This window comes from Devosia sp. P3_B2 (genome assembly GCF_056402875.1).
The window spans coordinates 221,213-278,492 of the sequence record NZ_JBFUGO010000002.1; the positions used below are offsets into that span (position 1 = coordinate 221,213).

The following is a 57,280-nucleotide window of genomic DNA, read 5'->3' on the forward strand; positions in this document are numbered from 1 at the left end:
ACCCCCTTGGAACGGAGCCGAATATGCTCAATAGTCGGGCAATCTTGAACGAGTGCCTCAACGGCAAGCGGCGCCCGTTCGGGCGGCCCAACGAGGGGCGAAGGAAGTTACATATGGCGGGTTCAGCACGCCTGACGACGCACGTACTCGACACCACCCACGGCAAGCCGGCCGCCGGAATGCGACTCGACCTGCTCATGGTACATGGTGATCACACGCACCATATATGGTCCGGACACACCAATGCCGACGGGCGGGTGGACCAACCGCTGCTGGAAGGCGACCGCTTCCATCTGGGCAGCTATGAGCTGATCTTCCATGTGGGGCAGTATTTCGAGCGGCTGGGCGTCGATCTCGCTACCCCGTTCCTCGACACGGTGCCGGTCCGTTTCGTACTTAGCGAGATGGCGCACTACCATGTGCCGCTGCTCGTTTCGCCCTATGGGTACTCGACCTATCGGGGGAGCTGAATGACCGAGATACGCAACCAGCTGCGATTCATCCTCAACGACCAGGACGTCGTGCTGGAGAGCATTTCGGCGACGCGCACGCTGCTGGATTTCCTGCGCCTCGACAGGCGGATGACCGGCTCGAAAGAGGGCTGCGCCGAGGGCGATTGCGGGGCCTGCACGGTGCTGGTCGGGCGGTTGAGCGGCGATGAGCTGGTCTACGAATCTATTAACGCCTGCATATGCTTCGTCGGATCTCTTGATGCGACGCATGTAGTGACCGTGGAGCATCTTTCGGCCGCTAACGGGCCGCTGCATCCGGTGCAGCAGGCGATGGTCGACAATCACGGCAGCCAGTGTGGCTTTTGCACGCCGGGCATCGTGATGTCACTCTATGGGCTGTGGATGCAGGACACCAACCCCTCCACCAACGCCATCGAGACGGCGCTGCAGGGGAACCTCTGCCGCTGCACCGGCTACCTGCCGATCATCAAGGCGGGCAAGGCGATATCGAGCTACGGGGCGCTGGCGGCTGATCCGCTGGAGACCGAGCGCCAGTCGATCAAGGCGCGGTTGCAGGCTATGCGCGACGGCAGGCGGGTGGAGATTGGTGAGGGCAAGGACCGGCTGATCGTGCCGGCTTCAGCCGACGATCTGGCCGAGGTGTATGCGGCCAACCCGACCGGCACGCTGGTGTCGGGCGCTACGGACGTTGGCCTCTGGGTCACCAAATTCATGCGCGACATTGGACCGATGATCTTCATCGGCGAGGTGCCGCAATTGCACCGGATCGAAGAGACGGATGGCGCGCTGAAGCTTGGGGCAGGGGTAACCTACACCGAAGCGACGGGCGCGATTACACGACGCTTCCCGCAGCTCGAGGAGCTGTGGATGCGGATTGGCGGCGCGCAGGTGCGCAACATGGGTACCATCGGCGCCAACATCGCCAATGGTTCGCCGATCGGCGATACGCCGCCGCCGCTGATGGCGCTGGGCGCCTCGATCACGCTGCGGAAGGGCGATGTACGCCGCGAGGTGAGGCTCGAGGACTTCTTCATCGCCTATGGCAAGCAGGACCGGCAGCCCGGCGAGTTCGTCGAGAGCGTCACCATCCCGTCGCTGCCCGAGGGCGAACTGTTCGCCTGCTACAAGATCACCAAGCGCAAGGATGAGGACATCTCGGCGCTGTGCGGCGCGTTCCGGCTGAAGCTCCATGGCGACAAGGTCGCGGCAGTCACCATTGCTTATGGCGGCATGGCGGCGACGCCGAAGCGGGCCAAGGCGGTTGAAGCGGCGCTGCTGGGCAAGGCGTGGAATGTCGCGACGGTCGAAGCCGCGATCCCGGTGTTTGCCGAGGACTACCAGCCGCTGACGGACATGCGCGCTTCGGCCGAGTACCGGCTGCTGGCCGCGCAGAACCTGCTGCGCCGATTCTTCCTCGAGACAACTGGCGAGGGCCAGCGGCTGACGAGGGAGGTGGCATGAACAAGCAATCTCCGATCACCACCTCGCCGCTGCATGTTTCCGCGCCACACGACTCCGCAATCAAGCAGGTAGCCGGGCGAGCCGATTACATCGACGACCTGGTCGAGCCCGAGGGCACGCTGCACGCCTATCTCGGCATTTCGACCAAAGCACACGCCGAAATCGCCTCGATGAACCTCGATGCGGTCCGCAAGGCGCCCGGAGTCATCGGCGTCCTGACCGCTGAGGATATCCCGGCCGAGAACGACATCAGCTCGGTGCACAAGCACGACGAACCAGTGTTTGCGTCGACCCATGTCGTCACCTGGGGCCAGCCGCTGTTCGCGGTGATCGGCAAGACCCGTGAAGCGGCGCGGCGGGCGGCAAAGCTGGTGAAGATCGAGTATCGCGACCTGCCGCATGTCACCGATGTGGATGCGGCGGTAGCGGCGGGCGGCAAGCTCGTCACCGAGCCGCTGAAGCTCGAGCGCGGCGATGTCGATGTGGGGCTCACGGGGTCGCAGCATCGGGCCAAGGGTCGGGTGCGGATCGGCGGGCAGGAGCATTTCTACCTCGAAAGCCAGGCGGCGCTCGCCATTCCGGGCGAGGATGACGAAGTCACGCTGCAGGTTTCGAGCCAGCACCCGACCGAAATCCAGGTGATGGTGGCGCAGGTGCTGGGCGTGCCGCATGCTGCCGTGACAGTGAACATGCGCCGCATGGGCGGCGGCTTCGGCGGCAAGGAAACGCAGGGGAACCTGTTCGCGGTGGTCGCTGCGGTGGCGGCGAAGAAGTTCAACAACGCGGTGAAGATCCGCCCCGACCGCGACGATGATTTCCAGATCACCGGCAAGCGCCACGATTTCGTCGTCGACTACGATGTCGGCTACAATTCGGACGGCAGGATCCAGGCGGTGACGGCGACGTACGCGGCGCGCTCTGGCTATTCGGCCGACCTCTCCGGTCCGGTGACTGACCGGGCGCTGTTCCATGCCGACAATGCCTACTGGTATCCGGCGGTGCGAGTGAACTCGCTGCCGCTGCTCACCAACACTGTGTCGAACACCGCCTTCCGCGGCTTTGGCGGGCCGCAGGGGATCATCGCGGCGGAGCGCTGGATCGAGGATATCGCCTACGCCCTGGGCAAGGATCCGCTGGAGATCCGCAAGGCCAATTTCTACGGCACTGACATCAACAACGTGACGCCCTACCACCAGGTGGTGGAGGACAATGTCATCCACCGGGTGATCGACGACCTCGAGCAGACCTCGGACTACCAGGCCCGCCGCGCCGCGATCCTTGCGTTCAACAGGACCAGCAAGGTGCTGAAGAAGGGCATCGCGATGGTGCCGGTGAAGTTCGGCATCTCGTTCACCGCCACCTGGCACAACCAGGCCGGCGCGCTGGTGCACGTCTATCGCGACGGCTCGATCCACCTGAGCCATGGTGGCACCGAGATGGGGCAGGGGCTGCACATCAAGGTGATGCAGGTGGTCGCCGATGCCTTCGGCGTGCCGGTGGAGCGGGTGCAGATCACGGCGAGCAATACCGGCAAGGTGCCCAACACCTCAGCTACGGCTGCTTCGTCGGGCACCGATCTCAACGGCATGGCGGCGCTGGACGCGGCCAACCAGATCAAGGCGCGGATGGCCGCGCATGCGGCGTTCATCTACGAGGTCGAGCCCTCGGAAGTGCAGTGGGAGTTCGGCGGTATTCGCGCCGGCCAGCAGTTCGTGCCGTTCGATGAACTGGCGACCTCGTGTTGGATGAACCGGGTGCAGCTTTCGGCCGCCGGGTTCTACAAGACGCCGAAGATCCATTGGGATCGCGCCACCGGCCGCGGGCATCCGTTCTACTACTTCGCCTATGGTGCCGCGGCGTCCGAGGTGACGATCGATACGCTGACGGGCGAGTACCAGATCGATCGCTCCGACGTGCTCGAGGATGTCGGCCGCTCGCTCAACCCGGCGATCGATATCGGGCAGGTGGAAGGCGGCTTCATCCAGGGTGTTGGCTGGCTGACGACCGAGGAGTTGTGGTGGGACGACAAAGGGCAACTGCGCACCCACGCGCCCTCGACCTACAAGATTCCGGTCGCTTCCGATGTGCCGCGCATCTTCAATGTGAAACTTGCCGAGTGGAGCATTAACAAGGAGCCGGCGATCGGCCGGAGCAAGGCCGTCGGCGAGCCGCCGCTGGTGCTCGGCTATTCAGTGGTCGAGGCGCTCTCGATGGCCGTGGCGTCCGTCGCCGACTACAAGATCGCGCCGCAGCTCGACATGCCGGCGACGCCGGAGCGCGTGCTGATGGGCGTCGAGCGGATGCGGAAGGGGCGCGCATCGTGAGCATCTCCCCACAGGAGATACGCACCTTTCTCGCCGCCAACCCAGCGGCCATTGTCGCCGAACTCACTGCCGTTCGTGGCTCGTCGCCGCGTGAGGCGGGGACGTTCATGCTGATTTCGTCCGAGGCGCAAACCGGCACCATCGGCGGTGGGGCGCTTGAATACATGGTGATCGACCGCGCGCGGCAGGTGCTGCGCAGTGGGGAGCACGAAGACAGCCTAGATATTCCGCTCGGCCCCGAGATCGGCCAATGCTGCGGTGGTCGGGTGGATGTGTCGCTGAAGCGGCTGACTCCGGCGATTGCCAAGGCGCTGGTCGCGCGGCTAGAGGCCGAGCTCGCGACGCGCCCGCATGTCTACCTGTTCGGTTCAGGTCATGTCGGCCATGCGCTAGCTCGCGCACTGTCGGCGCTGCCGCTACGGGTGCACGTGGTGGATACCCGACCGGACGAGTTGGTGAGCCTCCCCGACAACGTCGAAACCCACGCGGTGGCAATGCCCGAGGCGGTGGTGCGTTCTGCCCCAGCCGGCAGCGCCTACGTCATCCTCACCCACGATCACGCGCTGGATTTCCTGATCGCCGCAGAAGCCTTGCAGCGGGTCGACGCGCCGTACATCGGCATGGTCGGTTCGAAGACCAAGAAGGCCCGGTTTCGCAGCTGGTATCTCGACGAGGACTACCCCGCAGCGCCCCTCGACCGGCTGGTGCTGCCAATCGGCGGCAAGGCGTTCCCCGAGGGGCTTGGGGACAAGCGGCCGGAAGTCATCGCGGCGCTGGCGGCGGCGGAAATTCTGGTCCACATTGGCCGGCGGGAAGTCGAAGATATCAAGGCGCGGCCGGCCAGTGTAACGAAGTCGGGAGCCGCTGTTGGACAGTAGCATCGCGCCGCGCCTGCAATTGACGGGTATCACCAAGCGCTTTCCCGGCGTCCTTGCCAACGACAGCGTTTCGTTTTCCGTCCTGCCCGGCGAGATCCACGCGCTGCTTGGTGAGAACGGGGCTGGCAAGTCCACGCTGGTCAAGATGATCTACGGGATCATGCAGCCTGACGCCGGCGAAATCCGCTGGAACGGCCACCCGATCACCGTCAGCAATCCCAAGGCCGCCCGCAAGCTCGGCATCGGCATGGTGTTCCAGCACTTCTCGCTGTTCGAGGCGATGACGGTGCTGGAGAACATCGCGCTGGGCATGGATTCGAAGATCCACGCCCGCGATCTCGAAAAGAAGATCGCCGAGGTGATGACGCAGTACGGGCTGAAGCTCGACCCGCATCGCACGGTCTCGACGCTGTCGGTCGGCGAACGCCAGCGGATCGAGATCGTGCGCGCGCTGCTGCTCAACCGGTCGCTGCTGATCATGGACGAGCCCACCTCGGTGCTCACCCCGCAGGAGGTGGAGCAACTGTTCGTGGTGCTGCGCCAGCTGGCGAGCGAGGGCTGCTCGATCCTCTACATCTCCCACAAGCTGCACGAGATTAAAGCGCTGTGTGAGACCGCGACGATCCTCCGCGGCGGCAAACTCGTCGATACGCTTGATCCCAGGGTCGAGACCTCGCGCTCGATGGCGGAGAAGATGATCGGCGCGGGCCTCAAGGAGATCAGCAAGCCGGCCGGGCGCTCGCTCGGCAAGGAGAAGCTAGTGGTCAACCGGCTGACCATCCCGGGAGCAGGGCCGTTCGGCATTCCGCTGCGCAACATCAGCTTCACGGTGCGGGCCGGAGAAATCTTCGGCATCGCGGGTGTTGCTGGCAACGGCCAGAATGCGCTGCTGCTGGCGCTTTCGGGCGAAGTGCTGTCGGGCGACGCCGAGGCGATCACCATCGACGGCGCGCCGGTCGGCCAGCTGCCGGCCAAGTCGCGGCGGCTCAAGGGCCTCGCCAGCGTGCCGGAAGAGCGGAACGGCCACGCCGCGGTGCCCGAGTTCAGCCTCGCGGACAACACCATTCTCACCGCCCGCGACCGGCTCGGCATGGTCAGCGCCGGGCTGATCAAGGCGGGGGCCGCCAAGACCTATGCCGGCGAGGTGATTACCGCCTTTGCGGTAAAGGCGCTGGGGCCCGGTGCGACAGCCGGTTCGCTGTCGGGCGGGAACCTGCAGAAGTACATCATGGGCCGCGAAATCCTGCAGAAGCCCAGCGTGCTGGTGGTCAGCCAGCCGACCTGGGGCGTCGACGCAGGGGCTGCGGCGGCGATCCACCAGGCTATCGTCGACCTCGCCGCCGCTGGTTCGGCGGTGGTGGTGATCAGCCAGGATCTCGATGAGCTGCTATCGCTCTGCGACACGCTGGCGGTGATCAACGAGGGCCGGTTGTCACGGCCGATGCAGGTCGCGGGCGCCGATATCGAGGAGATCGGCCTGTTGATGGGCGGCATTCACGGCGAAGCGCCGACGACGCCGACTGCTGACGCGGAGCTGGAGTTGGCCCATGCGCATTAAGCTCGAGAAGCGCCAGGAGCCGAGCAAGCTGATGCAGGTGGTGACGCCGATCGCCTCGGTATTGCTCACCATGCTGGTCGGCGTCGTGGTGTTCGACCTGCTCGGCATCGATGGCCAGCGGGCGGTGATCGACATTTTCGTTACGCCGCTGCTCGCGTCGTACAAATGGCAGGATGTGGCGGTGAAAGCCGCGCCGCTCATCATCATCGCGCTCGGCCTTTCCATCGGCAACCGCGCCAATGTCTGGAACATCGGCGCCGAGGGGCAGTACATTATCGGAGCCCTGTGTGCCGCCGGCATCGGCCTTGCCGCCGGCACGGCGGGCGGGCCGATCATTGTCGTCACCATGATCCTCGCCGGCATCGTCGGCGGCAGCGCCTGGGCCACGGTCCCGGCGGCGCTGAAGACCCGCTTCGGGGTAAATGAAATCCTCTCCAGCCTGATGCTCACCTATGTGGCGCTGCAGGTGCTGAGCTATCTGGTTGGCGGCCCGTGGAAGGACCCCAACGGCCGCAACTTCCCGGCCACCGCGCCGCTGCAGCCGGACCAGACGCTGCCGATCCTGTTCCCAGGCAGCACCGTCCATCTCGGCGTCGCCATAGCCGTGGTGCTGCCATTCGTGTTCTGGCTGCTGATGTCGCGCTCGGTGTTCGGCTACCAGATCCGCGTCGTCGGCTCGGCACCCAATGCGGCGCGCCATGGCGGGTTCGATGGCAACCAGACGGTGTGGCTCGCCATGCTGATCGGCGGCGGCATGGCGGGCCTCGCCGGGGCGCTGGAGTTTGCAGGTGCGCTGAAGGCGATCAATCTCGGCTTCCCGTCCGGCTACGGCTTTACCGCCATCATCGTGTCATTCCTCGGCCGGCTGCATCCGATCGGGTGTCTGATCGCCGGGATCGTGCTGGCTGTCACCTATGTCGGCGGGCAGGTGGCGCAGACCACGGTGCATATTCCCAACGCCACGGCCGGCATCTTCCAGGCTATGATGCTGTTCTTCATCCTCGCGAGCGACATCTTGGTCCGCTACCGCGTGCGAGTGGTTCCGTCGGTCAAAGCTGCTCCGCAGCCGGCAGCGGGGGAATAGCGATGAGCATGGATTTCATCATCGCGGCCATCATCACCATCGTCGGTATCTCGACTCCGATCCTGCTTGCCGGGCTCGGTGAACTGGTGGTCGAGAAATCGGGCGTCCTCAACCTGGGCGTCGAAGGCATGATGCTGGTCGGCGCAATCGCCGGGTTCGCGGCGACGGTCGTGACCGGAAACCCGTGGCTCGGAGTGCTCGGCGCGGGGGTCGCGGGAGCGCTTGCTGCGTCGCTGTTCGGCTTCTTCGTCCTGACGCTGAATTCCAACCAAGTAGCAACCGGCCTGGCGCTGACCATTTTCGGCACGGGTCTCTCTTCGCTGATCGGCCTTAGTTTCGTCGGCCGGATCATCCCGCAGTTCGGTTCGATCTTCCCGCCCGAGCTGGCGCGTGATCCGCTGCTCAAGGTGTTCTTCGGCTACTCGCCGATCGTCTACTTCGCGCTGATCATGGTGTTCGCGGTCGGCTGGTTCCTCAAATCCACCCGTTCGGGTCTGATCCTGCGCGCGGTCGGCGAGAACGACCTTTCGGCGCACTCGATCGGCTACTCAGTGGTCGGCGTGCGCTACGCAGCGGTCGCCTTCGGCGGCGCCATGGCAGGCATCGGCGGGGCGTACTTCTCCATGGTGATCACCCCGATGTGGGCTGAGCGGATGACCGCGGGCCGTGGCTGGATCGCGCTGGCGTTGGTGGTGTTCGCCGGTTGGCGCGCTGGGCGCCTGCTTGCCGGGGCGTATTTCTTCGGCATCCTGATGGCGCTCGAGCTCTACGCCAAGGCGGCGGGGTTCTCGATCCTGCCGTCGCAGTTCTGGGCAGCAATGCCCTACCTCATGACCGTTGTGGTCCTGACGCTGATCTCCATGCGGGATCGGGTCGGCCTCAACGCGCCTGCTTGCCTCGGCAAGCCCTTTCTTCCCGCAACGTAGAAACGCCAATAACGTAACAGGAGACGTCCATGGCAAATCTCAATCGCCGCCACTTCATCGCTGCCGCAGGTGCGGCCGCCGCGGCCCTGCCGCTGGTCGGCGGTACTGCCTTCGCGCAGGAGAAGATCAAGATCGGCTTCATCTTCCTCGGGCCGATCGGCGACTATGGCTGGACCTGGGCCCACAACAAGGGCCGCGAAGCGGTCAACACCGCGCTCGGCGACAAGGTCGAGACGATCTATGTCGAGAACGTCGCTGAAGACGCCTCGGCCATCCCGGTGATCCGCGACCTGGCCCAGCAGGGCTGCAAGCTGATCTTCACCACCTCGTACGGCTACATGGATCAGACCATTGAGGTCGCCAAGGAATTCCCGGACGTGAAGTTCGAGCACGCCACGGGCTTCAAGCGCGCCGACAACGTCTCGACCTACAACTCCAAGTTCCATGAAGGCCGCGCCGTGCTCGGCACGATCTCGGGGATGATGGGCAAGTCCGGCACGCTCGGCTATCTCGGCTCGTACAAGGTGCCCGAAGTGGTGCTGGGCGTGAACTCGTTCGCGCTGTCGGCGCAGCGGAAGAATCCCGACGCCAAGGTCAAGCTGGTGATGATCGACAGCTGGTTCGACCCGCCGAAGGAGGCCGCGGCCACCGAGACGCTGATCAACCTCGGCTGCGATATCGTCACCACCCATACCGACAGCCCGGCCGCGTTGCAGATCCTCGAGCAGAAGGGCCTCCATGGCTTCGGCCAGGGTGCCGACATGTCGTCGTTCGCGCCGAACGCCCACCTCACCGCCATCGAGGACATCTGGGGCCCGTACTACATCGAGCGCGCGCAGGCGATCGTTGACGGCACCTGGACTTCGACCGACACCTGGGATGGCTTCAAGGAAGGCACCGTGGTGATCTCGCCCTACAACAAGGCGGTCCCGGCGGACGTCGTCGCCGAGGCGGACAAGATCCAGGCCGGCTACAAGGACGGCACGTTCAACATCTTCACCGGCCCGATCTACGACCAGGACGGCAACCTGAAGGTGAAGGAAGGCGAAGTGATCTCCGACGCCGACCTCGCGGTGATGGACTGGTTCGTCAAGGGCGTCGAAAGCGCTGCCTGATTTCGCTATGAACTGAGAGGAGGCGGGCGCGAGTCCGCCTCTTTTCACGGGTGGTGTCCATCACCTAGCGTCATTCCCGCGAAGGCGGGAGCTAGTGCGGACCAACCGCCGCACCAGGGCATTTGGGACGACCCCGCTTCCCGCCTTCGCGGGAATGACACCGGTGGGGTTGGCAGGGACTAGGGAACCGATGACCGACTACGCAATCGTCTGGGAATGGCTGAGTTTTGCGGTGCGCTGGACGCACGTAATCACCGCCATCGCCTGGATCGGCTCGAGCTTCTATTTCATCGCGCTGGACCTGGGATTGCGGAAGACGCCGAGCCTGCCGCCGCTGGCGCATGGCGAGGAGTGGCAGGTCCACGGGGGCGGTTTCTACCACATCCAGAAGTACCTGGTGGCGCCCGATTTCCTCCCCGAGCACCTGACCTGGTTCAAGTGGGAGAGCTATTTCACCTGGATTTCTGGGTTCATGTTGCTGGTCGTCGTCTACTATTTCGGCGCCGACCTGTTCCTCATCGACCGGCACGTGCTCGACATCGCCAACTGGCAGGCGATCCTCATCTCGCTCGGTTCGATCGTTTTCGGCTGGTACGCCTACGACTTGCTCTGCAAGTCGCGGATCGGCAACTCGACCGGTGGGCTGATGGTGGTGCTGTTCGCCATCCTCACGGCGATGAGCTGGGCCTACACGCAGGTGTTCACCGGCCGGGCCGCGATGCTGCACATGGGTGCGTTCACCGCGACGATCATGGCGGCGAACGTCGCGATGATCATCATCCCCAACCAGAAGATCGTGGTGGCGGACCTGAAGGCGGGGCGGGTGCCGGATGCCAAGTACGGCAAGATCGCCAAGCAGCGGAGCCTGCACAACAACTACCTCACCCTACCGGTGATCTTCTTCATGCTCTCGAGCCACTACCCGCTGGCCTTCGCCACGCAGTGGAACTGGCTGATCGCCTCGCTGATCTTCCTCGAGGGCGTGCTGATCCGGCACTTCTTCAACACTCGCCATGCGCGTAAGGGCAACCCGACCTGGACCTGGCCGCTGGTGATCGTGATCTTCATCCTCTGCGCCTGGCTATCGAGCGGCCCGAAGCTGCCGACCGGGGCGGAAACGGTTGCTTCGCCCCAGGCGACGCTGCTGATGCAGTCGCCGCATTTCCGCGCTGCTTCCGATGTGGTGCAGACCCGCTGCACGATGTGCCATACCGCCGAGCCGGCGTGGGAGGGCATCGCCGAGGCACCCAAGAACGTGATCCTCGACAACGACATTGCCGTCGCCAACCACGCCGAGCAGGTGGCGATGCAGGCCGGCTATTCGCACGCCATGCCGCCCGGCAACGTCACCGACATGACCGACGAGGAGCGCGCGCTGATCGTCGCCTGGTTCCGCGAGGGCTCGCAGTGAAGATCACCATTCTTCGCGGGCGCGTGCTGACCTTCGTCGAGGAGCCGCGGAGGCGGGACGACCACGCCTCGTATCGCTACATCGAGGACGGCGCCGTGGTGATCGGCGACGGCAAGATCGTTATGGTCGGCGAGTGGAACGAGCGTGCCGCGTCGCACCACGATGCGGCGGAGATCATCGACCACCGACCGCACCTGATCATGCCAGGGTTCATCGACCCGCATATCCATTTCCCGCAGATGCAGGTGATCGGCGCCTATGCGGCGGCGCTGCTCGAATGGCTCAATACCTACACCTTCGTCGAGGAGCAGCGGTTCGGCGACGAGGCGCACGCGACCCGTATTGCTTCGCGGTTCTTCGACGAGTTGATCCGGCACGGCACGACCACCGCCGCGGCCTATTGTTCGGTGCACCGGCAATCGGTGGATGCGTTCTTCGGCGAGGCCGAGAAGCGCGACATGCTGATGGTCGGCGGCAAGGTGATGATGGACCGCAACGCGCCGCCCGGGCTGATGGACACGCCGCAATCGGGCTACGACGACACCAAGGCGGGGATCGCCAAGTGGCATGGGCGGGGCAGGGCGCACTACGCCATCACGCCGCGCTTCGCGATCACTTCGACGCACGAGCAGATGGCGATGGCCGAGGCGCTGGCGCGGGAGTTCCCGGACCTCCACATCCAGACCCATGTCAGCGAGAATCTCGCCGAGATCGCCTACGCCAACGAGCTGTTCCCGAACTACGGGGACTATGTCGGCATCTATGAGAAGTTCCACTTGCTGGGCCCGAAGACCCTGCTCGGGCACTGCATTCACCTCAGCCATCGCGAGACCGAGGTGATCTCGGAGACGCGGTCCGTAGCGGTGTTCTGCCCGACCTCGAACCTGTTCATCGGCTCCGGCCTGTTCGACTACGAGCGGCAACATGAGCGCGGGGTGCGGATCGCGACGGCGACCGACGTGGGCGGCGGTAGCTCGTATTCGATGCTGCGCACCATGGATGAGGGCTACAAGGTGATGCAGCTGCGCGGCCAGCGGCTGACGCCGTTCCGCTCGTTCTTCCATATGACGCTGGGCAACGCCCGGGCGATGAGCCTCGACGGGCGCATCGGCACGCTGGAGGCGGGTAAGGAAGCCGACATCGTAGTGCTGAACTCCGGCGCAACGCCGCAGATGGCGCTGCGGATGGAGACCTGCAATTCGCTGGAGCAGGAGCTGTTCCTGCTGCAGACCTGCGGCGACGACCGCGCGGTGGTCGAGACCTACGTGATGGGCAAGCCGATGAAGTCGGCGCTTGCGGCCTGATGGCCCAACCGGCTCATTCCCGCGAAGGCGGGAACCTAGTGCGGGGTCGCCACCGCCACAGCTGTTGGATATATCCCACTGGGTTCCCACCTTCGCGGGAATGACGCCGGTGGTGGGCTTGGAGCAGACGGAACCATGAGCAACTACATCGAGAAATCCAGCCTCAAGGTTGATCGACTGCTCGTCGATTTCATCGAGAAGGAAGCCATTCCGGGGACCGCGGTAAGTGCCGGGCAGTTCTGGAGCGGGCTTGCCGGGCTGGTGCGGGATTTTGCGCCGAGGAACCGCGAGCTGCTGGCGATCCGCGACCGGATCCAGACTCAGGTCGACGATTGGCACAAAGCCAACGGCCCGGTGGGCGCCGACCCCGCGAAGTACCAGTCGTTTCTCAAGGAGATCGGTTACCTCGTTGCCGAGCCTGCGGATTTCACCATCGAGACGACAGGGCTGGATCCGGAAATCTCCTCGATCTGCGGCCCGCAACTGGTGGTGCCGGTGTCGAACGCGCGCTACGCGCTGAACGCCGCCAACGCCCGCTGGGGCAGCCTTTACGATGCGCTATACGGCACCGACGCGATCTCGCGAGAGGGTGACCAGGCACCGGGCAAGGGCTACAACCCGGCCCGTGGTGCGGCCGTGTTCGCGTTCGTTGCCGAGTTCCTCGACCAGTCCTTTCCGCTCTCGCTGGGTAGCCATCGCGAGGCGACGGGCTACGCCGTCTCTGATGAGGGGACGCTGGTAGTCGAGACGCTGGACGGCACAGTGGGGCTAGCGGACCCGAGCCAGCTCGTTGGCTACTCCGACGCGCTCGGACATTGGCAGCTTCTGCTCAAGCACAATGGACTGCACGTCGAGCTGGTGGTCGATGCCTCTACGCCGGTGGGCAAGGATCATCCCGCGCACCTCGCGGATGTGATCCTCGAGTCCGCCCTAACCACCATCCAGGACTGCGAGGACTCGGTTGCGGCGGTGGATGCCGAGGACAAGGTTGGCGTCTATCGCAATTGGCTCGGGCTAATGAACGGCACGCTGAGCGAGACATTCGAGAAGGGCGGCAAGCCGCTCACCCGCAAGCTAAACGCCGACCGGCAGTACAAGGACATAAACGGCCAGCCGCTGACCCTCAAAGGCAGGGCGCTGCTGCTCGTCCGCAATGTCGGCCACCTGATGACCACCAAGGCAGTGCTCGATCCGGCCGGCCAGCCGATCGGCGAAGGATTGATGGATGCCGCGGTGACGGCGCTCTGCGCGCTCTCCGACAAGGTCAACTCCACCACAGGTGCGATCTATGTGGTGAAGCCGAAGATGCACGGGCCGGACGAGGTCCAGTTTGCCTGCGATATCTTCGGCGCGGTCGAGGAAATGCTCGGCCTCAAGCCCGAAGCAATCAAGATCGGCATCATGGACGAGGAGCGACGCACCTCTGCCAACCTCAAGGCTGCTATCTACGCGGCGCGGCGCCGGGTGTTCTTCATCAACACCGGTTTCCTCGATCGCACCGGCGACGAGATCCACACCTCGATGCTGGCCGGTCCGGTGTTGCGCAAGGACGACGTGAAGGCCGAAAAGTGGATCCAGTCCTACGAGGACCGGAACGTCTTGATCGGGCTCGCTGCCGGGTTCTCCGGCAAGGCGCAGATCGGCAAGGGCATGTGGGCTCGGCCGGACGATATGGCGGCGATGCTGGCGAGCAAGGCGGCGCATCCCAATGCTGGCGCCAATACCGCCTGGGTGCCATCGCCGACGGCGGCGACGCTGCATGCGCTCCACTACCACCAGATCAACGTGTTCGAGGCGCAGAAGCGCCGCCACAACCAGGCGACGCCGGGGTTAGGCGAGTTGTTCTCGATGCCGGTGCTCGATGCCTCGACGCTGACGAAGGCCGAGATCATCCGCGAGCTCGACAACAATGCCCAGGGCATTCTCGGCTACGTCGTGCGCTGGGTCGATCAGGGCGTCGGTTGCTCCAAGGTGCCCGACATCAACAATGTGGGGCTGATGGAAGACCGCGCCACCTGCCGCATCTCTTCGCAGGCGGTCGCAAACTGGCTGAAGCACGGGCTGGTTAGCGAGGCCGAGGTCAAGGGCTCGTTCGAGAAAATGGCGGCGGTGGTCGACGGGCAGAACGCCAGTGATCCACTATATCTGCCAATGGCCGGGCACTTCGATACGTCGATCGCCTACCAGGCGGCGCTGGCGTTGGCGCTCGAAGGCGCATCGCAGCCATCGGGCTATACAGAGCCAATTCTCCACGCGGCGCGCGAAAAGATCAAATTGGCGAGCGTGTAGGTTCCCTGGTCACAAATGTTTGCAATGGGCAACCATGCCCAACCTCTGCCGTTCTCGGGGCAGGCCACTCCTCCCTGGCCCTCAAAAGAAAAGAACGGTAGGAGACTTTCAATGACTCGTTCCTTTATTTCCGCCATGGCCCTGACTGGTGCGATGTTGTTCTCCGGCGCTGCGATTGCGCAGACGGTGGTAGGCGGCGTTACTGTGTCGGCAGAGGATTTACCCAAGGTTCAGGCGGCGTGCGACACGCTGGCTGCCAAGGCGCAGGCGGATAGCGGTGCTACCAGCACCGACACCGCCGCTAGTGCCGAGACGAGCACCGACGCTACCTCGGGTGAAACCGATGCCGGTATCGATGCCACGACCACGAAGAGCATCGATCTGGCCCTGCTGACCTACGAGTCCTGCAAGGATGCCGGCCTCGTGAAGTGACGGCCAACTAAGACTGACACACAAGGCGCGGTGCAGACACTGCGCCTTTTTCATATGTTGGCAATGAACTTCGCCAGCGGCGCGGTTATGGTTCGTGCAGGAGAATGAAGATGAAGCAGATTCTGCTGATCGCCGTACTTGCCGGGCTGGCCACTCCCGCCATGGCGCAGAGCGCCATCAAGGGCATCGAGCTTTCGCCGACGGATGCTGCCCGGGTGGATCGCCAGTGCGACGCGCTGCGGTTCCGGCAGGCGGACTCGTTGGCGTCCAATACGCCGGAAGAGCCGCCAGCTGGGGTGATCGTGGCTGATCCCTCGAGCTACTGGGCGGAGCATGCCGACGGCATGGACGCGGCGCTCGCCAAGATCAACCTCGATACGATCTCGATCCGGGACTGTCGCGAGGCAGGCTTCTACAACTAAGCCCGATCGAGTTCCACGACCGGCAGGTGGATGGCGCTTGGGCGCGCCGGATCGTGGAAGATCTCGATATCCGCCGTTGCGAGGTGCGATGCCTCGCCCAGCGGTTCATCGGTCCCGGTGTTGCGAGCGTAGCGCGGGTGGGCGCCGCTGGCGACGATGACGCGCAGCCTGTGGTTTCGATTGAAGCGGTGCGCCGTGGCGTGCATGCGGAAGTTGAGCTTCCAGATGTCGTCCGTCACCGCAGGATCGGCCGAGGTCTTGCGGATGATCCCGTCGCAGATGTTGGTCGAGAAGCCTTTCTCGTCCACATCGCAGAGCCGCACGAAGAAATCGGTATTGGTCAGCGTCGAGCGCGCGTGCAGCGCCACGCGGACCTGGCCGAGGATGGTGATCGGGTTGAACAGCGGCTCCGAGGTATAGACCAGCACGTCGTCGCGCTTCTCCAGCGGCGCGTTGTCGACCGGGCCGGCGCCGTTGAAGGCAAACATGGCTCCGCCGACGGCAGGCGTCGGATGGGCGGGGTCATAGGTATAGGTATCGGGCGGCGAGGCGCGGACCGGGCGTTGCGATAGCACCTTGTCGGGGTGGATATGCCAGATCTGGTTGTCCGGCTGCACCGGCGGATAGCTGTCGAAATCACGCCACTCGTCGAGCCCGGAGACGTAGAGCCGCACAGGCTTGGAGCGCAACCCACTGGCGTCGCCGAGGAGCTTGGCGTTCATCCACTCGAGCGTCTGCTTGACGCTCTCCATCTGCAGGTCCGAGCTGACGTGGAACCATGGGCCGATGGTCAACTGCGGCGTGTGGCCGGCATCGACCAGCGTTGCGTAGTCGCGCAGCAACTGGTCGAGCATGAAATCGTACCAGCCCGAGGTGAAGCTCACCGGCGGGGTGCGGCTACCGATGCGGTGGGTATGGTCAAGTGGCTGCCAGAACGCGTCGTTGCCGATCGCCTCGTCCATCCAGCGGCGCCAGAACGGCACTTCGCGCCCGGTAACGCGCTTGTCGGCATCGCGCAGTGGCAACTTCATGGTCGCGCGGAGGGTGGCGCGCTCGATGCCGCCGGTGAACATGCGCTGAGCGGTCCGCAGCGGGTTGCCGCGCAAGCCTTCGACGGTCTGGATCCAGCTGAGCCACAGGCCCACGGCGAGGCCGCCGCCGGGAAAGACGATGGAGCGGAACTCGGCGCTGGTCACCTTGATGGCCATCGCGGACTGCTTGGGGAGCGCATCGCAGATCGCCCACTGGGCATAGCCGAGGTAGCTCGGGCCGGACGTGCCGAGGCGGCCATCGAACCAGGGCTGCGCCTTGATCCAGTCGATGGTCGCGAGCCCATCGTCGCGTTCATGCCCGAACGGGTCGAACTCACCCTCCGACTTGTCGGTGCCGCGGCAGGCTTGCAGCACCACATGAAAGCCCCGCTCGGCATAGACCTCGCCGATGGTGGCGAAGCCCGACAGACCATAGGGCTCGCGCATCAGGATGGTCGGGTGCTTGCCCGGCAGTTTGGGTGCGAAGTGCTCGGTCGCCAGCGCGATGCCGTCATACATGGGCACGCGGATATTGCGGGTGCGGACGATGCCGCATTTGCGCTTGGGCAGCTTGTAGAGGTCGGCGACGAAGCGGCTCGCAAAGCTCATTTGACGAAGTCGAACTTGTCCACGTCGAACAGCCCCCGGTCGGTCATCTTCAGATGCGGGATCACCGGCAAGGCGAGGAACGCCACCTGCAGGAACGGCTCGGGCAGGGTGCAACCGAGCGCGAATGCCGCCTGGCGCAGGTGGTGGAGTTTGTCGGCGACGGTCTCGAAGCTGAGGAGGCTCATCAACCCGGCGATCGGCAGCGCCAGCTCAGCGGTCACCCGGCCGCCATCGGCCACGGCGAAGCCGCCACCCAGTTCGATCAGGCGGTTCACCGCCACGGCCATGTCCTCGTCGTCGGCGCCGACCACCGTGATGTTGTGGCTGTCGTGGCCGACCGACGACGCAATGGCGCCGCGCTTCAACCCGAACCCCTTGGTGAAGCTCAGCGCCACGTTGCCGTTGATGCCGTGCCGCTCGATGACGGCGATCTTGATCACGTCGTTCTCGATGTCGGGCAGGGTGCCCTTGTCCGAGACTTCGAGGGTAGCGCTTTCGCGATAGGTGAGGATCAGCCCCGGTCGTACAGCGATCACCGGCGTTTCGTTCTGGCGCGGGTTTGGCGGCACGATGAACGTCGATGGGCCGACCCGTTGCGCCTTCATCGAGGCGAGCCCAACCGGTGGCACCGGCTGTCGCGCCTCGAACAACTCCGGGCGGACCAGGCGGCCGCCGGAGATCACCTCGGCGACTCGACAGCCTTCGAGGTCATCGAGCAGGGCGATGTCGGCGCGGTAGCCGGGGGCAACGAGGCCGCGGTCCTTCAGCCCAAAAATGCGCGCGGCCGAGTGGGAAGCGGCCCGGTACACATGGTGCAGCGGCCTGCCACGGCCAATGAGGCGCCGGATCGAGCTGTCGAGATGGCCCTCCTCCAGCGTGTCGAGCGGGTTGCGGTCATCCGTGCACAGAGCCACGTAAGCCGAGGTATTGGCATCGAGAATCTCGGCCAGGGCCTCGAGATCCTTGGACACCGAGCCCTCGCGGATCAGGATGGCCATGCCCTTGCTCAGCTTCTCGCGCGCCTCCACGGCGGTGGTCGACTCGTGGTCGGTGCGGATGCCGGCGGCCAGATAGCCATTCAGCGCCAGATCGGTGACCAGCGGCGCGTGGCCGTCGATGTGCCCGCCCTGGAAGGCGACCAGTTTCGCGATGATGCCGGGATCGCCTGACAGCACTCCGGGGTAGTTCATGACTTCGGCGAGGCCGATGACCTGCCGGTGATGCCGGAACTTCTCGAGGTCGGCGATTTCGAGCCGAGCTCCCGAGGTTTCGAAGGGCGTCGCCGGCACGCAGGAACTGAGGTTGACCCGGATGTCCATCACGGTGCGCTCAGCGCACTCGAGAAAGTACCGGATGCCGTCCGCGCCAAGCACGTTGGCGATCTCATGAGGATCGCAGATCACCGTGGTGACGCCGTGGGGCAGGACGCAGCGGTCGAACTCGAACGGCGTCACCAGCGAGGATTCGATGTGCAGGTGCGTATCAATGAAGCCGGGGACGGCGAAACGGTTGTCGCCTTCGATCAGCCGGGCGCCGTTGTAGTAGCCGTAGGTACCGACGATGCGATCGGCGACGATGGCGATATCGGTGTGGGTGATCGATCCGGAGATCACGTCCAGCAGGCGGACGTTCTTGATCACTACATCGGCCGGAACCTCGCCGGCGCCCGCCTTGATCATGCGGGTGAGAAGCTCGGGGGAAATGGTCATGACGCGGCCGTGATCAGCATGTCCCAAAGTCTGCGTTCAGGTCGTCACGGTCAAGTGGGGACGGAACCGCGGGTCGGTGGGAACGTTGATTTTCACATTCATCTGCAAGCGAGTAGCGCCATGCGAACGTTTGATGCTCAAAAGTCTACGACGGAAGTTCGCCAGGGCAGCCGGCGGCTGATGAACTTCCGCGTGCTGATCTGGTCTTTCATCGGCATCGTCCTCGCCTTCGGGCTGATCTACCTGGTGTTTTTCCTGATGGCGCCGCCGCCCAACACCACTACGGGCGTGTAGGGCGAGTGACGCGACTGAAGCGCGTCGGACGCGATGATCTGACTATCCGCCGCCGAAAACACGGACGCACTTTCGGGTTTACCGACGCTGAAGGCGAGTTGATCCGCGACCCGGAGATCAGAGAGCGGGCGCGCGGGCTTGGCATCCCTCCAGCCTGGACCGACGTGCGCATCGCCGCCAACCCGCGGGCTCACATCCAGGCGTTCGGCACCGACGCCGCCGGGCGCCTCCAGTACATCTACCACCCCGATTGGGAGGCGCGTCGTGCCCGGCACAAGCAGCAGCAACTGACGCTGTTGACCGCAGCTCTGCCGCGGCTCAGGCGGCGTGTCCGAGAGGGGCTGCAGGCAGAGGCCGGCAGCAAGGAGTTGGCCCTTGCCATCGGCGTGGCCCTCATCGACCGGACGGCCATGCGGGTTGGGCGCGAGCGCTATCTCGACGCTCACGGGACGCGCGGCGCCGGTACGCTCTATAGCCGCGATGTCACCGTGCATGGCGACGAGGTTCATGTCGGCTTTCCGGCAAAGAGCGGCAAGAAGGCCAGCTACGGTTTCACCGATCCGAGGCTGGCCGCGGCAATACTCGAGGTGAAGTCCATCCCCGGCCGCCGTCTGCTGATGTATCGCGACGATGATGGCAAGGCCCGCGCCATCCGCACCGAGGACCTCAACCGCTACCTGCGCGAGATCGCCGGCGTGGCCGTGACCGCGAAGGACTTCCGGACGCTGCATGCAAGCGCGCTGGCGGGCGAAGCACTGGCAAAACTCGAGCCCGCAGAGTCGGTCACGGCGCGGAAGCGGCAGATGGCGGCAGTGACCAAACAGGTGGCGGCGTTCCTCCAGAATACGCCGGCCATCTCCCGCAACAGCTATGTCGCCCCCTGTCTTTATGCGCTGTTCGAAAACGGTCGCCTGGCAGCGCTGTGGGCCGCTGGGGGAGACGGGGCGAATGGCGTGAGGCAGCGCGAGGTACGGCTGGCGGCGGTGCTCGAGGCGGCCGGCTAGGCTCAGGCGGCGAGCGGACCGGCAAAGCGGGCGTCGATGTCGCCAACCGCGAGCGGGGTCGAGAACAGGAAACCCTGGAAGGTGTTGCAGCCCATCGCGACTAGGACACGGAACTGCTCGTCGGTCTCCACCCCCTCGGCGGTGACCTCGATGCCGAGGGCGTGGGCCAATGTTACCATGGCCTGGACGATGGCGTTGGATGCATTGGCCGTCGACAACTGCGCGACGAATGAGCGGTCGATCTTGATGCGATCAACCGGATAGCGCTTGAGGTAGTTGAGCGAGGAATAGCCGGTACCGAAATCGTCGAGGGCGATCCGGATGCCGGCCTCGCGGAAGCTCTGAATAGTGTTCGCGGCGGTCAATTCATCGTCGAGCAGGATGCCCTCGGTGATCTCGAATTCAAGGTCGGCGGGCCGCATGCCGGTGTCGGCGAGCAAGCTGAAGACGCGATCGACGAAGGTCGGGTTGCGCAACTGCGCCGGCGAGATGTTGACGGCAATGGTGCGGCCGGGCCAGCGGGCGCCGAATTCGGCGGCACGACGCAGCACGAACTCGCCCAGTTGCTCGATCAGGCCGGTGCTCTCGGCGATGGCAATGAAGCGCGATGGCGCGATTACTCCGAGTTTCGGGTTGGTCCAGCGCAGCAGCGCCTCGGCACCGACGGTCACCTCGTTGCTGTCGCAGAGCGGCTGGAAGGCGACCCAGAGCTGGCCGGGACTGCGCAACGCCTCGCGCAGCTCTGCCTCGATGATGTGCCGGTTCTGCACCTGCTCATCCATCGTCTCCTCGTAGACCGCGGCGCGGTTGCGGCCGGCCGACTTGGCTTCGTAGAGCGCGATATCGGCCTTGCGGCTGAGGTCGCGGCTGTCACGCTGGTTGCCGCTGGCGACGACGATGCCGATCGAGACACCGACGAAGGCGTCGCTACCCTGGATGCGGAACGGCTTGGCGATGCTCTCGACGATGCGATGGGCGAGACCGGAGACTTCGTTGGTGCCGCCGTGACAGGAATGGAGGATGGCGAACTCGTCGCCCCCCAGCCGCGCCAGCACGTCCGTCGGACCGACGACATCGCGCAGCCGGTCTCCGACGGCCCGTATCAGATCGTCGCCGGCATGGTGGCCGAGCGTGTCGTTGACCTGTTTGAAGCGGTCGAGATCGAGCATCAGCAGCGCCAGCGGCGGATCGCGCAGCTTGGCGGCCGCGAGCCGACCCTCGAACTGGCGGTCGAAGCTCAGGCGGTTGGGCAGCCCCGTCAGCGAATCCTCGGTGGCGCGGCGCTCCGCCTCAGCGCTCTTGGTCTCGAGGGCGCTGGAGGAGCGCCAGAGCCCGAGCAGCAGCAGCGCCACGACGACGCTGATGACCAGGAAGCCGGCGGCGAGCGCGGGGGCAGTACGCTGCAGCAACGTTTCGCCCGGCCGGTACGGCTCCCACTCGTAGAAGGTGACGATCCGGCCGGCCCGGTTGGTCACCGGAAACGCGTCGAATGCCGAGCTGCCCGGGGTCGAGGTAAACCTGCCGACTTCCACCAGGTACTTTTCGATGAGCCGCATCTCGTAGTCGAGATCGAGCATGGCGATGCTGGCAAGGATGGGCTCGGTTCCGGGCGCGAGCTGGATGTTGCCGGTATCGGAGACGATCGGGGTGACGCTGACAATCGCCGGCTTGCCGTCGATGAGGGCGAAATCGCTCACCGATGGTGGCTTGTCGGCATAGCCGGCCCGCGCCAGATCGCGAACCTCGGTGACAAAGGGGAGCACTTGTTCGGCCCGTGACGCGAAGGCGCTGGGCTCGCGCCGTTTGCCGTCGACCGAGGCGTAGGCGGGTTCGTCGTCCTGGAGCAGGATGTAGCTCTCGTCGTGGCCGAAATACTCGTAGGTCCAGCCGCCGATATTGTTGTCGAGCCAGGCGTAGTCGTGCCGCTCGACCGCCTCGATCGTGTCGTCCCAGATGGTCACGCTCTGCTGGTCGTAGGGGACGGTCTCTAGCTGGTCGCGGACCGAATGCGCCACCCGCATGCTTTGCCGGTTAAGCGCGTCTGCGTCGACTTCGCCGGCGGTCCAGAGCACGAAGGCACCGAGCAGCGCCACGGTAACGGCAAAGACGATCAGCACTGAAGTCATCACGACTAGTGGGAAGGATCGTCCTGGCTTGGCACGTTCTGTGTCTGACATGGTGGCCGTAGTCGTGGTGCCCAGACACTGACACCGGAAGCTTTGGAAGTCGTTACTGCGTGGCGCGCTTCCCCGCTACGCCTGGAAACTAAGCATTATCCTTGAAGAGGACTTCGCGGTCCTGCGTGAAGTTGGCCAGCAATGGCAGCGAAGCGCCGCCCATGGCGCGAGCGGCGTTGCCGATGCTGCCGGGCAGCAGCTTGAATTGCGATAGCCCCTGCCGGTTGAGCCGGGCGATCGCCGCGTCGGTGCGCTCGATGATGCGGCTGCGCACATGGCTGGGGAAGGCGCCATCGATCAGCACGGTCTCGACGTCGATCACCGCGATGGCCGCAACGATCGAGTAGGCGAGGCTTTCGGCCACCTCGTCGATCCATCGCTCGAGCACGTCGCCCAGGTCATCGCCCCAGTCATCGGGCGATTGCCAGAGAATCTCCGGGTTGCGTCCGCTGGCCAGCAGTTCGCGCTCCAGCACGTAGATAGAGGCGACATTCATCAGCTGTGGGCTGCGGCCAGCGGGCACGACATGGCCGGGATCGCGCGCCGGCATCGAGCCGAGCGCGGCGGCGTTCTGGGTGCGGCCAGGGAACAGGTGACCATTGAGCACCAGCCCGCCGCCGATGAACGAACCGATGAAAACGTAGAGATAGTCGATGTGGTCGGCACCCGAACCGAACATCAGCTCGGCGGCGCATGCAGCGGTGATGTCGTTGGCGAAATACACCGGCCAGGGGCAGATCGCAGCCATCATCTTGCGCACATCGACCTGCCGCCAGGCGTCGATCTCGGCCTTGGGCGCACCGATCTCCTCGTGCCAGGTCCACATCTCGTAGGGCGCCGCGATGCCGAGCCCGGCGATGCGCGCCACCAGTGGCGCCGGCATACCTTCGAGCAGTTCGTCGATGCCGGCACGGGCGAACTCACGGATGCCGTCGGGCGTGGGGTAGGGGTAGGTCTTGTGCAGGAGCTTCAGGATCTCACCGGTGAAATTGATGAGATAGAGATCGACGCTGCGCCGCCCGATCTTCAGCCCGAAGCTCAGTGCCCCCTCGGGGTTGAGCGAATAGGGCACCAGCGGCTGGCCCACCTTGCCGCGCAACGGCTTGCCCCGCAGCAGCAGCCCGTCGGCCTCCAGCGCGTTGGTGATGATCGAGATGGTCTGCGGCGACAGGCCGGTCATCCGGGCGATGTCGGCCTTGGGCAGGTCGCCGTGCCGGCGGATCAGGGACAGCACCAGTCGCTCGTTGTAGAGGCGCACGCCGGTCTGGTTGGTGCCGCGGCTGGCGGCTCCCGGCTTCAATCCGGCCTCTCTGGTGCTGGGCCCGCTAACCACTGCTCCCGACCTCTCTTCGACTGCATTTGTTGACAATTCGTCCGTTCTCCGTCGCGCGCAGTGAAGCCACGATGGAGACGAAAGTGCAATCGATTACATGGGGTTCGCACCCCCTCCCGAACGAAAGGATTATCCGTCGCGTCCCGCGTGTCAATTAATAAATCAAGTGGATTAATTTATTGACAGCCCGCAACGGTTGCGCTGAATATCGCCTTCGGCTCGGGGAGGAGTGCGTGCCAAAGCACGTCGCCCTTGCCTTCTGCCCAGCCTCCGGAGCCAACCGGTTGGCGAGGCAGGCAACGCAACATTGGGAGGAGTTTATGGGAAAATTCGGTTTTCTGAAGCTGACGCTGGCCGGTGCCGTGATGGCCGCGGCAATGGCCGGCACGGCCTATGCGCAGGACGTCACGGTCGGTCTCATCACCAAGACCGAAACCAACCCGTTCTTCGTGAAAATGCGCGAAGGCGCCGAGGCGAAAGCCAAGGAACTAGGGGTGAAGCTTATCGCCTGCGCCGGCAAGTTCGACGGCGACAATGATGGGCAGGTTGCCTGCATCGAGAACCAGATCTCGGCAGGCTCCAAGGGCTTCGCCATCGTCCCTTCGGATTCGAAGGCCATCGTGCCGACGATCCAGAAGGCGCGTGACGCCGGTCTCAAGGTGATCGTGCTCGATACCCCGCTCGATCCGATGGACGCGGCCGATGCGACCTTCGCCACAGACAACCGCAAGGCCGGTATGCTGATCGGGCAGTGGGCCGCGGGCACGCTTGGCGATAAGGCTAAGGACGCAGTCATCGTCGCGCTTGACCTCGCGACCAACCAGCCGACCGTCGACTACCTGCGCGACCAGGGCTTCATGGCCGGCTTCGGCATCGACGTGAAGGATCCCAACAAGTACGGCGACGAGGACGACGCGCGCATCTGCACGCACGAAATCAGCCAGGGCGACCAGGAAAAGGGCCGCACGGCGATGGAGAACGCGCTGCAGAAGTGCCCGAACGTCAACGTGGTCTACACCATCAACGAACCGGCAGCGGCGGGCGCCTACGAAGCGCTTAAGGCAGTTGGCAAGGATGATGGCTCGGTGCTGATCGTCTCGGTCGACGGCGGCTGCCCAGGCGTCGCCAACGTCAAGTCGGGCGTGATCGGTGCCACCAGCCAGCAGTACCCGTTGAAGATGGCCTCGATGGCTCTCGACGCGATCGTTAGCGGCACCATTCCGCCAATCGATCCGGCGATGGGCTTCCTCGACACGGGTGCAACGCTTGTCACCGACAAGCCGGTCGCCGGGGTGGAGTCTATCGACACCACCAAGGGTGCCGAGCTCTGCTGGGGCTGATCGTCTAGCCTAACACCATCCGGCTCCCGCGTTCCACGCGGGGGCCGACTTCTGGTAGACATGTCCTAGGGGAGAGGGGACACGATGAGTGACGACGCCACCGGCTCGGCAACGGCTGAAACTGGCTTGAAGGGCGCCGCAACGGAGGTTGCGAGCTTCGAGGAAGACCGCAAGGGGATCATCCGGACCATCCAGGGGATATTGCACGAGTACCCCACCATGATTCCGCTGATCGTGCTCGTGGTCAGCAGCGTGATCTTCGCCATCGCGGCTCCGGGCAAGTTCCTGTCGCCCCTGAACCTCTCGGTGGTGTTGCAGCAGGTGACCATCGTCGCGATCCTGGGCATGGCGCAGACGCTGGTGATCCTCACCGCCGGCATCGACCTGAGCGTCGGCCTTATCATGATCCTCTGTTCGGTGGTCATGGGCCGTACGGCCGTGGTGTTCGGTGTGCCGGTCTGGCTCGCCTTCCCGCTGGGCCTGGTCGCTGGCCTCGCCTGCGGCTACCTCAATGGCCTGTTGGTCACCATGCTACGGCTGCCGCCGTTCATCGTGACGCTGGGCACATGGAGCATTTTCGGCGCGCTCAACACCTTCTATTCCAACAGCGAGACCATCCGCTCCCAGGACATGGAGGCGGCTGCGCCGTTTCTCCTGTGGCTGGGGAAGCTCTTCAAGCTATACGATATCGGGCTGTTCTTCGGTCTCGACCTGCCCTGGCTGCGGGGCTGGGTGGTGACCTATGGCTCGATCCTGATGATCGTTGTTGCGATCATTCTCAGCTACATTCTGGGGCGCACCGCCTTTGGCCGGCATGTCTATGCGACCGGCGACGACCCTGATGCGGCGCGGCTGTCGGGTATCAATACCAACCGTGTGCTGCTGGCGGTCTATGCGCTCGCCGGACTCATCTGCTCCATCGCAGCGTGGGTCCTGATCGGCCGCATCGGCGGCGTCAGTCCGCAGGCCGGCCAGACCGCCAACCTCGACTCGATCACCGCCGTGGTGATCGGCGGCACGAGCCTTTTCGGAGGACGCGGCTCGATCGTGGGCACCCTGTTCGGTGCATTGATCGTGGGCGTGTTCCGCAACGGGCTGGCCCTCTCGGGCCTTGCCCTCCTGTGGCAGGACTTCGCGGTCGGCGTGCTGATCATCGTCGCCGTTACCATCGACCAGTGGATCAGGAAGATTTCGGCATGAGCGACACGATCAGTATGGGTGGCGTGCCGTCCGGCAACGCTGGGGACATTGTTCTCGAGGGCAGGGGCCTCAACAAGCGCTATGGCCGCGTCGTGGCGCTCGACAACGCGGACTTCAACCTCCGCCGCAACGAGATCCTCGCGGTGATCGGCGACAACGGCGCGGGCAAGTCGACGCTGATCAAGGCGCTCTGCGGTGCCGTGATCCCCGACAGCGGCGAGATCCTGCTCGATGGCCAGCCGGTGCATTTCAAGTCGCCGATGGACGCGCGCAATGCCGGCATCGAGACGGTGTACCAGAACCTCGCGCTTTCGCCGGCTTTGTCGATCGCCGACAACATGTTCCTCGGGCGCGAATTGCGGAAGCCTGGCTGGAGCGGGCAGTGGTTCCGGCGGCTCGATCGGTCTGGCATGGCCAAGATCGCGCGCGACAAGCTGAGCGAACTGGGTCTGCTCACCATTCAGAACATCCACCAGTCGGTCGAAACGCTGTCCGGCGGTCAACGCCAGGGCGTCGCGGTGGCGCGCGCCGCGGCGTTCGGCTCGCGCGTGGTGATCATGGACGAGCCCACGGCGGCGCTGGGCGTCAAGGAGAGCCGGCGGGTGCTGGAATTGATGCTCGATGTCAAACGCCGCGGCTTGCCGATCGTGCTGATCTCGCACAACATGCCGCATGTGTTCGAGGTGGCCGACCGGATCCATATTCACCGGCTCGGCAAACGCATCGCGATAATCAACCCCAAGGAATTTTCGATGTCGGATGCCGTGGCGATCATGACCGGGGCGATGAAGCCGCCGGTCGAAGGCGCCACAGGTCCGACGCATCACTACAAAGTCGGCGAGGAAGTCTCTCAGGTCCAATGACTAAAATGCGCGCGCTCGTGCTCGAGAAGCAGCACGAACTGAAACTCCGTGACATCGATCTTCCGACCGACGTCGGCCCCGGGCAGGTGAAGATCAAGCTCCATACGGTGGGCGTCTGCGGCTCCGATGTGCACTACTACACCCACGGCAGGATCGGCCCGTTCGTGGTCAACGCGCCGATGGTGCTTGGGCATGAGGCTGCGGGAACCATCGTCGAAGTCGGCGAAGGGGTCACCAACCTCAAGGTCGGCGATCGGGTCTGCATGGAGCCGGGCGTGCCGGATCCGAACAGCAAGGCGTCGCGGCTTGGCATGTACAATATCGACCCAGCGGTGACCTTCTGGGCCACACCGCCGATCCACGGCGTACTGACGCCTTACGTGGTGCATCCGGCCAATTACACGTTCAAGCTGCCGGACAATGTGAGCTTCGCCGAAGGCGCGATGGTCGAGCCGTTTGCGGTGGGCATGCAGGCGGCGACCAAAGCCAAGATCACTCCCGGCGACACGGCGATCGTCATGGGCGCCGGGCCTATCGGCACCATGGTGGCGCTGGCGGCACTGGCCGGCGGCTGTTCGCGGGTGATCATCACCGACCTGGCACAGCCCAAGCTCGATATCGCCGGCCAGTACCAGGGCATCATCCCGGTCAACGTCAGGGATCAGAACCTCCTCGCCGAGGTAAACCGCCTCACCGAGAACTGGGGCGCTGACGTGGTGTTCGAGTGCTCCGGCAGCCCGCGCGCCTGGCAGGGCATTGTCGACGTGGTCCGCCCGGGTGGCACTATCGTGGTGGTCGGCCTGCCGGTCGATCCAGTGAACTTCGACATCGCCTCGCTGTCGGTGAAGGAAATCACCATCGCCTCGGTGTTCCGCTACGCCCACCAATACGACCGCGCCATTGCGCTGATGGCCTCGGGCCGCGTGGACCTGAAGCCGCTGATCTCCGAGACGTTCAGCTTCGAGGACTCGATCAAGGCGTTCGACCGCGCGGTCGAGGGGCGGCCGACGGATGTGAAGCTGCAGATATTGATGGAAGACGCCTGACATGGATTTGGGGCTGACGGGCAGGCTTGCCGTCATCACCGGCGGTAGCGTCGGCATAGGCCTCGCCGTAGCGGAAGGCTTCGCCGCCGAGGGCGCCAACGTGCTGATCACGGCGCGTGGGTCGGAGCGGCTACACGCTGAGGCTTCACGGATCGGGATGAAGTACCGCGTCGAGGCGCATGGCGTGGCCGCCGACGTGGCGACGGCCGAGGGCTGTGCCAAGGTGGTCGCCGCGGCTGCGCAGCTCGGCGGCGCCGATATCCTCGTCAACAATGCCGGTACCGGCTCGAACGAAACGATCGCCGAAGCCGACGACGCCAAGTGGCAGTACTACTGGGATTTGCACGTCATGGCCGCGGTGCGGCTCGGCCGTGGGCTAGTGCCCCAGATGAAGGCCCATGGCGGTGGCGCCATCCTCCACAACGCTTCGATCTGCGCGGTGCAGCCGCTGTGGTACGAGCCGATCTACAACACCACCAAAGCGGCGCTGATGATGTTTTCGAAGACCCTCGCCAACGAGGTGGTTGGCGACAATATCCGGGTGAACACCGTGAACCCCGGCCTGGTGCGGACGCCCGACTGGGTGAAAACCGCCAAGCAGCTCGCGGGCGAAGACGGGTTCGAGGCCCATTTGCAGAGCGTTGCCGACGAAGCGGGGGGCATGAAGCGCTTCGCTACCCCCGAGGAGATGGCGAACTTCTTCGTCTTCCTGTGCTCGAACAAGGCCAGCTACTCGACCGGCTCGACCTATTTCGTCGATGGCGGCTGGCTGAAGACGGTTTGAGCGCGAGGGGCGCCAATCGGCGCCCCTCGCGGAGGTATCAGACCGTGCGCCGGCCGCGGAACGCGCGGACAATGGCGATGAGCAGGCAGGCGCCCACTACCGCGACGATCAACTGACCAATGATGCCGCCCATGGTGGCGCCGAAGATCAACATCAGGATGAAGTTACCGACGATTGCACCCACGATACCGAGGACGATGTTCATCAGCAGTCCCTGGTTCGTCTTCATGATCTTTTCGGCGATCCAACCGGCCAAAGCACCGATGACGATGCTGAGAATCCAACCAAGTCCTTCCATTCGAGCCTCCAAGAGATGCGATCCCGTCAGGGACCAGTCCCTATCGAACGTCATGGACGCCGCCAGGTTCCAAAAGGCTTTGAGTTACAAGAAGATGTGACCCGCCATGCAGGCTCCGCGGGTGGTGGAGCAATTGGTTTTCGCGGTGCCGGTCGATCACGCCCAGCGCGATGATCGCCGGCACCGCGAGTCCGACCGGAGGAGCAGGCAGCATCGCTCCGCCGGTCAGGATGGATGCCGCCGAGGAGGCGCCGGGGCGCCAGTCGGCAGCAAATTCCGTCAGTCCGGCTATTCCGCCGGTTGTGGCACGGCCGCGATCCGTGCCTCCGTCTTCGCGATACTGAAGCCGATCGGCACCGCCGCAATCGCGACGATGATGAACAGGCCGTAGAGCCAGTTGGCCGCCGCGACGGGCGTCGGGCTCGCGCCGGCGAGGCCGGCGAAGTTGACGATCAGGCCGCCCAGGGCTGCGCCAAGGCCCGAGGCGAAGAGCTGGATGGTGCTCAGCGCCGCCGAGGTGACGTCGTGCTCGCCATCCGGCGCGGCCTGCATCACGCGCGGCGTGAGCTGGGTCCAGGCGGTGCCGATGCCGACGCCCATGACCAGCAGCGACAGGCTGATCGGAACGATAAAGGCGAGGCTTCCCGATGGGTTCGCGTGGCCAACGGACAGCGCCAGGCCAACCGCTGCGACAAGCACCAGCAATGGCCCGCCGGAGATCACGAGGCGCGCCCGGCCTTCCGTCCAGCCGGCGGTGAGCATCGAGCTCGAGCTCCAGCCAACCGCGACCAGCGCCACCATGTAGCCGGCAGCGAGCGGGCCCATGCCGTGTAGCGTCTGCAGGAACAGCGGAATGAAGATGTCGCTGGTGATCGCCATCTGCAGCAGCACCATGACGCCGAACAGCGAGGCGAGCAGCGTGCCGAAGCGGAAGGTCCCGGTCGGCAGGAGCTTCTGCGTGGCGCTCCGCTCGATCATCGCAAGCGCAATCAGCGCGAGAATCGCGACCACCGTCAGGCCGGCCGCCAGCATCACGTCGCCGGACACCGCGCCAGCGGTCGACAGTAGCAGCACCGCGACCACCATGAGGCCGATCTGGCGGACCGGCAGGCTGCTCATGCCCGCCTCGCTGCTCCTCGCCGGCACCACCTTGACCGCCAGCAGGCCGACCAGCCCCGCAAAGGGGACGAGGATGAAGAAGGCCCAACGCCAGATGCCCAGCTCGGCAAAGATCCCGCCAATGGACGGACCGACCAGTGTGGAGATGCCCCAGATGGCGGAGGCCAGCGCGAAGGCTCGGGCCCACAGGTGCTGCGGGAACACGAGCCGCACCATCATGAAGGTGAGTGCCGCCAGGAGGCCGCCGCCAAAGCCCTGCAGCGCCCTGCCGAGCAGCAGCACCGGCATGGATGGCGCCAGTCCGCAGATCAGGCTGCCCAGGGCGAACATGCCCGTGGCGATCAGGTAGTTCTGCCTCGGGCCGAGCCCGAACGGCCGCACCGCGGCAAAGATCGAGGCGATGATCGAGGCGACGATGAACACCGTCGTCACCCAGGCGAACAGGTCGAGCCCGCCGATCTCGGCCACCACCGATGGCATCAGGGTCGAGCCGATATAGACTTCGATGGCGTTCATGCCGACGCCGCCGATAAACACGGTCACGGCGAGGGCCCGGCCATCCGCGAACAGGTCGCGCCAGCCGTTTTGAGTGGTCGTCATGATGTCGAATCCTGCTGGGCTGTTCAAATTGTCGGTGAGGCTTTACAACCTCAAGTTTAGTTGAGGTAAAGAGGTATTCTGCAGAATGTTGCGTGAACTAACGGTCGGCCAGGTGGCCGAGCGCAGCGGCCTTGCGGTGTCGGCGCTGCATTTCTACGAGAAGAAGGGGCTGATCCGCAGCCACCGCACCTCGGGTAACCAGCGGCGCTACGACCGCGACGTACTGCGGCGGCTGGCCATCATCCGCATGGGCACGGAGCTCGGCATTCCGCTCAGCGAAGTGGCAGAGGCGCTGGAGCATGTGCCGGTGGGCCACATCCCTACGGCGGATGATTGGCGAGCCATGTCAGAGGTCTGGCACGAAAAGCTCGATAGGAGAATCGTGCTGATGACGCGCATGCGCGACGAGCTCAACGGCTGCATTGGCTGCGGGTGCCTGTCCACGATCAGCTGCCCGCTGATGAACCACGAGGACTACCTGAGCAAGGAGGGCACCGGACCGCGGCGCCTGATGCGCAAGGGCAGGGACACCTACGTGAGCTGACGGTACCGGCGCCTCACTAGGGAACGGAGCCTGCGAAGGATCGTTGATTCCTCATCCAACCCTAGGAGGAAGCGATGCCCTCAACATCCAAGGCGCAACAGAAGGCGGCCGGCGCCGCCCTGTCGGCCAAGCGCGGCGACACCAAGGTGGGCGAACTCAAGGGCGCCTCGAAGTCGATGTACAAATCGATGAGCGAGAAGCAGCTAGAGGAGTTCGCCGAGACCAAGCGCAAGGGTCTGCCCGAACACAAGAAGGAAACCAGGCACTAGCTATTCGATAGCGGTAGGGGGCGCCGGCAGCTGCGGATCGGCGCCCTCGCCGAAGACTTGCTGGCCCTCATTGTCCCAGATGCGGACCACTTCGCAGCTCATGAGAAAATCCTTGGCGCACTCGGCCTTCACGATCGCCTCCAGGCTCGCCTGATCCTGCTGGTCGCAGACGAACTTGTGCCAGTGCGGGCCTTCATTGTGCTGCATGAAGATATCGGCGACCCAGCCGTGCGGATAGCACCAGAGGTTGGGGGCACAGTCCTCCGGCCCGAGGCCGCTCTGCTGCACACATTGGGCGACGGCGCAATCCATCGCGTCGGTGGCGAATGGACCGAAGCAAACGCCAAGCCCGGCTTCCGGCGCCTGCGACACGGCGACGCCGTTGAAGGCGGGCAGCACGAAGTTGTCCACGGCTTCCTCGTCCTGCGCAACCACAGGGGTGGCAAGCAGCCCGATCACGGCGGCCGCGAACATCGACATCTTGAGCATGAGGGCCTCCTGCAGGGGAGGCGGGACAGTGCGGTGATCCGCCCTTGGCGGTCAAGCGCGCGCTGGTCAGACGAAGCGCGGTTGCGGTGGGAGAAGTGTCCGCAACCGCGCCTCTGCCTGCTGGCCCCAGAGGCCCGCCGCAACTGGGGTACACACCGAACGGGAAGGCGGGGCAGCGTCAGGAGGGTCGCGCCCCGTCTTTCCGTCGTATGGCGGCCGCCGCGTGAGGGAACGCGACGAGCCGCCGGTTGGGCCGGAGCTTGGGGTCTCCGGCCCGGAACCGCCCAGTTCGCCGCAGGGATATCGGCGGCCGGACGGTAGCTCAGTCATGGGACCCGTCGGGTCCCACCAGTCAGGATAGACGGGGAGCACATTTGGGAATGCAATCGGCAGTGGCCTGCCTCAATGCAACGCGCTCCCCGTCCGGCACGTAACCTGTGGACGCAGTGATTACGTGCCAACCGCATCGAGGTGCTGATTGCGCACCCAGAAACTGACGATGGCCGCCGCTTCGCGACGGTAGGAATTGACATCGGCGTGCCGCTCGAACACGGCGTCGGCGCCGGCAGAAAGGAGAGCCTCTCGCGGCTCGCGGTCGAGCGTCGGGGCAATGGCTGCAATCAGCAGCGAGCGCCCGTCGCGCATGCCGCGGAGCTTGGCGATAAAGTCCAGGGTGGCATTGGACGAGGCTTTGAGATCGACAATGACGAGACCCGGGATAACCGCCCGATCATCCTCGAGCAGTCGGTGAATCTCAGCGGCCGCCAAGGGTTCGCCGTTCAGCCAGCTCACGGAGGGCGCGCCATGGGCGAGCAGCATCCGGATCATCAGCCGGGCGGAATGTGAGTCGTCGTCGACCAGTGCCATGAAGGGCTGGCCGGTACCAAGAGCGTCCATGATGGTTCCTTGTTGCCGCGTTGCCGTGGCAATGGCCGAAAACTCGAAACGAAGACGGTATTTCGTCGCCGGCCCTAGAAGCGCTGGGGGGAGCCACGCTGCTTCCCCTCACCACCTCGAAACCACTCGAGGCTGACTGCACTGTGCTGCGACAAGCGGCCATATGATGGTTCGATGACACTCGCGATAGGCAAAGGCATGTAACAACGCCGTAACCCACCTTGCGATTAACATGTAAATCGCAGAGGTTACGGCAGGAGGTGCCGCGTGGGGGAACCATCGTCACAGACGATGCCGCCCAGAGCGGAGATCGAGGCGGCCCTGGAGCGGATCCAGGAGTGGCCTGGGCTGGCTCGTTCGCCGCAACTTGCTAGGTTTCTCAACTACATAGTGACCGCGCGGCTCGACGGGAACGAGGCCGGAATCAAGGCCTATTCCATCGCCGTGGACGTGCTGGGGCGGCCGCAGAGCTTCGATCCGCAGAGCGATCCGATCGTGCGCGTACAGGCGCGCCGTCTACGGGCGGCGCTGGAAGAATATTATGCCGGCGACGGGGCGGCGGAGACCGTCAGATTTTACCTCCCCGTAGGACGTTACATCCCCGAATTCAGGCCGCCGGAAGACGAAGCAGCAAGGGCGCCGCGTGACTCGGTAGCGCCCGTTGATCCTTCCGGGACAACCGTCCGAACGCGGGAACGGTCGTGGCTGGCGCGCCTCGACGACATCGTGTTGCTGGTCGTGCTGGTGTTCGTGGCGCTGGGTATCGCGGTAGTGATGACCCAGGTTCTGTTGCCTCGGCCAGTGCGAGTGGTCGTGCCGCAACCGCCTAGGGTGTCGGTCAGCGAGTTCACGTCTGTGGCAGCGGGTCAGGACCCAAGCGCGAGTGTCGCTGGCCTCGCGGTAGAACTGACCACCGACCTGGGCCTGTTCCCCTTCATCGATGCGGTCTACCTGCAACGCACCGAAGAGACGGGCCAACAGGTGGACGGAGCCACCTTTGAGCTCTCGGGGATAGCTCGGACGGAAGGCAGCGAGATGCAGATCACCGCCAGCCTGAAGCGGGCTGGTTCGGATGCTGCGGTGTGGAGCATGACCCAGAAGATCCCGGCCGCCGAGTTCCCCACCAGCATCGATCGGCTGTCCCAGGCCTTTGCGGATCAACTCGGCGCGACGGATGGGCCGTTGCATGCCGATGCGATTCAATGGCTCGCCACCAATACCGAGTTGGCTGGTAACGAGACCGAGTACCTATGTGGCCTGCTGTTCACGCGCTATCGCGAGAGCGGTCGGGCCGACGATGGGGAACGGGCTCGGCTCTGCGTGACCGGCCTGCTGCGCGCGCAGCCGAAATCCGCGGTAGCGCTCGTGATGAACGGCACGCTGCTGTTCGACAGGGCCCTCAGGACGCAGCCTCCCAGCGGACAGGACCCCGAACCGATTGCCGAGGCAGGGCGGCAGATCGGCGAGGCGCTGAAGCTGGCGCCGACGTCGAGCCCGGTTTGGCGGGAGTACGCGTTCTTTCTCGAGGCGGTTGGCCGGCTTGGGGAGGCCGAGGCCGCCTATATTTCGGCGCTGCAGCTCAATCCGTCCAATCTCGATGCATATGCCGGATACGCGCGGCTGCTGTCGTTGCGCGGCAAGTCGCAGAAGGGTGAAGCGATGGCAGCCGAAGCGCTGCGCCGCGCGCTGGTGCCGCCCTATTGGTATCACGAGGCCCCGGCGGTCAACGCGCTGCGCAACGGCGACAATGCCGAAGCGCTGCTGCAGTCGGAGGTACTGGCGGTAGGGGACGCCGAACTGGCTTCGGCCATCGCGGCGGTCGCTGCCTATCGGCTGGGCTCGGAGGATGTGCTCAACCGCTATATTGCGCAGTTGCTGGAAGTGACGCGGTTCCGTCGTTTCGGTATCCTGCCGGTGCTTCGCCAGCGGCTGGGCGATGCCGATCTGCGCGCCGAGATCGGCAATGCACTTGCCGCAGCGGGAATTGATCCGACTGCCCTTAACGGGCCTTATTGAACCGGCCAGATTTTGTAGTCTCGGAGTTCTCATGACTTTCCGCGCCCTTGTCACCGAACGGCTCCCCGACGGTGAATTGCGCAACAGCATCAATACACTGCCGGATGAACAGCTGCCCCCAGGCGAGGTGCTGGTGGCGGTGGAATGGGCCGGACTGAACTACAAGGATGCGCTGTGCCTCACGGGACAGGCGGGGCTCGTGCGGAGCTATCCGCATGTTGCCGGCATCGACTTTGCCGGGCGAGTGATCGAGAGCAGCGACGTGCGCTATCACCCGGGGCAGGCGGTGATCCTCACCGGCTGGCGCGTCGGTGAACTGCACTGGGGCGGCTACGCGCAGCGGGCCCGGGTCAGCGCCGACTGGCTGGTGCCGTTGCCGAAGCGGTTTTCCACCCGCACCGCGATGATGATCGGCACCGCCGGCCTCGCAGCGATGCTGGCGATCAACCGGCTGCAGGCCGAGGGGATCAGAGCCGGTGAGGGCGAGGTGCTGGTCACCGGGGCCGGCGGGGGTGTCGGCAGCATCTCGGTGCTGCTGCTCAGCCGGCTGGGCTATGATGTTGCGGCGCTCACAGGGCGGGCCGAGCTGGCCGAGCGGCTGACGCGGCTGGGCGCGACGCGGATCGTGTCGCGCGACGAGGTGCTGAAGCCGACCGGCAAAGTGCTCGACAAGGAAGTCTGGTCGGGGGCCGTCGACACCGTCGGCGGTCCGCTGCTTGGCGAACTGCTGAAGAAGATGCGCTACGGTGGCACCGTGGCGGCGATCGGCAATGCCGGCGGGCGCAATTGGGATGCCAGCGTCATCCCTTTCATCCTACGCAACATTTCGCTCTGCGGAATCGATACGGTGATGCAACCGTTCGAGGCGCGGCGCTCGGCCTGGGACCGGCTGACGACGCTGTTCGTGCCAGCGGCGTTCGAGCCGATGCTCACCGAGGCGCGGCTAGAGGACCTGCCGGCACTGGCCGACCAGATGCTGAAGGGCGAGATCGCCGGACGGGTGATCGTCAATCCCCGCGACCCGCCGACCTGAGGGTCAGTGCACGGTCGACTTCGAGAACAGGTTGATGACGACGACGCCGGCCATGATCAGGCCCATGCCGACGATCGCCGGCAGATCCAACAACTGCTTGTAGATCAGCCACCCGGCGAGCGAGATCAGCACGATGCCGACGCCGGACCAGATGGCGTAGGCCACGCCGACTGGCATGGTTTTGAGCGTCAACGACAGGAAGTAGAACGCCACGACGTAGCCGGCGATCGAGATCACCGACGGCCAGAGCTGGGTAAAGCCGCCGGACGCCCGCAACGCGGTGGTGGCGATGACCTCAGCGACAATGGCGACGCCCAGGTAGAGGTAGGCGATCACGCCGCTGCCCCGAAATACCTGCCGGCGAGGCGGACGAAGGCGGCGCCGCGTTCCTCGAAATTCTTGAACACCTTGCCGGCGGTTTCGAGCTGGCCGTAGCTCGGGGCGCCGGGGGAGAGGATCACCGTCTCGAACTTGGCCTGCCGCCCTGCGAGAGCCTTCACCGCGTCTTCGAGCGTCCCGGCCTCAATGACCTCGATCTCGGGCGCGGCGGCATAGGTGAGCGTCGCCAGCCGGTCGCCTGTCACAGGCAGGCAGACCAGCACCGTGACTCCACGCGGACCCAGAAGCTGTGACAGCTCGGAGTAATCCTGGTGGCGCTCGTGGCCGCCGGCGATCAGCGCGATGCGGGTGCCCTCATAGGCGGCGAGGGCGGCCTTGGTGGCTTCCGGCGTCGTCGAGATCGAGTCGTTGACGAAGGTGGTGTCACCGACCCGATGCTCTTCGAGCCGGTGCGGCAGGGGCTCGAACTTGGCGATGCCGCGCACCACGCCCTCGAGATCGGCGCCGGCCTTCATGGCAATGGCAGCCGCCAGCAGCGCGTTGTTCAGATTGTGCTCGCCCTTGAGGCGGGAACGCGTCGCTGCCGAGGCTATGCGATCGTGGATGAACGGCGCGAGCGGCGGGATCAGCCGCTTGGGGTCGCGCAGCGCCTCCATCACCAGCGGATGCCCAAGGGCGCCGACGCCCAGTGCTACCGGGAACGGCGCGTCGCGGTCGATCAGGTTGAGCTTGTCGGAATAGTAGCGCTCGACGCTGCGGTGCCAGTCAGTGTGCTCGGGCGAAAGGTTTGTAATTGCTGCGATATCCGGCGTGAACGCCATGTCGGCCGTCTGGTAGCTGGAGAGCTCGAACACCACGATCTGGTGTTTGTCGGCGATCTCAAGCGGCGCCAGCCCGACATTGCCCGCAAGTCCTGCATCGAGGCCGGACTCGGTCAGCATCAGGTGCACCAGGGTGGCAGTCGTCGATTTACCCTTAGTGCCTGAAATTGCTATGACTTTCCGACCCTCGCGATAGGCCTCGCCCCACAGGTTGAGGTTCGAGGTGACGACGATCCCGGCCTCCCGCGCCATGGCGAAAACCGGCCGGTAACGCGACACGCCGGGGCTTTTGACGATGGTCGAAAACAGCCGGGATTCAATGGCTTGCGTCAGATCGGCCGGGGCAATGAAGGTCGCGTCGTCGATGTCGGCCTCGCCGCTGTCGACCGTCACGTACACCTTTGCTTGCGGGGACCTGGCCTTGATGAAAGCACGGGTGGAGCGGGCCTCGCGGCCGGCGCCGTAGAGCAGGACGGGTTCGTCAAAGCGCATGCGGGGCGACTCGCTCGAAGATGTCCTTCGGGATGAGGTGTTCTGGGCTATCGATCAGCAGTTCGGCAAGAGCATCTTCGAGCCGCTGGCTGCCATACTGAGTCAGCAGGTCTGGCTTGAGCATTGAAACGATTGGCTCATTTGCCCATTCCGGCAGCTTGGTGAGGGCCCAGAGGCAGGCCGCTGCTTCCTCGATTTCGCCAACGCACTCCCACGGCTTCTGCCCGGCGAGACCGGTGAGTTCGCGGAACGAGCGCTCGTGCGAGGGCTGGCTGAGGAGGTTCTGGCCAAAGATGCCGATGAGCCGCTGCTTGTCCATCACCGGGGCGAAGATGAGGAACACGAAGTGGCATTTGGGGCATCTGCCGCACCAGAGCGGGCCGGTGTGGCCGGCCAGCTTGAAGTTCTCGTTGCAGCTCGAGAACACGTGGTCGAAGCGTTGGACTCGGCTGAAAAGTGCAGCGATCCGTGCCTCGGAGTACGGGCGAAGCAGGGAGAAGTAGCTCAAACTTCCGCCCGTAGCGTGCTCCAGCACCTTTGCGATGAGGTTTTCGAAGTCGAGCGACTTGGAATGCTGGTGGTTGGCCTCGCGGCCGTCGAACTCGACATTGCCTTCGCTCGCCGAGCGCTCGTTGGAGAGCACGATGCGATTGTAGGAAAAGAGCAGTGCGGTCAGCGCCGCGATCATCGAGTTGATGGCGGTCGAGGGAACGTGCCCGTTGTAGTAGCCGGGCTCCTTGCCGAGCCGGATCATTTCGGGATCGAGCGTCCTCGTGACGTAGAGGGGTGGGCGGCCGATCTTGTCCACCGAGCCGATGATCGGGCCCTTGGGGTTGACGGCGAACGGAGTGAAATCGACATCCGCGGCCTCCAGCAGCTGCAGGCTGACCAGCGAATCCTTGCCGCCACCGATCGGCAGCAGGGCGCGATCGTCGAGCACCGGCGGCACGAAGTTCGCGCGGGTGTCTTCTTCCGCCTCGATATGGATCAGGCCGAAGCGCTTGAGGTCGTTGCGCGCGTAGAACTCGCCGAGGCCGTTCTCGTAGACATCCAGCGCGAAGCCTCGCTCGCGCGTGGTGAGCGGAAAGGCGACGCGAATGAGGTAGGGGGCGCGCAATTTGTAGTAACTGACGCCCAGCACGAGGGCGGCGAGGTCGAGGAGCTTGCCGAACGAGGAGGTTTCGGCCGCCGTCGGGTCGCTGATGGCGGGGAACGTCAAGATTTCGGTAAAGGCCAGGTCGCCAACGGTATAGCCGAAGGTGGCGACGCCCGTCGTCGCGTCGAAGGCGGGGCGATCGATGGTGAAGGCTTCGGTCACGATCAGTAGATCCTGAGGCTCAATCTCAGCACAATATCGGTCGAGAGGCGCTGAAAGCCAAATTCGCGCAAGGTGCACTGCCAGGCGGTGCCGAGGCGCTGGATCGAGAACAGGTTGTAGCGGGCGGGGTCGTGCCCGCCGGTTTCCCCCTGGGCCGCGCCGGCCGCTGCTACCCCGACCACCGGGACGTCGCCGTGCGGGCCAGGGATGGCAAAGATCGAGGACTGATGGGTGTGGCCATGCAATACCAGTTCGGCGCCCTGTTCGGCGATGACGCGGCGGAACGCCTTGGCGCCATAGAGCCCGAGACGCGGGTGGGCCTGTTCCTGGTTGGGCGGATGGTGGATCAGGATGACGCGGAAATAGCCGCCGTCGCCGAGCAGCTTGAGGCAGCGGGCCAGGCGTGCCGCCTGGTCCTCCTCGAAGCGGCCCGACGCCATCCAGGGAGCGGTGGGCACGGCGCTGTTGCAGGAGACGACGGCAACGTCGCCGACGCGGCGGACGAACGGGAAGGCATTGTCGTCGACGGTCTCGCCCATGACGTACCCGTCCCAGCGATCGATCGCCTTCTGCAACTGGCCCTTGAGGTAGGCGTCGTGGTTGCCGGGAGAGACGCAGACCTGCTCGGGCGGGCCGACTGTCTCGAGCCAGTTGTAGGCAGTGTTGATCTCGGCATCGAGCGCGAGGTTGACCAGATCGCCGGTGACCGCGGTGAAATCCGGGTTCTGCTCCCGCATGTGGCGGACGAGCTTGGTCAGATTGTCGCCGGAGAGCGTATGCTCGCGCTTGATCTTCCAGTTGAGGAAGCCGGTGATCCGCTTGTTCATGAGGTCGCGCGCCCGGACGGGCGGGAGCGGGGCCAGGTGAACGTCGGATAGGTGGGCAAGAGTAATCATTGCCGGGCGTAATGCCATGCGGCGCGCGGCAAGAAAATGCCCTAAATGGCGCCGTGGCCAATTGAAGGTTAGCGGGAGGACCACCATGAAGATGAGCCGCTGGCAGCGGGTACGGACGTCCGCGCACCTATTTGTGGTCGGCGTGCGAAGGCGCATGGTGCTCGGCGCCCGCGCCGCATTGTTGGATGGCGACAGGGTGCTGCTGCTGCGGCACACCTACATGCCGGGCTGGCACTTCCCCGGGGGCGGGGTTGAGCCGGGCGAGACTGCGGAGGAAGCGGCGCGCCGCGAGGCCGAGGAAGAAACCGGGCTTCGGGTCGAAGGGCCGATGACGCTGCTGGGCCTGTACCTGCAGAAGCACGAGGCGACAAACCGCGATCATGTGGCGGTGTATGTGGGCCGGGCGTTTCGGCAGGTGAAGCCGTTCAGTCCCAACGGTGAGATAGCCGAGATCGGCTGGTTCGCCTTCGACGCGCTGCCCGAGGAGACGCAGCCGGGAACGGCGCGCCGCGTTGCGGAGATCGCGGCCGGAACGAAGGATATGCCCGCGCTTTGGTGAGCGCGAGTTCGTGCAGGCTCGAGTCGCTACAGTGGGTCTGGTCCGGCGCTGGCACTCCGGTCGCGCGATGTCGCGCATCGCGCCACCGGAGCCGCTTGTGCGCTACTGCGTCGGCGGAAGTGGAGCGGGCACCTTGTTGTTGATCGGCGGGACCTGCCGGAGATAGGCGAAGATCGCCTTGAGGTCGTCATCGTTCAGGTGGCCGAAGGGCGGCCAGGGCATTGGCGGCAGGATGGCCCGTCCCTGTCCCTGCTTGCGACCCGTGCGCATCATCTGGATGAACTGGGCCTCGGTGTAATCGCGCAGGACGCCGGTTTCCGGGTCGGAGGTCAGGTTGGCCGTGAAGCTCACGCCCCATGGTCCGGAGTGGGCGGTGTTCGTTGCCGAACTCGCGCCCATCCAGGGATCGGACAAGGCCGCCGGCGCCGCTATCACTATGTCCTGCGGGTGGCCGGAGAGGGCCCTGGTCATATCGGGTTCCGGGCCGTTCGGCCCCATCTTGAACGGCGTGTGGCAATCGTGACACCCCATGGCGTTCACGAGATACTCGCCGCGCTTCACGAGGTCCGGGTTGGCGGCGTCCTGGGCGACAGCCGCTCCCATCATAGGCAACAGGATTACAAGTCCGAACAAGCACTTCATCGTTGGTCCTCCCTGGTTATCGGCCGTCATCGGCCCCAAGCTCCATGATCCATTTTCTCACCACCGCCACCGCTTCATCGTCGACCAGCGCAGTGCCCAGTGGCGGCATCTGCAGCGCCGGGTAGCGAGACGACACGCGCTCGAACAGCGCGCTGCGTTCCGGGTGACCGGGATCGATGCGCAAGAGCGCATCGGCCGATTGGCCCGGCGCGCTTTTCTTGACCGGCTGCCGCACCGTGGTTTCGACGGCGGCCTGCTTCCCGACCAGCAGCTCCTGGCGCAGGAACAGGCCCAGGTTGGCGAGTTGTGCCCGGCTGTTGTGGCAATGGCCGCAATTGCCGTGGAGGTAGCCCAGCACCAACCGCTCGGTTTCGGTAGCCGCCTTGATGACCGGAGCGCGTGAGGGCCAGCGCTCGTAGCCGTCGATCAGCCGGTTGCCGATGAGGTAATCGAGGGTTACGCCCGGCACGCTGCTGGTCCCGGCGTGCAGGGCGTGCGGATCGCGGGCCGGCGACAGCTGCAAGGTGCTGAACCCGAGCACCTCGGCTGGTCCGCCCTGGTGGCATACCTTGCAATCGGTGGTGCCCGGAATGGCGTGAAAGCGGCCGTGGCCGAGGGCGAAGGCGTTGCGATAGCCCCTCTCGTCGGCGAGCATCGCCTCACGCCCGTCGGGCGTCCATTCATAGGCCGCGTAGAGCCATTGGCCGGTCGACAGCAGCTCCATATAGCGGGTCTCGATCCGGCGGCCACCGAAGGAGAATTCCTTCCAGAATCGCGTGCCCGCCGCGAACTTCCAGGCGTCAGGGTCGGATCCGTCGATCGTGGTGCCCGGCGGCAGCCGGACCCATCGGTTCTTGGTCGCGCCATCAGTCCATAGCGGGTACTGGGGCGAGAAGGGCAGGTTGCGCGGATCGACCACGAGATCGCTGGCGTCGGCGTAAAGCCCGGTCTCGGACAGCAGTCGCGGCGGAACGCCGGGGGGCGTATTCGACGACGCCTCTGCTCCAACGAACAATACGGCAGCAAAAATTACCGCGACGGTCGCCAGAATTCGGCGACGAGAGAAAGCAGGTGCACTGGAGATGTGCCACGCCATTCTGTTGTTCCGCTCCAAACCGGTGCGAACTGGGCTGGCCGGGCCCACATTTACTGGACGATCTGCTCGTCACAAGGGGCAAAGGTAGCAGGTATGAACTGAGGGCGCCACGCGATGGGCGCGATTGTGATCGATGCCGGCCGGCGCGGGGCTTGGCTCATCTCCGACGATCGACGGAATGGATCGTATCCATCCCGACCGGCGTTCCTGCAATTGTCGTCTACTGCGGGGGAGAGGTGGAGTTGTCCGTATCGCGGCGACACCCGGCTAGTAAAAGATTCTACCAGCTAGTTGATGCGCTTAGGCGGAAGGGGCAGTTTTCGCGGCCCGAACGCCGGTTTGCTGCTCCTACCGCACAAGCTGGCCAACAAGGAGAACAAGAATGAAGATCTCAAAGTGGCTGGCCGCGATCGGCCTCGTGCAGCTGGCGCTGGCAACACCGGTGCTCGCTCAGTCGGCGCTCGACCAGATCAAGCAGGCCGGTGCGCTCCGGATCGGCACCGAGGGCACCTATGCACCCTTCACCTTCCATGACAGCACCGGCGCGCTGGTCGGCTTCGACGTCGAGATCGGACAGCAGATCGCCGAGCGTCTCGGGGTGAAGGCCGAGTTCGTCGAGGGGCCATGGGACGGGCTGATCGCCGGGATCGACGCGAACCGCTACGACGTGGTGATCAACCAGGTCGGCATCAACGACGAGCGCAAGGCGAAATACGATTTCTCCGAGCCGTACATCGCCTCCAAGGCTGCTCTCCTCGTCAAGGGCGACAATACGGACATCAAGGCCTTCGAGGATCTCTCCGGCAAGCGCTCCGCGCAGACGCTGACCAGCAATTTCGGCAAGCTCGCGCAGAAGTACGGCGCCGAGATCGTCCCCACCGAGGGATTCGACCAGTCGATCACCCTGGTGCTGCAGGGCCGGGCCGATGCGACGATCAATGACAGCCTGTCGTTCTTCGACTTCAAGAAGCAGAAGCCGGACGCCGACGTGAAGATCGCCGCCACCCAGCCCGAGGCCGATTTCTCCGGCGTGCTGCTCGCCAAAGGCAAGCCGGAGCTGCTCGCTGCGATCAACGAGGCGCTCAAGGCGATCAAGGACGACGGCACCTACGCCGAGATTTCGCAGAAGTACTTCGGCGCCGACGTTTCGCAGTAACGCCGCCTCACTGGACTAACCGCGTGGATCGGCCGAAGCTTCGGCCGATCCTTTTTCATGGCCGACGGAACCCCGCCCCATGCCGCACTGGCTTTCTCTGATGATCGAGTCTCTGCCCTCGCTGTTATGGGCGTGCGTGCTGTTCACGGTGCCGCTGACAGTGCTTTCCTTCGCGCTCGGCCTGGGGCTCGGATTTGTCGCGGCTCTCGCGCGCCTGTTCGCTCCTGCTCCCGTTGCCATGCTCGTGCGGTTCTACGTATGGATCATCCGGGGAACGCCGCTGCTGGTGCAGCTCTTCCTGATCTTTTACGGGTTGCCCAGCGTCGGCATCGTGCTCGACGCATTCCCGGCGGCGCTCATCGGCTTCACCCTCAATGTCGGCGCCTACACCTCCGAGATCATTCGAGCGGTGCTCTCGTCGGTGCAGAAGGGGCAGTGGGAGGCCGCATACTCGATCGGCATGACCTGGGCGCAGGCGATGCGCCGCATCATCCTGCCGCAGGCCGGCCGCGTCGCCGTGCCGCCGCTCTCCAACACCTTCATTTCGCTGGTCAAGGACACCTCGCTCGCCGCAGCAATCACGGTGCCCGAGCTGTTCAGGGCAGGGCAGCGGATCGTCGCCACGACCTACGAGCCGCTGATCCTCTACGTGCAGGTGGCGCTGATCTACCTCGTCGTCAGCTCCGTGCTCTCCGCCCTCCAGACGCGGGTCGAGAAGCGGCTTTCCCGCTACGGCGGGTACATCGAGGCCGCGTCATGATCGCGCTCGAGAACATCGAGAAGAGCTTCGATGCGCTGCAGGTCCTCAAGCGCGTGAGCGTCAAGGTTCCCGAGGGCAATGTCACCGCGCTGATCGGTCCATCGGGCAGCGGCAAGAGCACGCTGCTGCGCTGCGTCAACCTGCTGGAGCGACCGCAATCGGGCCGGGTGGAGATCGACGATGCAGTGATCGAGTTCTCGGCTGCGGCAAAGCCGACCCGCCACGCGGTACTGGAGTTGCGCCGCAAGACCGGCATGGTGTTCCAGAACTTCCAGCTCTTTCCGCACCTCACGGCGCTGGAGAACGTGATGGAGAGCCTCGTCACCGTGCTGAAATGGCCGCGGGGCAGGGCCGAGGAGCGGGCGAGGGAACTGCTGGACAAGGTGGGAATGTCGGCCAAGGCCGACGCCTGGCCCGCCAACCTCTCCGGCGGGCAACAGCAGCGCGTCGCCATTGCCCGCGCGCTGGCGCCGGCTCCAAAGGTCCTCCTGTGCGATGAGCCGACTTCGGCACTCGATCCTGAACTCGCGACGGAAGTCGTCGAGGTGCTGGCCAAGCTGGCGTCCGAAGGCACGACGATGCTGATGGCAACCCATGACCTGCGGCTGGCATCGACGATCGCCACCGACGTGGTGTTCCTCGATCACGGCGAGGTGGTCGAAGCGGGCCCGGCGCGGCAGGTGTTCGGTTCTCCCTCGCGGGAGCGCACCAAGCGCTTCGTCTCGAACCTTTCGGGCAACGGCGCCCATTCGATGCCGGGCGTCTAGCAGCGCCGGTCAGCGCGCCGGCAGGCCGGCGTCGACCATGGCCTGGACGATCTGGTTGTTCCGCGCGACGTAGACCGGGCTGGCGTTGCGGTCCGGTGACCTTATGTTGACGGCGGTCGATCCCGGACGCAGGTCCAGCGCCTTGGCGAGTGCGGCCTTTGCCTCGTCGTGCCGGCCCAGTTGCTGGTAGGCCGCGGCCAGGAGGAGGTGGCTGCGCCCCGAAGCCGGCGTTATGGCGATCGACCGCTGCAGCCAGGGGACCGCCGCCTCGTAGCGGCCAAGCAGCTCGTTCGCCCAGGCGGCGCCGAGCAGCCAGGTCCAGCGCGAGACCTGCGGCGTATCGAACTGATCCGCCTGCTCGAAGGTCGTCAGCGCCTCTTCGAAGCGTCCCAGATGAAGTTGACCGAGCCCGGTGAGGTAGAGGGCCGAGCCGTTCCATGGATCGAAGCTCAAGGCATTGGCACAGGCCACGAGGCTGCCGACGAAGTCGTTGGTGGCAGAGAGCAGCCGGCAATAGGCTTCGAGGACCGGGATGTAGCGGGGCTTTACCTTGAGCGCCTGCTCCAGCAGCGACCGCGCGCGGGTTTCGGCCGCGGCGCGCTCTGCCTCGCTGTACCAGGTCATCTGGATGCCGCGGAGCTGCAGGCCGGCGAGCGCGACTTGCACATCGACGTTGTCCGGGCGGGCGGCGAGCGCACCCTCGAGCATCGTCTGCGCTGTGGCAAATCGCTCGCGCGTGGTGTGGCTGATCGAGGCCAGGGCCTGCTCGACGACCACGTCGATCTTGTTGTCGACCGAGACGAGCCGGTCCTCGCCAGCCTCGAGCACCGCGTTGAGCTGGCGCGCCAGCGGGTCGCCGGTTCCGGCGGCGAGCCGCGAGCGCTGCAGTTGCACATCCGGCAGGGCGGCCTCGACCGAGACGGTTGCGACGGACTGGACTTCGCCGGTGGCGGTCTTGAGCAGGCGGGTTTCGAGCGTCCAGGATTGCGGCCCCTTCTGCAGCTCGCCCTGTACCACGTAGTCCGAGGGCGTTGCGGCTGCGGCTTCGGCGGGCCGGGGTGCCACGACGCTGATATTGTCGATCCTCGCCAGTCCGTCGACCAGGCGGGCGGTTATGCCGGCGGCCATCGCGCCGCCCCCGGGGACGCCGCTCGCATCGACGATGGGCACGACGGCGACTATTCGCGGTGTTCGCTGCAGCGTCTGGCCGGGCGCGAAGACTGAGGCCGCGACCGCGAGGCCGATGATCGCCAGGGTGCCGGCAATGGCCGCGATGGTAACCGGTTTGCGCGAACCGAACAGGGAGGCGGACCGCGTGGGGGCGGGCGAGCTGCCGCCTTTCGACATGAGGTCCGCTGGGCCGGCGTCGGCGGTCGACACCTCGGCGGCGAACAGGTAACCGCGGCCGGAGACCAGCTTGATCATCTGGCGCTGTTCGTCGCCGAGCGCGGTGCGGATCTCGCGGATGCACTGGAACAGCCCGTCCTCGCCGACATGGATGTTCGGCCAGACCGCTTCCATCAGCTCCTGCTTGCTCAGCACGCGGCCGGGATTGGCGGCGAACAGGCGGAGCATCTCGAAGGTCTTGGGGCGCAGCCGGATAGGCGTGCCATCGCGACCGCACAGTTCGGCGCGCTCTTCGTCCAGCTCAAATCCGGCAAACCGGAACTCCGTCATGCCCCTGGGCCCCCCGGCGTTCTCGATGCCCCGGCGCCCTACGGAATTCAAGCGCCCCGAGCGAAAGACACGAATTTCAGAAAAATTTCAGAACGCCACCCCGGCGCTTTCAGGACTTGGCTCGTGGGCAATGAGATGAAGCTGTGACGCCGGTGCTTCGCCGCCGCAGCCGCGACGCGGCGGGGCAGGCATCAGCAAGGCTGACGATGGGTTCTGGGGGTGATGTCGTGACTGTTGATGGGATGGGGCTGCCGATTGGCAGCCGAGGATTGTCACTGGCTGGTCTCGGGGCTCTTGCGCTTGTGCTGGTGGTCGGCCTGGCACTGCAGCCTGGCACAGCCGTGGCGCAGAGCTTCACTGTCGTCGACGGCCAGACGACCGGCCAGCAGGTAATGCTCAATGTCGGCGACAGCGGTGTGATCGAACTGGGCGGGACCGTAAGCCCGGCGGCAGGCCAGACTGGCGTCATCATGGGCGCCGTCGACCAGATGCTCGACAACGCCGGCAGCATCGCGACCACCGGCGCTTTCGGCTACGGCGTTTACTCCCAAAACGCCGATGCCACGATCGACAACTCCGGCAGCATCGCGACGACGGGAGCGTTCGGCTACGGCATCTACTCCCTCGGCGTCGACGCCACGATCGACAATTCCGGCAGCATCACAACTGCCGATGCCTTCGGCTACGGCATCTTCTCCGCTGGCGCCGGTGCCACGATCACCAGCTCCGGCAGTATCGCGACAACGCAGTCTTTCGGTTACGGCATCTTCTCCGCTGGCGCCGATGCCACGATCACCAACTCCGGCGACATCGCAACAACGGGGGCTTTGGGCGACGGCATTTACTCCGCTGGCGCCGACGCAACGATCACCAACTCCGGCAGCATCGCGGCAACGGGGTCGATCAGCACCGGCATCAATGCCGCTGGCGCCGATGCCACGGTTATCAACTCGGGCAGCATCATCGCCTACGAGGCGATCCGATTTAGCCAGGGCAACGCTACGCTCAAGCTGCTGAGCGGAAGCGCGATACAGGGCTCGTTGTTCTTCTCCGGCACCGGCAACACGGTGAGTTTCGGCCCCGGCCTCAATGCGGTGATGACCTTTACCGGCGCCGGGATCCCCGGAACCATCGAGACCAGCGGCAACCCGTTCGCCATAGACGGCAACACCATCGCCGTGCTCGACCGGACCGGCTTTGCCCTCAAGGAGGACATGGCGCTGTCGCTGGCCGGCGATATCGCCGGCGCCGTTGGTCGCGGCACCAGCACCTGCCTCGCGGCGGATGGTACGCCATCCGGCGAGGCCGAGGACTGCTCGACAACGGCCTGGCTCGCTGGTTTCGGCGGTTTCGGTGGACGGGAGGGCGACGAGAGCTCGGTCGCATCCGCATATGGGCACGGTGGGGCGTTGGCCGGGGTGGAGTTCTCGCCGGGAGACGGCTTCACCGGCGGTCTGTTCATCGGTGGCGCCGCGGCGCGCGGCAGCGCCGGCACGGCGGATGAGACGGCGCTGTCCGGCGGCGTGGCCGGCGGCCATGCCGGCTTCGCGCGTGATGGCTATTTCGTCGATTTCTATGCCGCGATGGGTGTACTCGACACCGACAGCGAACGGACGGTCGCCAACAATTCGATCGATTTCGGGGTGTCCACGGCGAGCGGCACCGAGGGTGGCAGCTTCTTCAACCCCGCCGTCACCATCGGCGCCGACCTCGATACGGCGAGCGGCATCCTGACGCCCAGCCTCAGGCTGCGCTATACCGCGCTGAAGCTCGACGGCTATGCCGAAACCGGTTCCTCCGACGAGCTCGTGGTCGACGCCCGCACGGTGCACGAGCTGGAGATCAGGGCACAGGCGGCGCTGGCGTTGACCCCCGTGGCGACAGAAGCCGGCGAAGCTTCGTGGACGCTCAGGGCCGGTGCCGACGCCATTGATCGCCGCGGCGACGTCAGCGCCGAGTTGCTGGGGCAGGACGTCACATTCACCTCTGCTGCCGCCGGCACCCTCTATCGCGGCTTCGCGGGGGTCGATCTCGACTACGCGCTTGCCGGTGGCGACAGCCTGTTCGGTGACCTCGAGTTGCGGTTGGACGATCAACTCGGTCAATCGGCCGCCGCGCATGTGGGCCTCACTGGTGCGTTCTGACAAGGCACGCGGGCCCGCACCCGGCAACGCCGGGATGGCGCTCGCTTCGCGGCGTGTGTACGGCTTGCGGGCGCTGCTATTGGCGGCGGCGGCGTTGAGCGCCTCACCGGCGAGCGCCGTGGACCCGAGCGCCGTGCGGTGGGTCAATCCCGGCTCAGGCAGCTGGCTGGACCCGGCCAACTGGGACCACGGCAGTGTTCCAGCCTCGGACGATACCCCGTACGTCGACAATGGTGGCACGGCGCAGGTCACGGGGGGCGACGACGCTGTGAGCAACCATGTGATCATAGGCACGGGTGGCGGCAGCGGCGCCGTCGAGGTGAGCGGCCCCGGGTCCACCCTCACGGTCCTGAACAACATCTATCTGGGCGTTTATGGCCTCGGTACGCTTGATATCAGCGGCGGCGGCGAGGTGAGCATCGGCGACACCGCCTTTGTCGGCCAGAATTACGACAGCGCCATGGGCGGCACCGGTCTCGTGACGGTGACCGGCCTGGGGTCGGTTCTGAATACCGTATCCCTCGCAGTGGGCTTTAACGGCAAAGGCACGATCGAGGTCAGCGACGGGGGCACCCTGAGCGCTGAATGGTCCTATGTCGGTTTCCTGCCTGACGGGGACGGCAAAGTCGTGGTGGACGGCGCCGGGTCGAGCTGGTCCACCGGTGAGCTGACCGTAGGGCGGGAAGGCAAGGGCGCGGTCGAGATCACCAACGGGGGCGCCGTCAACAGCACGACCGCCGTTATTGGACACATTGCTGGGTCGTCGGGGAGAGTGCTTGTCGATGGGATCGGCTCGAGCTGGACCATCGCCGACATGCTGACGATCGGTGCTCAGGGCAGCGGTGGCCTGACGATCGCCAACGGGGCGGCGGTCAGTGCCGACGCCGTGACCATCGGCGACATGGGCACCCTGGTTATCGGGGCAGCGCCGGAGGAGGAGGCGGTTGCGGCTGGGACGCTTGCCACGGATAGCATCGAGCTGCGCGATGCTGGCGCCCGTCTCATTTTCAATCACATCGATGCCGAGTACATCCTTGATTCCGACATTTCCGGCGTCGGTGGGATCGAGCTGCTCGGCCCCGGCAGGACGGTGCTGACCGGCAGCAGCCGAGACTTCTACGGCGAGATCAACCTGCTCGACGGCGAGCTGGTGGTTGATGGCTGGCTCGGTGGCGACATGACCTCGAAGGGCCGGCTGAGCGGCACCGGCATCGTGCGCAACGTCAGTGTCATCGGGGACGGGGTGATTGCACCCGGTCACGACGGCATCGGCACCCTGGCAGTGGAGGGCAACCTCTACATGGGCCCGGGCTCGGCCTACGAGGTCGAGATCGACTCCGGCTCCAGCGATCTGATCCAGGTGCTGGGGATCGCCTATGTCGACGGGGCCGACATCGCGGTGAAGCGTGGCACGGGCCCGTTGGCGCTTGGCGCAGGCAACATCATCCTCAGCGCCGGCGGCGGGTTCTACGGCAGCTTCGGCGACGTCATCTCGGACTATGCCTTCGTCACGCCCGAGCTCGACCTTAGCTCGGATGGCTTCAGCGACCTGTTGACGCTCGAATTCAATCGCAACGGCGTAGCGTTCGCCGACGTGGCGAAGACGGCGAACCAGGCGAGCGCCGCCGAGGCGATCGAGGCCCTGGGGACGAACAACGCCGCCCACAACACCATCCTCAGCCTCAACGGGGCCGAGGCGCGGGCGATGTTCGACGCGCTCTCGGGCGAGGGGCATGCGACGCTCAAGGGCGTGCTGATGGATAATGCCGGGCTGGTGTCGGACGCGCTGCTGGGGCGGCTGGATGCGGCACGGACGCTCGACGCCTCGGGCGTCGCCAGCGGGTATGCCGCCCTGCCGACGCTGCCGGAAGACGGCGGCAGCAACGCGATCTGGGGTCGGTTCTACGGCGGCCTTGGCGATCGGGCCAGCGACGGCAACGCGGCGGACGCCGCCTCGTCGTCGGGCGGGCTGCTGCTTGGCGCCGACGCCGCAGTGGGCGACTGGCAGATTGGTCTCGCCGCGCAGGCCGGGCAGACCCAGGTATCGATCGCCGACCGCGACACTGACGCGACGACCACCGATCTCGGCGCTGGGTTCTATGCCGGGACGAAGTGGGGCGACACGGGGTTCTCGGTCGCCGGCACGGTGACGCAGCATGCCATCTCGACCACCCGCGAGGTGGGCCTTGGTCTCAACGAGACGCTGACCGCCGACTACGGTGCGACCACCGGCCAGGTGGTTGCCGAGCTCGAGCACGAGTTCGATTACGGCGCTGCGAGCCTGACGCCCTTTGCACGGGCAGGCCATGTCATCCAGGCGACCGATGCATTCACCGAAACCGGCAACGGCGGCGGCGCAGCACTTTCGGGCGAGGCCGACGTCGTGAACCAGTCCTTCGCCACGCTCGGTGTGCGCGGCGCGTATCAATTCGTGGTGGGCCAGGGTGGTCTTGCGACATTCAGCGGTGGCATCGGCTGGCGTCGCGGCTTTGGCGAGGCGCCCACCGCGCAACTCGGGTTTATCGGCGGCTCGCCATTTACTGTTGCGGCCACCCCCGCCGCCGCCGACTCCCTGCTGCTCGAGGCCGGCTTCGACCTGGACCTCGGCAACGGCCTCGATCTGTCAGTCAGCTATGACGGAGACATCGCGACGACCGGCCAGTCGCACGCCTTGCGGGCAGGGGTGGGCGGACAGTTCTGACCCACCACCTGGCCGCGTTCGTCCTCCTCAAGCGTGGTCGCCTCGAAATCACCACGAGTTGCCAATAGCCCTGTGCACAGAACGCGTTGAGGACCGGGCGGGCAAAATCGGAGGAGGCGGTCTTGAAATTCGACTGCAGGTCCATAATTTTGCGTGGACGCATTGGCCGCGGTGATGCTAATGCGCTTTTCAGGCGTCAGGAGGCGCCCAGGATGGAGAAGGCTTTTCAGGTGACCCGACGACCGTAATCGGTCGGCAGCCGGCTTCGTTGGCCGGCACGTTTGTCCTCGTCTCTTTGTTCCTGGACCAGTCACATGATCGCGCCTTCCGTCTCCGTCGCTGCTGAAGCAGCGCCTCCGCAACTCGGCCTGCCCACCGTTCGTTTCGCAGCCGCCGCCGACGACCAGTTCGTTGAGGACCTGCAGGCGCTTGCCTTCGGCCCAGGCCGCTTTGCCCGGACGGCGTTCCGCGTGCGCGAGCAGTTTCCCATCGACCCCTCGCTGAGCCTCATTGCCGAAGTGAACGGCACAGCCTGCGGTTCGGTCTGGATGACCCCGATCAGCGTCGGCGGCATCGACGGCTACATGCTTGGCCCGCTGGCGACGCATCCGGATTTCCGCAAGCGCGGCGCCGGCAAGCTCCTCGCCAAGGAAGTGGCGCGGATTGCGCTGGAGCGCGGCCAGGGCAGCTTCGTGCTGTTGGTCGGCGACCGGGATTACTATTGCCCGCTGGGCTGGGTGCCGACGCAGCTTGGCGCCGTCCAGTTCCCCGGCCCGGTCGACCCGACTCGCGTGCTGGTCTACTCGAACGACCCGACGATGGCTGTGCGGCTTGCTGGACCGATCAAGGCGTTCGGCGCGCGCAAGCGTTCGTAGCAGGCGCGGCGCGCAGCCAGACCAACTTCAGCCAGCTTTTCGATTTCGTGCGGCGGACGCGGCGGGTCCGCCGAGGGATCGATTGCCGGGGACCTCTCTACAATCCACGAAGTAGCCCTGCGTGGCGCGCTTGCCGATTTGCCGCATGACCTTGGCTGAAAAGTCTGCGATTTTTCGGCGGGAGTCTTTTTGGAGTGCCGGTCCTGGCCGACGACGCGCTTATCACCAGAATCGCCAGCCGGCTGCTGCGTGAACCCGAGCCGATCACGGCTGCGGCGGGGTTGCGGCCGGATTGGGTGCCCGAGACTCCGCCAGGCCGGCCACCGGTTGCGGCCGCCGTGCTGATTGCGCTCGTCAGGCGGGCCGAGGGGCTGTCGATTCTCTACACGGAGCGCTCGCCGGACCTGCGCTCGCATTCGGGGCAGATCGCGTTTCCGGGCGGCAAGGTCGACCCTACCGACAAGGATGCGGCGGACGCGGCGCTGCGCGAGGCATGGGAAGAGGTGCAGCTCGACCGCGCCGAGGCACGGGTGCTGGGCTTCATGCCGCTCTACTATACCGGCACGAACTACCTGATAACCCCGGTGGTGGCGGTGGTGGAACCGACGCGGCCGTTCATCCCCAATCCGGGCGAGGTGCGCTCGGTGTTCGAGGTGCCGCTCGACTACCTGATGACGCCCGACAGCTATTCAACCTTCCACATCAAGCGGAACGGCCAGGAGCACAGCACCTGGCAAATCGAACATAGCGGGCTTGTCATCTGGGGGATAACAGCGAACCTTACACGTCGCTTCCACGATCTGGCGTTGAGCCCAGAAACGGATTGGAGCCCGGAGACCGGTTGAGCAAGCTGGGGGAAATCGACGATCGCCTGAAGCGCGCCGAGTGGCTGATGCGACCGGAAACGCAGCGCATCCTGGCTTTGCTCGATGGCGCCGACGGCCGCACGCGAGTGGTGGGCGGCATCGTGCGCGACACGCTGCTGGACCTGCCGCGCGAGAACTCCGACATCGACATGGCGACCGAACTGCTGCCCGAGGAGGTAACGCTCAGGGCCGAGCGGGCGCGACTTTCGGTCTATCCGACCGGCATCGAGCACGGCACGGTGACGCTGCGCCTCGACACGCTCACTGCCGAGGTGACGACGCTGCGCGAAGACGTCGAAACCGACGGGCGGCATGCGGTGGTCAAGTTCGGGACCGACTGGAAGCGCGACGCGATGCGGCGCGATTTCACGCTCAATGCGCTCTATGCCGGGATGGACGGCACGCTGTTCGACCCCCTGCACGGGGTGGAGGATTGTCTTGCGCGCAAGGTGCGGTTCATCGGCAAGGCGGCGGAGCGGATCGCCGAGGACCGGCTGCGGGTCTACCGGTTCTTCCGGTTCTCGGCGAGCCACGCGAGCGAGCAGTTCGATGCGGATGGGTTGGCGGCCTGTACCGCGGCTGCCGGCACGCTGGGACGACTGGCAGCGGAGCGGGTAGGGGCCGAGATGCGGCGGATGCTGGCGCTGCCGCGCGTCGCCAATACGCTCAAGGCGATGCGCGAGGCCGAGATCCTGCCGTTGCCGGAGACGGCGGTGCGGCTGCTGCATGGCTATGAGCGGCGCGTGCGGAAGCCCGAATACAGCGCGCGGCTGGCGATCCTCGTGTCCGAGCTGGGCGCCGATCGGCTGCAGGAGATGTGGCGGCTCTCCAATGACGACATCGGGACGGCCGAAGCCATACTGGCCGCGGCGCGGTTGATTGCGGAGTTCCACTTGAACGAGGCTGCGTATCGCCACCCCGGGGCGCTGGCAGATGGGATCGACGTGGCGGCGGCGCTATCGAACTGGGGCGATGCCGGCAAGCTCGCCGTAGTCGAGCAGCTGCAGCGCATGGACGTGCCGCAGTTCCCGTTGCGCGGCAATGACCTGGTTGGCCTCGGCATGGTGCCGGGGCGCGAGCTTGGGGTGGAACTGGAGCGGCTCGAACGCGCCTGGATCGAGAGCGGTTTCGCCCTCGATCGGCAGGCGCTACTCGGGATGGCTGTGCCGCGGCGTTAGTGTACCGCCTCGCCCTTTTCGTGCACGCGGGCTTTGATCTCATCGACCATATTGGGCCGGATCACTTCCTCGCCATGCGTGGTGCGCAGGTGGTCCGCGGCGCGGCGGACGACTTCCGCGGTATCCTCAGCCTGAGTGTGCCAAGTGCAGCCGGGAACGAGGGTGCCACATTCGAACGACTTCATGGTCTTTGCTCCATCGTTGGTGGCAGGACATGAAGCCACGGGAATGCGGCGAGGGCTGGGCCGAGAACGAGGCCTTGCCATCGATTCAATTTACTCGGTGATTTACGAAACATCTACGAATGTGATGCGTAGATGTGTTGAGCGAAATCACGTCTACACTCCAGTTGATGGACCAGAACGCACAAGTGTCGGAGCGAACGGATCGGGGAACGATCGTGTTCGTTTGCGACTCGCACTGCGAGGAGCATGGCAAGGCACTAGGCGGACAACTTGGTGCGCCCGTTCACCTGATTTCGGAACTTACTCTCGATGACCTGGCCGATGCCGAGCAGGTCGTCGTCGATGCTGATCTCCGCGACATGACGTCGGTGGGCCAGTTGAAGCACGCACTCGACCGCGTGCCGGCGATCAAATCCAGGACCTTCCTGATCGACGAAGGCCGCGGCGAGCGGTTGCTGCGCGTGCAGGCCAATGCGCTGGGTGCGACGCGTCACATGGTGCGCAAGTTCGCGCTGGCGGAGTTGCGGCGCGAGTATTCGATAACCGGGCGAGCGCGGCGGAGTTCGGCGGCGGAGGCAACGGTTCGTGCCGATGTCGGGGGCGTTTCGATCCTCGAGGCGGAACGTTCACTGGCATTGCTGTTCGAGGGGATGCTGGATGACGCGCCGCTGTCGATGCAGGGTGTCTCCGAGGTAGCGGCAGGCGTTCTGGCGACCGTCAAGGCAGTGGGGGCGGACGCGTGGCTGGCCTCGGTGCGCAAGCATCACGAGGGGACGTTCCAGCACTGCCTACTAGTGACCGGCGTTGCCGCGGGATACGCCAGTGGCAGCAAGCTCGGCGGCGGGCAGGCGGGCGCGCTGATGAATGCGGCGCTGTTGCACGATGTCGGCAAGGCGGTGATCCCGCGTCACATCCTCGACAAACCGGGCAAGCTGACGCCGGAAGAGTTCGAGGCGGTGAAGCTGCACCCAGGAGCAGGCTTCGACTACCTGAGCAAGCAGGGTGGCGTATCGCCGATGATCCTCGACGCGGTGCGCCACCATCACGAGGCCCTGGATGGCAGCGGCTATCCGGACGGGCTGCGTGGCGAGCAGATCACGCCGCTGACGCGCATTCTCACGGTGTGCGACATCTTCGCGGCGCTAGTCGAGACGCGGCCGTACAAGGAGACACGGACGCCGCAGGAGGCCGTGACCATGCTGGTCGACATGACGATCAGCAGCAAGGTCGACTACTCCGCTGTGCGGACGCTGGCCGGGAGCTTCGGCATCGGGTTGCCGGCCGCGTTCGGCGAAGTGGTGCGCGGATTCTCCGGCGCCCGGCCGCGGCTCTAGTCAATCATCGTCGAACACGCCCAGCGAGCTGAGCCCGCGGATGGCCGTGCCCTCCTCGGTGCGGATGACTTCGCGCGGGATGATGCCGCTCTCCTCGGCGATCGCGTCGGCCAGGGGCTGTGAGTGGGTGACCACCCAGATCTGCGCACGCTCGGCGGCTTTGACGATGGTGCGGGCGAGGGCAGGGAGCAGGCTGGGATGGAGGCTGGTTTCGGGCTCGTTGAGCGCGATGAAGGGCGGCAGGCGGTAGGAGAGCAGGGCGCCCATCAGGGTGAGGAACTGCAGCGTGCCGTCCGAGAGCTCGTGTGCCCAGAAGGTGCGCTTGGGGGTTTCGGGGAATATCATGCCGAAGCTTGCGAATTCCTCCGGGTGAGGCACGACCAGTTCGGCGCCGGGGAAGGCGAGCTCGATGGCGGCGTCGAGGTCGACAGTCTCCTGCCGGATATGGCGCAGGGTGGCGAAAACTGCGGCGAGGTTGCTGCCGTTGGAGGTCAGCATTGGAGAGGTGACGGCGCGGGATGGCCGGCGGAGCGACGAGTCGACGTCGGTGCGGAAGCCGTGGAAGAAGCGCCAGTTGCTGAGTTCCTGGCGGACGACGGCGATCTCGGGATAGCCGCCGCGAACCGTGAACAGCGCGGTTTCGCTAGCGAGCGCCTGCTCATCGATGAGTTCTCGCTGACCGTCGGCGCCGCGGGCGAAGACTGCGTTGTTGCGCCGCTCGAGCAAGCCGACGCCCCGAGAGCCCTTCCGAAGCTCGATAGCTTCCTCCTTGATCTGCGCCTCGGTGGAAAAGGCAGCGGAGTCCGGCCCTGGGAAGCCGAGCTCGATCCGATACGTCGGGGCGAAGTCGTCAAGCTCGAGGCGGGCTTCGAGCGTCAGCCGGTTGCCGCCCTCGTGGGCCCGGTAGCCGTCGGTGCGATGCATCGGGTGGAAGCTGCCATCGGCCGTCAGGTTCTTGCCACCGGCCCAGAAGATCGACCCGAGGCCACCTTCGCGGGCGATTTCATCGGCGAGAGTGCCACGTGCGGCGGAGTGCAGCAGTTCGAGCGAGCGGTAGAGGTTGGTCTTGCCGACGCCGTTGCCGCCGATGAGGACGGTCAGCTGGCGGAGCGGGAAGCGGAGTTTTCGGACCGAGCGGAAGC

Annotated in this window: 51 protein-coding genes (1 of these 51 only partly in view); 34 read left to right on the forward strand and 17 right to left on the reverse strand. The window is 65.3% G+C overall.

The features are described from left to right. Positions 1 to 113 precede the first annotated feature (113 nt). From uraH to AC1DV8_RS03885, 13 genes are all read left to right on the forward strand, one after another. Positions 114 to 470 carry a hydroxyisourate hydrolase gene (gene uraH / locus AC1DV8_RS03825; protein ID WP_477156539.1) on the forward strand — a complete coding sequence of 119 codons (357 nt, stop codon included), beginning with the start codon at positions 114 to 116 and terminating at the stop codon, positions 468 to 470. After that, positions 471 to 1,934, forward strand: a complete 1,464-nt coding sequence (xdhA, locus tag AC1DV8_RS03830) for a xanthine dehydrogenase small subunit (RefSeq protein ID WP_477156540.1) — start codon at positions 471 to 473, stop codon at positions 1,932 to 1,934. Then, positions 1,931 to 4,258: a xanthine dehydrogenase molybdopterin binding subunit gene (xdhB, locus tag AC1DV8_RS03835; RefSeq protein ID WP_477156541.1), complete on the forward strand. Its 2,328-nt coding sequence runs from the start codon at positions 1,931 to 1,933 to the stop codon at positions 4,256 to 4,258. The genes xdhA and xdhB overlap by 4 nt, the downstream gene beginning before the upstream one ends. Beyond that, complete coding sequence (gene xdhC / locus AC1DV8_RS03840) at positions 4,255 to 5,136, forward strand: xanthine dehydrogenase accessory protein XdhC (RefSeq protein ID WP_477156542.1); 882 nt, start codon at positions 4,255 to 4,257, stop codon at positions 5,134 to 5,136. Before xdhB ends, xdhC begins: the two co-directional genes overlap by 4 nt. Then, positions 5,126 to 6,694 carry an ABC transporter ATP-binding protein gene (locus AC1DV8_RS03845; RefSeq protein WP_477156543.1) on the forward strand — a complete coding sequence of 523 codons (1,569 nt, stop codon included), beginning with the start codon at positions 5,126 to 5,128 and terminating at the stop codon, positions 6,692 to 6,694. The genes xdhC and AC1DV8_RS03845 overlap by 11 nt, the downstream gene beginning before the upstream one ends. Then, positions 6,684 to 7,778, forward strand: a complete 1,095-nt coding sequence (locus AC1DV8_RS03850) for an ABC transporter permease (RefSeq protein WP_477156544.1) — start codon at positions 6,684 to 6,686, stop codon at positions 7,776 to 7,778. The genes AC1DV8_RS03845 and AC1DV8_RS03850 overlap by 11 nt, the downstream gene beginning before the upstream one ends. 8 nt (positions 7,779 to 7,786) lie before the next feature. Beyond that, entirely contained in the window at positions 7,787 to 8,704 is a 918-nt protein-coding gene (locus tag AC1DV8_RS03855) for an ABC transporter permease (protein ID WP_477156754.1), read from the forward strand. Positions 8,705 to 8,733: 29 nt separating this feature from the next. Continuing rightward, positions 8,734 to 9,819 (forward strand): BMP family ABC transporter substrate-binding protein, encoded by a 1,086-nt coding sequence (locus tag AC1DV8_RS03860; RefSeq protein ID WP_477156545.1) that lies wholly within the window; start codon positions 8,734 to 8,736, stop codon positions 9,817 to 9,819. Positions 9,820 to 10,009: 190 nt separating this feature from the next. Next, positions 10,010 to 11,230, forward strand: a complete 1,221-nt coding sequence (locus AC1DV8_RS03865) for a urate hydroxylase PuuD (protein ID WP_477156546.1) — start codon at positions 10,010 to 10,012, stop codon at positions 11,228 to 11,230. Next, the gene (gene guaD, locus AC1DV8_RS03870; RefSeq protein WP_477156547.1) at positions 11,227 to 12,534 is read left to right on the forward strand and encodes a guanine deaminase; all 1,308 of its coding nucleotides are present in this window, start codon (positions 11,227 to 11,229) and stop codon (positions 12,532 to 12,534) included. The genes AC1DV8_RS03865 and guaD overlap by 4 nt, the downstream gene beginning before the upstream one ends. A 135-nt stretch (positions 12,535 to 12,669) precedes the next feature. Then, positions 12,670 to 14,823: a malate synthase G gene (locus AC1DV8_RS03875; protein ID WP_477156548.1), complete on the forward strand. Its 2,154-nt coding sequence runs from the start codon at positions 12,670 to 12,672 to the stop codon at positions 14,821 to 14,823. Positions 14,824 to 14,934: 111 nt separating this feature from the next. After that, a complete protein-coding gene (locus AC1DV8_RS03880; RefSeq protein WP_477148740.1) occupies positions 14,935 to 15,255 on the forward strand; it encodes a hypothetical protein in 321 nt (106 codons plus the stop codon). Between the two features lie 110 nt (positions 15,256 to 15,365). Beyond that, positions 15,366 to 15,677, forward strand: a complete 312-nt coding sequence (locus AC1DV8_RS03885; RefSeq protein WP_477148741.1) for a hypothetical protein — start codon at positions 15,366 to 15,368, stop codon at positions 15,675 to 15,677. Here the strand turns inward: AC1DV8_RS03885 and AC1DV8_RS03890 are convergent. Further along, positions 15,674 to 17,317 carry a CocE/NonD family hydrolase gene (locus AC1DV8_RS03890; RefSeq protein ID WP_477156549.1) on the reverse strand — a complete coding sequence of 548 codons (1,644 nt, stop codon included), beginning with the start codon at positions 17,315 to 17,317 and terminating at the stop codon, positions 15,674 to 15,676. The two genes, AC1DV8_RS03885 and AC1DV8_RS03890, sit on opposite strands and share 4 nt — an antisense overlap. Then, positions 17,314 to 19,026, reverse strand: coding sequence for an adenine deaminase (gene ade / locus AC1DV8_RS03895; protein ID WP_477156550.1), 1,713 nt, complete (start codon positions 19,024 to 19,026; stop codon positions 17,314 to 17,316). Before ade ends, AC1DV8_RS03890 begins: the two co-directional genes overlap by 4 nt. A gap of 120 nt (positions 19,027 to 19,146) precedes the next feature. Between ade and AC1DV8_RS03900 the strand changes: the two genes are divergently transcribed. Both AC1DV8_RS03900 and AC1DV8_RS03905 read left to right on the forward strand, forming a co-directional pair. After that, positions 19,147 to 19,320 carry a hypothetical protein gene (locus AC1DV8_RS03900; protein WP_477148744.1) on the forward strand — a complete coding sequence of 58 codons (174 nt, stop codon included), beginning with the start codon at positions 19,147 to 19,149 and terminating at the stop codon, positions 19,318 to 19,320. A gap of 5 nt (positions 19,321 to 19,325) precedes the next feature. Beyond that, positions 19,326 to 20,324 (forward strand): DNA topoisomerase IB, encoded by a 999-nt coding sequence (locus AC1DV8_RS03905; RefSeq protein ID WP_477156551.1) that lies wholly within the window; start codon positions 19,326 to 19,328, stop codon positions 20,322 to 20,324. 2 nt (positions 20,325 to 20,326) lie between these two features. Here the strand turns inward: AC1DV8_RS03905 and AC1DV8_RS03910 are convergent, their stop codons facing one another. Beyond that, positions 20,327 to 22,450: a bifunctional diguanylate cyclase/phosphodiesterase gene (locus AC1DV8_RS03910; protein WP_477156552.1), complete on the reverse strand. Its 2,124-nt coding sequence runs from the start codon at positions 22,448 to 22,450 to the stop codon at positions 20,327 to 20,329. Positions 22,451 to 22,589: 139 nt separating this feature from the next. Continuing rightward, on the reverse strand, positions 22,590 to 23,801 hold the full coding sequence (locus tag AC1DV8_RS03915; RefSeq protein WP_477148747.1) for an ROK family protein: 1,212 nt from the start codon (positions 23,799 to 23,801) through the stop codon (positions 22,590 to 22,592). Between the two features lie 371 nt (positions 23,802 to 24,172). Here AC1DV8_RS03915 and AC1DV8_RS03920 point away from each other — a divergent pair, with 371 nt between their 5' ends. The 5 genes from AC1DV8_RS03920 (at position 24,173) to AC1DV8_RS03940 (ending at position 29,067) form a co-directional block, all read left to right on the forward strand. Beyond that, positions 24,173 to 25,174: a substrate-binding domain-containing protein gene (locus AC1DV8_RS03920; RefSeq protein ID WP_477156755.1), complete on the forward strand. Its 1,002-nt coding sequence runs from the start codon at positions 24,173 to 24,175 to the stop codon at positions 25,172 to 25,174. A gap of 84 nt (positions 25,175 to 25,258) precedes the next feature. After that, positions 25,259 to 26,374 (forward strand): ABC transporter permease, encoded by a 1,116-nt coding sequence (locus AC1DV8_RS03925; RefSeq protein ID WP_477156553.1) that lies wholly within the window; start codon positions 25,259 to 25,261, stop codon positions 26,372 to 26,374. Next, positions 26,371 to 27,237 (forward strand): ATP-binding cassette domain-containing protein, encoded by an 867-nt coding sequence (locus AC1DV8_RS03930; protein WP_477148749.1) that lies wholly within the window; start codon positions 26,371 to 26,373, stop codon positions 27,235 to 27,237. The genes AC1DV8_RS03925 and AC1DV8_RS03930 overlap by 4 nt, the downstream gene beginning before the upstream one ends. Continuing rightward, positions 27,234 to 28,283: an NAD(P)-dependent alcohol dehydrogenase gene (locus AC1DV8_RS03935; RefSeq protein ID WP_477156554.1), complete on the forward strand. Its 1,050-nt coding sequence runs from the start codon at positions 27,234 to 27,236 to the stop codon at positions 28,281 to 28,283. Before AC1DV8_RS03930 ends, AC1DV8_RS03935 begins: the two co-directional genes overlap by 4 nt. Position 28,284: 1 nt before the next feature. Next, entirely contained in the window at positions 28,285 to 29,067 is a 783-nt protein-coding gene (locus tag AC1DV8_RS03940; protein WP_477156555.1) for an SDR family NAD(P)-dependent oxidoreductase, read from the forward strand. A 37-nt stretch (positions 29,068 to 29,104) separates the two neighbouring features. Here the strand turns inward: AC1DV8_RS03940 and AC1DV8_RS03945 are convergent, their stop codons facing one another. Further along, entirely contained in the window at positions 29,105 to 29,365 is a 261-nt protein-coding gene (locus tag AC1DV8_RS03945) for a GlsB/YeaQ/YmgE family stress response membrane protein (RefSeq protein ID WP_477148752.1), read from the reverse strand. Between the two features lie 288 nt (positions 29,366 to 29,653). After that, complete coding sequence (locus AC1DV8_RS03950; protein WP_477156556.1) at positions 29,654 to 31,084, reverse strand: MFS transporter; 1,431 nt, start codon at positions 31,082 to 31,084, stop codon at positions 29,654 to 29,656. Between the two features lie 85 nt (positions 31,085 to 31,169). On the opposite strand from AC1DV8_RS03950, the gene soxR reads away from it, so the two are divergent. Both soxR and AC1DV8_RS03960 read left to right on the forward strand, forming a co-directional pair. Next, positions 31,170 to 31,628, forward strand: a complete 459-nt coding sequence (soxR, locus tag AC1DV8_RS03955; RefSeq protein WP_477156557.1) for a redox-sensitive transcriptional activator SoxR — start codon at positions 31,170 to 31,172, stop codon at positions 31,626 to 31,628. 74 nt (positions 31,629 to 31,702) lie between these two features. Next, positions 31,703 to 31,897 carry a DUF3008 family protein gene (locus AC1DV8_RS03960; protein WP_477148755.1) on the forward strand — a complete coding sequence of 65 codons (195 nt, stop codon included), beginning with the start codon at positions 31,703 to 31,705 and terminating at the stop codon, positions 31,895 to 31,897. On the opposite strand, the gene AC1DV8_RS03965 is transcribed toward AC1DV8_RS03960, so the two are convergent. Continuing rightward, positions 31,898 to 32,386 carry a hypothetical protein gene (locus AC1DV8_RS03965; protein WP_477156558.1) on the reverse strand — a complete coding sequence of 163 codons (489 nt, stop codon included), beginning with the start codon at positions 32,384 to 32,386 and terminating at the stop codon, positions 31,898 to 31,900. A gap of 450 nt (positions 32,387 to 32,836) precedes the next feature. Continuing rightward, on the reverse strand, positions 32,837 to 33,253 hold the full coding sequence (locus AC1DV8_RS03970; protein WP_477156559.1) for a hypothetical protein: 417 nt from the start codon (positions 33,251 to 33,253) through the stop codon (positions 32,837 to 32,839). Positions 33,254 to 33,550: 297 nt separating this feature from the next. On the opposite strand from AC1DV8_RS03970, the gene AC1DV8_RS03975 reads away from it, so the two are divergent. Both AC1DV8_RS03975 and AC1DV8_RS03980 read left to right on the forward strand, forming a co-directional pair. Next, a complete protein-coding gene (locus tag AC1DV8_RS03975; protein WP_477156560.1) occupies positions 33,551 to 35,299 on the forward strand; it encodes a tetratricopeptide repeat protein in 1,749 nt (582 codons plus the stop codon). Between the two features lie 31 nt (positions 35,300 to 35,330). Further along, complete coding sequence (locus AC1DV8_RS03980; RefSeq protein WP_477156561.1) at positions 35,331 to 36,332, forward strand: MDR family oxidoreductase; 1,002 nt, start codon at positions 35,331 to 35,333, stop codon at positions 36,330 to 36,332. Between the two features lie 3 nt (positions 36,333 to 36,335). Here AC1DV8_RS03980 and AC1DV8_RS03985 read toward each other — a convergent pair whose 3' ends face one another. From AC1DV8_RS03985 to AC1DV8_RS04000, 4 genes are read right to left on the reverse strand one after another with little or no spacing between them, the layout of a single operon-like run. Continuing rightward, positions 36,336 to 36,668, reverse strand: coding sequence for an SMR family transporter (locus AC1DV8_RS03985; RefSeq protein WP_477156562.1), 333 nt, complete (start codon positions 36,666 to 36,668; stop codon positions 36,336 to 36,338). Continuing rightward, on the reverse strand, positions 36,665 to 37,984 hold the full coding sequence (locus AC1DV8_RS03990; RefSeq protein ID WP_477156563.1) for a Mur ligase family protein: 1,320 nt from the start codon (positions 37,982 to 37,984) through the stop codon (positions 36,665 to 36,667). Before AC1DV8_RS03990 ends, AC1DV8_RS03985 begins: the two co-directional genes overlap by 4 nt. Beyond that, the gene (locus AC1DV8_RS03995; protein WP_477156564.1) at positions 37,974 to 39,302 is read right to left on the reverse strand and encodes a MurL-like N-terminal domain-containing; all 1,329 of its coding nucleotides are present in this window, start codon (positions 39,300 to 39,302) and stop codon (positions 37,974 to 37,976) included. The genes AC1DV8_RS03990 and AC1DV8_RS03995 overlap by 11 nt, the downstream gene beginning before the upstream one ends. 2 nt (positions 39,303 to 39,304) lie before the next feature. Then, positions 39,305 to 40,354 (reverse strand): metallophosphoesterase family protein, encoded by a 1,050-nt coding sequence (locus tag AC1DV8_RS04000; protein WP_477148763.1) that lies wholly within the window; start codon positions 40,352 to 40,354, stop codon positions 39,305 to 39,307. Between AC1DV8_RS04000 and AC1DV8_RS04005 the strand changes: the two genes are divergently transcribed. Next, positions 40,284 to 40,757 carry an NUDIX domain-containing protein gene (locus AC1DV8_RS04005; protein ID WP_477156565.1) on the forward strand — a complete coding sequence of 158 codons (474 nt, stop codon included), beginning with the start codon at positions 40,284 to 40,286 and terminating at the stop codon, positions 40,755 to 40,757. The genes AC1DV8_RS04000 and AC1DV8_RS04005 overlap by 71 nt on opposite strands. 102 nt (positions 40,758 to 40,859) lie before the next feature. On the opposite strand, the gene AC1DV8_RS04010 is transcribed toward AC1DV8_RS04005, so the two are convergent. After that, positions 40,860 to 41,399, reverse strand: coding sequence for a c-type cytochrome (locus tag AC1DV8_RS04010; protein ID WP_477156566.1), 540 nt, complete (start codon positions 41,397 to 41,399; stop codon positions 40,860 to 40,862). Positions 41,400 to 41,415: 16 nt separating this feature from the next. Then, entirely contained in the window at positions 41,416 to 42,495 is a 1,080-nt protein-coding gene (locus AC1DV8_RS04015) for a hypothetical protein (protein WP_477156567.1), read from the reverse strand. A gap of 382 nt (positions 42,496 to 42,877) precedes the next feature. Here AC1DV8_RS04015 and AC1DV8_RS04020 point away from each other — a divergent pair, with 382 nt between their 5' ends. From AC1DV8_RS04020 to AC1DV8_RS04030, 3 genes are all read left to right on the forward strand, one after another. Beyond that, entirely contained in the window at positions 42,878 to 43,651 is a 774-nt protein-coding gene (locus AC1DV8_RS04020; RefSeq protein WP_477156568.1) for an amino acid ABC transporter substrate-binding protein, read from the forward strand. A gap of 79 nt (positions 43,652 to 43,730) precedes the next feature. After that, positions 43,731 to 44,411 (forward strand): ABC transporter permease subunit, encoded by a 681-nt coding sequence (locus AC1DV8_RS04025; RefSeq protein ID WP_477156569.1) that lies wholly within the window; start codon positions 43,731 to 43,733, stop codon positions 44,409 to 44,411. After that, the gene (locus AC1DV8_RS04030) at positions 44,408 to 45,178 is read left to right on the forward strand and encodes an amino acid ABC transporter ATP-binding protein (protein WP_477156570.1); all 771 of its coding nucleotides are present in this window, start codon (positions 44,408 to 44,410) and stop codon (positions 45,176 to 45,178) included. The genes AC1DV8_RS04025 and AC1DV8_RS04030 overlap by 4 nt, the downstream gene beginning before the upstream one ends. Positions 45,179 to 45,187: 9 nt before the next feature. Here AC1DV8_RS04030 and AC1DV8_RS04035 read toward each other — a convergent pair whose 3' ends face one another. After that, positions 45,188 to 46,855 (reverse strand): tetratricopeptide repeat protein, encoded by a 1,668-nt coding sequence (locus tag AC1DV8_RS04035; RefSeq protein ID WP_477156571.1) that lies wholly within the window; start codon positions 46,853 to 46,855, stop codon positions 45,188 to 45,190. Positions 46,856 to 47,082: 227 nt separating this feature from the next. On the opposite strand from AC1DV8_RS04035, the gene AC1DV8_RS04040 reads away from it, so the two are divergent. The 5 genes from AC1DV8_RS04040 to AC1DV8_RS04060 all read left to right on the forward strand — a co-directional run bounded on the left by AC1DV8_RS04040 (position 47,083) and on the right by AC1DV8_RS04060 (position 54,619). Beyond that, entirely contained in the window at positions 47,083 to 48,999 is a 1,917-nt protein-coding gene (locus tag AC1DV8_RS04040) for an autotransporter domain-containing protein (RefSeq protein WP_477156572.1), read from the forward strand. Then, a complete protein-coding gene (locus AC1DV8_RS04045; protein WP_477156573.1) occupies positions 48,989 to 51,700 on the forward strand; it encodes an autotransporter outer membrane beta-barrel domain-containing protein in 2,712 nt (903 codons plus the stop codon). Before AC1DV8_RS04040 ends, AC1DV8_RS04045 begins: the two co-directional genes overlap by 11 nt. A gap of 314 nt (positions 51,701 to 52,014) precedes the next feature. Further along, positions 52,015 to 52,575 carry a GNAT family N-acetyltransferase gene (locus AC1DV8_RS04050; protein WP_477156574.1) on the forward strand — a complete coding sequence of 187 codons (561 nt, stop codon included), beginning with the start codon at positions 52,015 to 52,017 and terminating at the stop codon, positions 52,573 to 52,575. A 194-nt stretch (positions 52,576 to 52,769) separates the two neighbouring features. Further along, positions 52,770 to 53,420: a CoA pyrophosphatase gene (locus tag AC1DV8_RS04055; RefSeq protein WP_477156575.1), complete on the forward strand. Its 651-nt coding sequence runs from the start codon at positions 52,770 to 52,772 to the stop codon at positions 53,418 to 53,420. Beyond that, positions 53,417 to 54,619 (forward strand): CCA tRNA nucleotidyltransferase, encoded by a 1,203-nt coding sequence (locus AC1DV8_RS04060; RefSeq protein WP_477156576.1) that lies wholly within the window; start codon positions 53,417 to 53,419, stop codon positions 54,617 to 54,619. The genes AC1DV8_RS04055 and AC1DV8_RS04060 overlap by 4 nt, the downstream gene beginning before the upstream one ends. On the opposite strand, the gene AC1DV8_RS04065 is transcribed toward AC1DV8_RS04060, so the two are convergent. Continuing rightward, positions 54,616 to 54,804, reverse strand: coding sequence for a DUF1059 domain-containing protein (locus AC1DV8_RS04065; protein WP_477148776.1), 189 nt, complete (start codon positions 54,802 to 54,804; stop codon positions 54,616 to 54,618). The genes AC1DV8_RS04060 and AC1DV8_RS04065 overlap by 4 nt on opposite strands. A 185-nt stretch (positions 54,805 to 54,989) precedes the next feature. Between AC1DV8_RS04065 and AC1DV8_RS04070 the strand changes: the two genes are divergently transcribed. Then, the gene (locus tag AC1DV8_RS04070; RefSeq protein WP_477156577.1) at positions 54,990 to 56,138 is read left to right on the forward strand and encodes an HD-GYP domain-containing protein; all 1,149 of its coding nucleotides are present in this window, start codon (positions 54,990 to 54,992) and stop codon (positions 56,136 to 56,138) included. On the opposite strand, the gene AC1DV8_RS04075 is transcribed toward AC1DV8_RS04070, so the two are convergent. Next, positions 56,139 to 57,280: the 3' portion of an AAA family ATPase gene (locus AC1DV8_RS04075; protein WP_477156578.1), read on the reverse strand. 28 nt of this gene lie beyond the right edge of the window; only the last 1,142 of its 1,170 coding nucleotides appear in the window; the start codon falls outside the window, past its right edge; it ends in the stop codon at positions 56,139 to 56,141.

Bases quoted from the DNA above. Each gene is read 5' to 3' on its own strand.
- AC1DV8_RS04030 (WP_477156570.1), top strand. From the start codon at position 44,408: ATGATCGCGCTCGAGAACATCGAGAAGAGCTTCGATGCGCTGCAGGTC.
- AC1DV8_RS03930 (WP_477148749.1), top strand. From the start codon at position 26,371: ATGAGCGACACGATCAGTATGGGTGGCGTGCCGTCCGGCAACGCTGGG.
- AC1DV8_RS04025 (WP_477156569.1), top strand. From the start codon at position 43,731: ATGCCGCACTGGCTTTCTCTGATGATCGAGTCTCTGCCCTCGCTGTTA.
- AC1DV8_RS03875 (WP_477156548.1), top strand. From the start codon at position 12,670: ATGAGCAACTACATCGAGAAATCCAGCCTCAAGGTTGATCGACTGCTC.
- xdhB (WP_477156541.1), top strand. From the start codon at position 1,931: ATGAACAAGCAATCTCCGATCACCACCTCGCCGCTGCATGTTTCCGCG.
- ade (WP_477156550.1), bottom strand. From the start codon at position 19,026: ATGACCATTTCCCCCGAGCTTCTCACCCGCATGATCAAGGCGGGCGCC.
- AC1DV8_RS03980 (WP_477156561.1), top strand. From the start codon at position 35,331: ATGACTTTCCGCGCCCTTGTCACCGAACGGCTCCCCGACGGTGAATTG.
- AC1DV8_RS03900 (WP_477148744.1), top strand. From the start codon at position 19,147: ATGCGAACGTTTGATGCTCAAAAGTCTACGACGGAAGTTCGCCAGGGC.
- AC1DV8_RS03885 (WP_477148741.1), top strand. From the start codon at position 15,366: ATGAAGCAGATTCTGCTGATCGCCGTACTTGCCGGGCTGGCCACTCCC.
- AC1DV8_RS03990 (WP_477156563.1), bottom strand. From the start codon at position 37,984: ATGCGCTTTGACGAACCCGTCCTGCTCTACGGCGCCGGCCGCGAGGCC.
- AC1DV8_RS03970 (WP_477156559.1), bottom strand. From the start codon at position 33,253: ATGGCACTGGTCGACGACGACTCACATTCCGCCCGGCTGATGATCCGG.
- AC1DV8_RS03960 (WP_477148755.1), top strand. From the start codon at position 31,703: ATGCCCTCAACATCCAAGGCGCAACAGAAGGCGGCCGGCGCCGCCCTG.
- AC1DV8_RS03945 (WP_477148752.1), bottom strand. From the start codon at position 29,365: ATGGAAGGACTTGGTTGGATTCTCAGCATCGTCATCGGTGCTTTGGCC.
- AC1DV8_RS03910 (WP_477156552.1), bottom strand. From the start codon at position 22,450: ATGACTTCAGTGCTGATCGTCTTTGCCGTTACCGTGGCGCTGCTCGGT.
- AC1DV8_RS04035 (WP_477156571.1), bottom strand. From the start codon at position 46,855: ATGACGGAGTTCCGGTTTGCCGGATTTGAGCTGGACGAAGAGCGCGCC.
- soxR (WP_477156557.1), top strand. From the start codon at position 31,170: ATGTTGCGTGAACTAACGGTCGGCCAGGTGGCCGAGCGCAGCGGCCTT.
- AC1DV8_RS03850 (WP_477156544.1), top strand. From the start codon at position 6,684: ATGCGCATTAAGCTCGAGAAGCGCCAGGAGCCGAGCAAGCTGATGCAG.
- AC1DV8_RS04010 (WP_477156566.1), bottom strand. From the start codon at position 41,399: ATGAAGTGCTTGTTCGGACTTGTAATCCTGTTGCCTATGATGGGAGCG.
- uraH (WP_477156539.1), top strand. From the start codon at position 114: ATGGCGGGTTCAGCACGCCTGACGACGCACGTACTCGACACCACCCAC.
- xdhA (WP_477156540.1), top strand. From the start codon at position 471: ATGACCGAGATACGCAACCAGCTGCGATTCATCCTCAACGACCAGGAC.
- AC1DV8_RS03950 (WP_477156556.1), bottom strand. From the start codon at position 31,084: ATGACGACCACTCAAAACGGCTGGCGCGACCTGTTCGCGGATGGCCGG.
- AC1DV8_RS03925 (WP_477156553.1), top strand. From the start codon at position 25,259: ATGAGTGACGACGCCACCGGCTCGGCAACGGCTGAAACTGGCTTGAAG.
- AC1DV8_RS03860 (WP_477156545.1), top strand. From the start codon at position 8,734: ATGGCAAATCTCAATCGCCGCCACTTCATCGCTGCCGCAGGTGCGGCC.
- AC1DV8_RS03935 (WP_477156554.1), top strand. From the start codon at position 27,234: ATGACTAAAATGCGCGCGCTCGTGCTCGAGAAGCAGCACGAACTGAAA.
- AC1DV8_RS03965 (WP_477156558.1), bottom strand. From the start codon at position 32,386: ATGCTCAAGATGTCGATGTTCGCGGCCGCCGTGATCGGGCTGCTTGCC.
- AC1DV8_RS04065 (WP_477148776.1), bottom strand. From the start codon at position 54,804: ATGAAGTCGTTCGAATGTGGCACCCTCGTTCCCGGCTGCACTTGGCAC.
- AC1DV8_RS03855 (WP_477156754.1), top strand. From the start codon at position 7,787: ATGGATTTCATCATCGCGGCCATCATCACCATCGTCGGTATCTCGACT.
- AC1DV8_RS04005 (WP_477156565.1), top strand. From the start codon at position 40,284: ATGAAGATGAGCCGCTGGCAGCGGGTACGGACGTCCGCGCACCTATTT.
- AC1DV8_RS04015 (WP_477156567.1), bottom strand. From the start codon at position 42,495: ATGGCGTGGCACATCTCCAGTGCACCTGCTTTCTCTCGTCGCCGAATT.
- AC1DV8_RS04020 (WP_477156568.1), top strand. From the start codon at position 42,878: ATGAAGATCTCAAAGTGGCTGGCCGCGATCGGCCTCGTGCAGCTGGCG.
- AC1DV8_RS04050 (WP_477156574.1), top strand. From the start codon at position 52,015: ATGATCGCGCCTTCCGTCTCCGTCGCTGCTGAAGCAGCGCCTCCGCAA.
- AC1DV8_RS03865 (WP_477156546.1), top strand. From the start codon at position 10,010: ATGACCGACTACGCAATCGTCTGGGAATGGCTGAGTTTTGCGGTGCGC.
- AC1DV8_RS03940 (WP_477156555.1), top strand. From the start codon at position 28,285: ATGGATTTGGGGCTGACGGGCAGGCTTGCCGTCATCACCGGCGGTAGC.
- AC1DV8_RS04000 (WP_477148763.1), bottom strand. From the start codon at position 40,354: ATGCGCCTTCGCACGCCGACCACAAATAGGTGCGCGGACGTCCGTACC.
- AC1DV8_RS03890 (WP_477156549.1), bottom strand. From the start codon at position 17,317: ATGAGCTTTGCGAGCCGCTTCGTCGCCGACCTCTACAAGCTGCCCAAG.
- AC1DV8_RS03880 (WP_477148740.1), top strand. From the start codon at position 14,935: ATGACTCGTTCCTTTATTTCCGCCATGGCCCTGACTGGTGCGATGTTG.